The organism is Actinocorallia libanotica, from assembly GCF_039525175.1.
Lineage (GTDB): Bacteria > Actinomycetota > Actinomycetes > Streptosporangiales > Streptosporangiaceae > Actinocorallia > Actinocorallia libanotica.
In genome coordinates, this window is the sequence record NZ_BAAAHH010000012.1 from 108,121 (window position 1) to 162,867 (window position 54,747).

The window sequence follows — 54,747 nt, forward strand, 5'->3', positions numbered from 1 at the left end:
CCCGCAGCAAGGGCTGGTCGGCGACTCCCGATGAGCGGCGGTCACTCGCCGTCTACGGCATCCGGATCACGCAGTGGTCGCAAGCCTCCGGGCAGGTCAAAGCGCTCTCAGGCCCGCGAAGGGCTTAGCGATGGTTTTCGTCCGATGTTCCTCGACCCCCGACTCAGCGGCAAGCCCTCCGTCAGCTCACCGCGCCGTTCTTGCAGGAAGGCCGCGGAACGGCTGCCGGTGCGGCGCGGGTGAACCCGAACCGTGCGGCGGGGATTCGGCGGATTCGTCAGGTGCTGCGGGTCGCCTGCCATTGCCATGTGCGGCCTGCTGTGCGTTGTCGTGTCGTCAGGGGATGCCGCACAGGCGCAGGAGCGCGGTGGTGGCGGCCGCGGCGAGGACGATGACGGGGAAGGAGGCTCGGCGCAGGGCCAGGACGGCGGCGGTGAGAGCACCGGCCGTGCGGGACCAGCCGGCGAAGTCCTGGCTTTCGGTGAGGGCGGAGGTGGCCGCCAGGGACAGGAGGAGGACGGTGGTGGCCGTCGCCAGGGTGGCGGGGAGCCTGCCGGTGGTGCCGGGGTGTCCGGGGCGTTCTTGTCCGAGGCGTTCGTGCAGGAGGGGGCCTGCCAGGCGGAAGGCGTAGGTTCCGGCTGCCAGGAGGAGGATCGCGGCCAGGGGCAGTGTCGCGGTCATGGCCGCGTCTTTCCCGGGGCGGTCGCGGTCGGCGCGGCCATCGTGGTCGTTACGGCCAGCGGGGTCATGGTGTCTCCGAGGGGTCGGGCCGGAGGGCGGAGCCGGGGGCGGTCGTGCGGGCTCGCACAGCACCAGCACCAGCACCAGCACCAGCACCAGCACCAGGATGAGGATGAGGATGAGGTGCCGGGTGGGGCGCCGGGTGGGATGGGCGGGGTGCTCCGGGGTCGTCAGGTGGGGGTGCGGGGGCGGAGCAGGGTGGGGGCCAAGGCCAGGAGGGCGAGGAGTACGGGGAGGCCGGGGGGCAGGAAGGGGGTGGTGGCCACGGCGATGAGGGCGCCGAGCAGGGCGGTGCGCCGGGTGGCGCGGTCGGCCAGGGCGGGCAGGACGAGGGCCAGGAGGACGGCGGGGAAGGCCGCGTCGAGGCCGAGGGCGTTGACGTCGCCGATGGCGTGGGCGCCCAGGGCGCCCAGGAGGACCGAGAGGTTCCACACCGCGAACAGGGCGAGGCCGCTCAGCCAGTAGGTGGCGCGGCGGCGGGCCGGGTCGTCGTGGCGCAGGGTGAAGGCGACGGTCTCGTCGGTCATGAGGTGGGAGCCGAGCAGGCGGGCCCAGCGGGGGCCGGACAGCACGTCGGCGACGGCCAGGCCGAAGGGCAGGTGGCGGGCGTTGAGGACGAGGCCCGTGGCGACGGCGGCCAGGGGCGCTCCCCCGGCCAGGGCGACGCCGAGGGCGGCGAACTGGGCGCCTCCGGCGAACACCAGCAGGGACATGGCGACCGGTACCCACAGGGGCAGGCCGCCGGAGACCGCCACGGCGCCGAAGGACGCGCCCACCAGCGCGTCGGCGACGCAGACCAGCGCGATGTCGCGGAGTGTCGCCCGACCGGGCGTTCGCCAGAACGAACTCATGTCCATTAGAATGAACACCCGCGCGGCGTTCGTCAAATCGAACGCCGGTACTTCCACAGCGAACAGGGAGCGGACACCGTGACGCACAGCCCGCCGGCCGCCGAATCCTCCCCCGCCGGCCTCATCAAGTCGATCGCCGCGGCGATCCGCCGCGAACGCGAACGCGCCGGCCTCTCCCTCACCGAGCTGGCGCGGCGCGCCGGCCTGGCCAAGTCCACCCTCTCCCAGCTGGAGTCGGGCACCGGCAACCCCAGCGTGGAGACGATCTGGGCACTGGGCATGGCGCTGGGGGTGCCCTTCAGCCGCCTGGTCGAGCCGACCCGCCCCCGCACCCGCCTCATCCGCGCCGGCGAGGGCCCCGCCACCCGCTCCCAGGAGTCGGACTACACCGCCACCCTGCTGTCCTCCTGCCCGCCCTCCGCCCGCCGCGACCTCTACCGCATCACCGCCGAGCCGGGCGCCCCCCTGGACTCCCGCCCCCACCAGCCCGGCACCGTCGAGCACGTCGTCCTCAGCACCGGCCGCGCCCTGGTCGGCCCCCTGGAGTCCCCCGTCGAGCTCCACCCGGGCGACTACCTCGCCTACCCCGGCGACGCGCCCCACACCTTCGCCGCCCTCACCCCCGCCACCACCGCCGTCTTCGCCATGGAACACCCTTGACCCGCACGCCCCGCTCCGGCCGCGAACACCGGCCGGCCGGTCACAGGACGGTGATGGATCCCTGGGCCACTGCGCACAGGGTGGGGGCGCCGCGGGAGTCGAGGGTGGACAGGTCGCAGCGGCAGACGACGCGGGTGCGGCCGGCGCGCAGGACGCGGGCGTGGGCGCGCAGGGTGCGGCCGTCGGCGGGGCGCAGGTAGTCGATGGTGAAACCGGAGGTGAGGATTTTTTCCCCCGCGGCGGCTCCGGCGGCGAAGGTCAGGGCGTTGTCGGCGGCGTAGCCGAGGACGCCGCCGTGCAGGAAGCCGTTCTGCTGGCGCAGCTCGTCGCGGATGTCGACCTCCAGGGTGGCCTCGCCGCCGCCGAAGGCCGTCAGGCGGGCGCCGAGCAGGGTGCTGAAGGGCTGGGCGGCCAGGATCCTTCGGGCCGTCTCCAGGTCGAACGCGTCCATTCCCCGTCCTCCATCCTCACTTCACATGTGAAGTGAGGATGGACCCGGCCCTGCCGCTCTGTCAAGATCGGAGCCATGTCCGAGTCCGACCAGCGTCTCTTCTTCCTGCTCCAGCGGGCCGCGCACCGGCTGCGCCTGGACGCCGACCGCCGCTGCCTGGCCGCCGCCGGGATCACCACCGCCCAGCTCGGGGCGCTGTTCGCCGTCCATGAGCGGGCCGGCGGCATCACCCAGCGGGAGCTCGCCCGCACCCTGGGCCTGCGCGAGTCCGCCGTCACCGCGCTGGCAGGCCGCTTGGCCGCAGCGGGCCTTCTCACCCGCCGCGCCCATCCCGACGAGCATCGAGCCGTCGTCCTGGAGCTGTCGGCCGCCGGGCTGGCCGCCCTGCACGCCGCTCGACCGGAAATCGACCGCTTCAACGCCGAGATGCGCGCCCGCCTGGGCGACCGGCACTTCACCCTCACCGCCAACGCCCTGCACGCCCTCGCCTACGACGACGACTGACCGACCGCGGGAACCAGCCCGGGCCGGGTGGCGCGCCGATGAAGGATGCCGCAAAAGCCGCAGGACCTCTGTGTTTCCAGCGCGAGGGTGCGACGGGTGCGGGAAAGCCGCCCCACCGAAAGGCCATTCCCGGCATCCGTCTCGAATCCCTCAGGAGTGGCCCTAAGATCTTGCGCCAGGGGGTGATTCCATGGGAGCGCACGGGCGCAAACGACCCATCAACGCCAAAGCCGCGGGAGCGGTCGCCGTCGTCGCCGTGGCCGGGTTGGCCGTGGGGCTGATGGGCTCCGACGGCGACTCCGACGAGACCGCCGCCCGCGAGACCGCCCTGGTCGTCGTGCCCTCCTCGGCGTCCGCCGCCCCGCAGCAGGGCACGACGCAACCGCACATCTCCTCCAAGCCGGTCAGCGCGGCGCCCCGCCCGACGACCGTCTCGGCGACCCCCACCGAGCCCTCCCCCGCACCGAGCAAGACCCGCCCCGCCACGACGCCCACCTCCCCTCCGGCCCCCGCCTCTCCGCCCGCCGCCCCCGCGCCCCCACCGGCGCCCGCGACCCCCGCCGTGCCTCACGTCGTCGGCATGTCGGTGAACGAGGCAGCCGCCGCGCTCGCCGCCGCCGGGTACGGCCACCAGGTCGTCTGCCAGGAGGGTCCCGCCACCGGCAGGGTCGCCTCCCAACTGCCGGCCGGCGGGCAGCAGTGGAACCCCGGCGGGCAGGTGGCGCTGTTCGTCACGAGCTGGCGCTGCCGCGGTGAACGCCCCGACCGCCCCTGGAACGACGACTGAGCGGCCGTCGCCCCCCTCGGCCGGGTTCGCGACCCGTGCGCCCCGCCCGGCTCACCGCGCTGACCGCGCTGACCGTCGAGGGGCCCGGCGACCGCGCGATCAGACGCGGCTCCCCCGCGCCAGGCCGTCCCCGAGCAGGCAGATCAAGAACGGCAGTCCCGGTCGGCGGTGGGAAGGGCACCGGTGGCCAGGTAGGCGTTGACCTCGGCGTCCACGCAAGCGTTGCCGTACTCGCCGTAGATCCCGTGGGCGGTGGCGCCGCGCAGAGTGAGCAGGCGTGAACCGGTCAGCGCCCGGTGCATGGCCTTGCCGCCCTCGTAGGTGGTGGCGGTGTCACCGGTAGCGGACACGATCAGTGCGGGGACGGAGCTGGCGATGCGCGTGGGCAGCTCACGCGGCTGCCCCGGCCAGAACGCGCAAGGCCAGATGTTGTTCTTCAACGGGCCGAAGAGAGGGTGGCGCGCCCGGCTGCGCTGCACGTCGTTCCAGTAGGTCTCGGGGTCGCGCGGCGCGGCACGGTCGCCGCAGGTGATCGCGGCGGTCGGACCGGCGAGCGGGGAACCCGCACCGGTCAGGACGAACGTGAGGAGCCCGTCGAGCTCAGGCCCGGGGACGGCCGGACGGCGGTGCGCGGCCTCGTTCAGAGTGCGAACAGTGGAGGCGAACGCCGCACGGGCCGCAGGACGGTCGTCACCGGGGCCGGTCGACAGAAGATAGGGGACCACCTGTTCGTCCACCTCATGCGATCCGACGCGCAGCGGACGGTCCTCCGCGGCGTCGACGATCGCGTTCACGGTGTCCAGCACACGCCCGCGGGTCGCACCGAGGCCGTAGGCGCCGTGGCGTTCGGCGGCCCAGGAGGCCCAGCCGCGCAGCGCGCGTTCCGCCTCCTCTTCGGTGCCCTGCATCGCCCTGGAGCCCCACTTCTCCGGATCGCCGGGGCTGTCCAGGACGACGCGGTCGGTGCGGCCGGGGAACATCTGGGCGTAGACCGCGCCCAGGTAACCGCCGTAGGAGTAGCCGAGGAAGGAGATCCGCCGCTCCCCCAAGGCACGGCGCACGAGGTCGACGTCCCGAGCGGTGTCGCGCGTGTTGGCGTACGGGAGCACATCGGCGTGCCGCCGGGCGCACCGCTCGGCCAGGTCGCGCTGCACCGCCACCTGGTGGTCGAACCGGGCGCGGGTCGAACCAGCCGAACGCAGCCACAGCCCGATGGGCCAGCCGCAGTCGAGCGGCGTGCTGCGCCCGACGAAGCGCGGATCCAGGCCGATGAGGTCGTACCGGGCGCCGACGTCCTTCATGGCCGCGCGCACCCGCAGGGGCATGTCCAGCGTGGGCTCGCCGGGACCGCCGCTGTTGAGGACCAGGGCGCCGATGCGATGGGCGCGGTCGGCGGCGGGCAGGCGGGACAGCGCGAGCTCGATGGTGCGGCCCCCTGGCTTGGAGTGGTCCAGCGGGACGGTGAGCTCCGCGCACTGCGCGCCCGCCTCCTCGAGCTCCCTGCCCGAGGCGTCGTCGGAGCCCTGGACGCAGGACCCCCAGACGAGCCGCGGAGGAGGGTCCCCGTCGGCGGTGGCCAAAGGCACGACGGCGGCGGACAGGGCGATCAGGGCGAGGCCGGCCGGGACCAGGCGCCTACGGACCCACACAGATGTCGGTTTCATGGCCGAGGACGCTATTTCGCCCGGACGTTCGGCACGATACAGCCGGCCGCACGCACCTTCCTACAGCCCGCTGTAGTGCCCCACAGGAACCCCATACCGGACAATGATCTCCCTACAGACGTCGAAAGGAGGCACGCATGCGCGACCGGGCGATCTCCGGCTCGGCCTACCTGCTGAGCACACTGGCCACCGCCGTGGCCAGCGTGCTCGCACTGCCGGTACTGCTCGCCCCGTCCACGGCACGCAGATGGGCCGACCTGCACCACCGGCGGGCCGGCAGACTGCTCGGCGTCCCGGCCGACGGGCGGCGCCCGCGATGGCGGAACCCGGCCTGGGCACTCGCGCACATCGCCGTCGGACTCCCGCTCGGCCTGGCCGCCCTGATATGCCTGGGCAACATCCTGGCCGCCGCGGTGGTCCTGCTGTCCTGGTGGGCGTTCACTCCCGACACGCGCCCCACCCTGTTCTCCGTCCTCGACGTCCACGTCAACGACTGGACGACCGCGATCCTCGGAGGCTCCGCCCAGATCGCCGTCCTCGGCGCGATGGCCCTATGGGTGCTCCCGGCACTGGCACGCCTGCACGCGCGGATGTGCCTGGCGGCACTCGCGCCATCGGCCCACGACCGGCTCACCGAACGCGTCGACGTGCTGACCCGGAGCCGGGTCGGCGTGGTCGACGCCCACGGCACGGAACTCCAGCGGATCGAACGCGACCTGCACGACGGAACACAGGCGCGCCTGGTGGCCATCGCCATGCAGCTGGGCCTGGCCCGGGAAACGCTCACCGACGGCCAGGACACGGTGGCGGCACTGCTCGAACAGGCCCACGAGACCGCGGAGGAGGCCATGGTCGAACTCCGCGCGGTACTCCAGACGATCTCCCCGCCGATCCTCGCCGACCGCGGGCTCGACGGGGCACTGGCGGCACTGGCCGCCCGCTCGGGCGTACCCGTCCACATCGAACTCGCCGACCTGGGCACGCTCCCGGCGACCGTGGAGGCCGTCGCCTACCACGTGATCGCCGAGGCACTGACGAACGTGACCAAGCACGCCGCCGCCACACGGGCGGCCCTGCGGGTCGAACGCGCCCGTGACATGCTCTCCATCACCGTCACCGACGACGGAAAAGGCGGCGCCGACGAAACGCACGGCACCGGCATCGCCGGGATACGCCGCCGGATCGCCGCCCTGGACGGCACCGTCCGCCTCGACAGCCCGCCGGGCGGCCCCACCACGCTCGCCATCCGGATACCGTGCGCATGACGATCGCCCAAGGAGGACCCGTGCGGGTCGTGATCGCCGAGGACAACGTCCTGCTGTCCAGCGGCCTAGAACTGCTCCTGGCCGCGAAAGGCTGCGAAGTCGCCGCGGTCACCGGCGACGGCGAGGCGTTCCTCGACGCCGTCGCCGCACACCGCCCCGACATCGCCATCGTCGACGTGCGGCTGCCGCCGACGTTCCGCGACGAGGGAATCCACGCCGCGCTGCGCGCCCGCCGCGAGCACGGCGCCCTGCCGATCCTGGTGCTGTCGCAGTACGTCGAACGCGAATACGCCGGCGAACTCCTCTCCGACGGCCGCGGCGGCATCGGCTACCTCCTCAAGGACCGCATCGGCCGGGTGTCCGAATTCATCGACGCCCTGCGCCGCGTCGCGGCCGGCGGCACCGCCATGGATCCCGAAGTGGTCGCCCAGCTCCTCGCCCGCCGCACCGACGACCCCCTGGACACCCTCACCCCCCGCGAACGGGAGGCGCTCGCCCTCATGGCCCAGGGCCACGACAACACCACCATCGCCGAACGGATGCGGATCTCCGACAACGCCGTCCACAAGCACATCGGCAACATCTTCGCCAAGCTCGGCCTGGCGCCCGACGACTCCGGCCACCGCCGCGTACGGGCGGTGCTCGCCTACCTGGACGGCGCCCCCCGAACCGCCGGACGCCCAGCCCCCAGTTGACCCGCGGACCTCACCCCGTATAGCCGGGCGTCATGACCGACGCCAGCGACAGATGAGCCGCCGCCTCCCCGTCCAGCCCCCGGCGCTGCAGCGTACGGCCGAGCAGATGACGCGCATAGGAGTCATCCGGATTCTCCGCCACCAGCCGCTCCAGCTCCCGCGTCGCCCGGCCCAGCTGCGCCGACGCGAAGTAGGCGCGGGCGGCCAGCGACCGCACGCCCCGGTCCTCGCCCTGGGACTCCAGCAGGGGACGCAGCAGGACCAGCGCCCCCAGCGGGTCGCGCAGCTCCAGCAGCGACTCCGCGCGCCGCAACCGCTCGACCTCCTCCGGCAGCTCCCGCACCTCCTGGCGCTCCGCATACCGGACGAACTCCACGATCGCCTCCGAAGACTGCGCCCCGGCCAGCGCACGGCCCCGCACCACGAACGTCGGCGACGTCTTGACGCCCATCGCCTTACCGGTCAGCAGCAACTCCCGCACGAGCTCGCCCCCCGCGCCCGCCTCCAGCAGCCGCGGCCCCGCAGAGAACCCTGCCTCCCGCGCGACGTCCGCCAGGACCTCCCCGGAACCGATGTTCCGCGCCTCCACGAAATGCGCCCGCAGCACACCCTCGACGACGGCGTCCTGCAGCTCCGCACCGCCCTCCTCGAACGCCAGGGCGATCAACCGGTGCGCGTCCGCGGTGTCCGCGCGCCACGCGGCGCCCCACGACGGACCCAGCCCCTCCTCGGCGGCGATCAGCGCCACCCGGTCCCGGTTGTCCTGCGGCGTGAGACCCGGCGCGCACGCCGACAGCATCTCCTCGGCCCCCGGCTCCGCCAGCGCGTCCTCCAGGGGAACGGACTCCGCCGGGGCCGAAGGGTCGATGCGGTACGGGCGCCACACCACCTCGGCGCCCTCCCCCGCCAGGGCGCGCTCCAGGCGCCGCTTGCCGATGTAGGCCCACGGGCAGACCACGTCCGCCCAGATCTCGATACGCATGCCCGCAGACTAAACAACAACCGTCGTTTAAGCAACACGTGTTGTTCAGTCCGGGCTCCGCCCCTAGAATCCCCCCGTGAACCTCGACGACCCACGCGCCCAACGCACCCGAACCCGCCTGCGCACCGCGATCCTTCACCTCGCCGCCCACCAAGACCCCGCCACCCTCACCATGGCCGCCGTCGCCCGCCACGCCGAGATCAACCGCGCCACCGTCTACCAGCACTACCCCGACCTCGACACCCTCCTCACCGACGCCATGGAAGAAGCCCTCACCCGCCTCGCCCGCACCGCCGCCCTCTGCCCCCTGGACGCCCCCCGCGACCAGGCACCCCCACCCCTCCTCGAACTCTTCGACAACGTCGCCGCCGGCGCCCCCCTCTACCAGCGCATGCTCGGCCCCCAAGGCAGCCCCCGCCTCACCGCCCGCCTCCACACCGGCCTCACCACCGAACTCGCCACCCGCTTCGCCCAAGGCCACCGCCCACCCGGCCACCCCGACGTCCCCGCCGACACCCACGCCGCCTACCTCGCCGGCGCCCTCACCGGCGTCATCACCCACTGGCTCACCCACACCCCCGACCGCCACCCCCACACCGTCGCCCTCGCCTTCTGGCGCCTCTTCCGCCCCTGAAGACCACACCCCACGATCAAGACAACACGGACTCGATCACCTCGACCGCACGACCCACACCACCCTCGGCACGCACCTGCGCACGCAACTCCGCCGCCCGACACGCCACCACCGGATCACCGGCCAGCTCCAACACCGCCGAACGCAGCCCGTCCGCCGTCACCTCCGCCGTGTCGAACCGCCGCGCCACCCCCAGCTCCACCAGACGCTCGGCGTTCATGAACTGGTCGACCGCCTGCGGAACCGCCACCATCGGAGTACCGGTGAGCAACCCCTCACTGCTGCCGCCCATCCCCGCATGCGTCACGAACACATCCGCCTCCTCCAAAATCGCCAGCTGCGGAACCCACGACCGCACCTCGACATTCGAAGGAACCTCACCCAACTCGGCCGGATCGGTGTGCACCCCGATCTGCAGCACCACATGCCACCCCGACAACCCCCCGAAAGCAGCCACACACCGGCGATAGAACTCCGGCCGCCGCGTATACGCCGTCCCCAACGACACCAGCAGCACCCTCTCCGCACCCGCCGGACGCTCCCAGCCGCCCTGATCACCGCGATCCCCCGGACACAGACCCACGAACGTCACCGACCCCGTATCCACCCGGTCCAGACACGGCTGCATCACACTGGGAACCAACGCCACCGTCCGCGCCGGATGCCGCGAGAACACCGCCATGTCCGTGGTCGACGCACCGCACTCCGCCAACCAGGCCGAGAACTTCGCCCGAAGCTCCGCCATCCCGGGCAACGCCCAGACCTCAGCGCCGAGATCGTCATCCGAGCCCTCCCAGGCCACGATCGTCGGAGACAACTGCACCACCGGCCGCCCCTGCGACTCCGCCAGCGCCCGCGCCGCGTACGCCCCGATGTCATACAGGTACACATCAGCCGGATCCTCCTCATAGAAGGACCGCAGCTGCGGCAGCATCCGCATCGCGTCGTCCAGGAAGACGCCCACCGCCTCGACGGGATCCACCGGCCAGTCGTGATCGGCCACCGGCAGCGACGACGCGCAGGGCACGAGCTCCGCACCCGTGGACGCCACCAGGCCGGCCACCGCCGGATCGTTGGCGTACGTCACCCGGTGGCCCCGTCCCACCAGCGCCCGGATGACCTCCAGACTCGGCAGCACATGGCTGACCGCGGGAATACCGACCATCGCGACATGCGCCCGACGAGAGGACATACGAGAACACCCACTTCACGGATTCGAAAGGAAAGGACGCGGAGAACCGGCACGTCCATCACACCAGGGCGGAACAACGCACGTCGCGGGACGCGCCGACCAGGGAACTCACGGCGCGCCGGCCTGGCAGGCTTTTTGGGTAGTTGAGTCTTTAGTCCTTATTAGGATTGGTCTTGTGGGGTTTATCCACCCGACGCCTTTACGTAGTAAAGTACTTATGGACGAGACCCGATCATTCAGGGCGCGCGGTTGTTGACGCGGGTGCAGGGGCGGGTGCGTTTGCCGGTGGCGCCCAGGCCGGCCTGGGCGCCAAGCGGTGGATTTGCGGTAGGTCCAGGCGTTGTCGGTCAGGACCCGTTCGATGCCCAGGTCAGCGAAGTGGGTGGGGGCCGGACCCTGGACGCACCGGAGAGGAAGTTCCTCCGCCGCCATGCGAGTAAGATTCAGGATCAAGTAGAAGTCTGGAACTCCCCCTCATACCGCCTCAAGACAGCCGAGCGCCGGGCGGTGGTGTTCACCGAGTTCGGCCGTGATTTCGGGGCGGGCTACGATGCCTTCGTAGCCGATTACGCCTGGTGGATAGGCGTGAATTTGGGGAAACTCAGTGGAGCCGTGGACCGCGTCGCGGACAACTACGGCAAGGTGGATACGTGGAATGGAGAAACGTTTTCGCCTCCAACACCCTGGACAAGTTCGTCGCGAACGCCGTGGAGGTCAAGGACCTCCTCGAGCAGGTCAAGACCAACGTCGAATCGTCTCGCACGTACATCGTGGCCTTGGTCGTGGAGACCGCGATCGCCATCCTGGAATCGGAACGGAACCCGCTGCTCCGGTCGTCATCGGAGCCGCCCTTCTGTCACTCGCGGCGACGGCCAGCTATGCGGCCATCGACATGAACAACATGTGGAGCTCCGCCGAAACGGCCATGCGCAACCTCCAGCAGAGACGCGATGTCGGGCCTGGCGGAGGCTATATATCAGAGCCCTTCAAAACAGATGTATCCGGTGACTGGTGGGACTGGCACAACAAGGGAGACTGAGAAAACATTGACCAATCGCGAGCTCGCCTTCCTCATCATGAGCATCGTCCTCGCCCTCATCGCGCTCGCCCTCTTCGCCAAGGCCGCGGCCCACTGAGCCGTCTCACCGGTCGGCGGACCGACGACGGTGCGCAGTGCCTCGACCGTAGGCACGACGGGCGGCGCACCCGGATACAGGTCGACTTCGGAGGTAGGAGAAACCGGCGACCCTTCGACTCAGAGCCCGAGGAGCCTTTCCCCGCGGACATCGCCGAACTCGACCCGTGCCTTCCGTTCATCAGGCCGCTCGGCGCGATGCTTCGGCGGGCCGCCCGGCAGGCCCCCGCGCGGACGGAGCCGACCGTCTCCCTCCTGGAGCGCGATGTGGCGGAAGCCGTCGAGTGGGCGTGGGAGCTCATGGACGACGGCCGGCTCACCCGGCCCTCCGCTCCCGAACGTGGCCCCGGCCCCAAAGTAGGGATTGCCCTCCGGGGTGGAGTCAGTCTCTCGTGGGTGTCGGGTTGGACGCACTCAACGCGTGCGCGCGCATGGGACGGACGTCCCCGGGCCGGCCATCGCCGCCTTATCGCTGATTCCTGTACTTAATCCTCCTCGCGGGCCGTCCGCTGAAGACTGTGGGCCGTCGACCGAGGGAAAGCGGACCGGATCATCGCCCCCGAGCCCCGGCGTCGCCGCATGCAGAGGTAGACCACGGCTGCAACGAGTTGCAGGATCGCGATGGCAGCCAGATCCTGCGAAGCGGAATATGAGCTGGCCAGCCCGACGAGCGCGGCACCGAGCGCGGCCGCCGAGATCTTCAGCCCGGCTCCGATCGTGAACACCTGGGTCCGCTGCTCCCGGGGCGCATGGTCGGCGCGCAGGCGCAGGGTGGCTGTCAGCAGGAGGCCGTCGAACACTCCGGCCACGGCGAAAGCGGTGGCGCAGAGCGGGAGGGCCGGGGCAAGGGTTGCCGCGGCCAGGGCGAAACCTGTTCCGGCCATGCCGGTCACGGCGAGGAGGACCGGGGATGCCGCGGGCCGCAGGCGGGCGAGCGTGAGGGAGCCAGCCAGGGCTCCGATGGCGAACGCCGTCATCAGCCAGCCGCCCCCGCCGGGTTGTCCCTGGCTGTCGGCGAGCAGGACAGCGGTCGTGGTCAAGGCCCCGATGCCGGCGAAGGCCAGACAGGTAGCCGTGGTGATCGCCCGCAGTTCCCTGTTGCGCCACACGGCCATGAACCCGGCGACCAGGTCGCGCCCTATGCCGCTGGATGCCGCCCGCTCGGCCGGTCTGTTATTCAGCGGCAGCAGGCAGACGAGCGCGGCGGCGGCGGCCGCCGCTGCGGCCAGGACCGCCACCGCCGCTCCGGGACCCACCGCCGCCGCGGCCAGCCCGGCCGTCGCCGGGCCCGCGACAGCGGCGCCGTTGTACACCGAGGCATCCAGTGAATACGCGCGGTCACGCTCCGGGCCGGGGCCGCTGATCAACGAGAGGAGGCTCGACAGGCCGCCGGAGACCACCGGGCCACAGCAGCCACCCGCCGCCGCGATCAGCAGCACGGTGGGCATCGGCAAGCGCCCGACGCCCGCCGCCAGGACGGCGATGGCCACGGCAAAACCCGCCAGAGCACACGCGTAGAACAGCCGGGGACGCCGAGCCCGGGCCGCCAAGGCGCCTGTCACAGGAGCCGCCAGGACATGCGGCGCCATCCACGCCGCCAGGATGAAGGCCCCCTGCGCCGCACCGCCTAGACCTAGACGGTGGGCCGCCAGCATCACGACGGCGACCGCCATGCCCTCCTCGGCCATCCGGGCACAGAACGCGCTCGCCATGTAGAGCCCCACACCCTTATGCCCGGACACACCCATTCCCCAGTGAGTAACGGCTTATTCAAATAAGACGTTACACTATGAGGGTGAAGCGGACGCCTTCAGCCCGAGAGCAGAGGAACGTCATGACCCGGCAGGGATTCCAGCCCGCCCAGCGCCTGATCGACATCGCAAGCGCTGTACGAACCGACCCGGACCTGTCCAGGGCGGCACTCGCGAAACTCCTCGCCCATCACGGCGAGGGGCCCGACGACCTGACCGAGGCCGCGTTCTCCGACACCGGCGCCCAAGAACTGAAGGACGCCGCCACCGGGATGTGCGAGATCCTCGCCGAGACGGACCTCGACCGAGCCGCGCTCATGCTCAACAGCCTGCTCGCCGAGCACGCAGCCGCACCGCGGCTCACCCGCCACGACGGCCACACCTGGCACCTCCACACCGATCACGGCGACGACGCCGGATGGGGCAACTGGTTCCTCGCCTCCAGCGCCCTGGCCCTCGCCCAGATCCTCAGCGAACACGGGCGCATCACCTGGGGCGCATGCCAGGCCTCGAACTGCCGGAACTTCTACCTCGGCACCGGCCCCGGAAGCCCCCGCCGCTACTGCTCCACCACTTGCGCATCACGCGCACGCGTCGCAGCCCACCGTCGCCGCAGGCAAGAGGACTCTCACAAATGACCAGTTCTGCGAGACCACCCGACCGCCGCCGAACGGGCGAGTTCCCGCAGGTCGCAAATCGCAGAATTCCTCGCAGAACCTCCCTGTTATGCGAGGGGGTTCTGTGAGACTCAGGCCCCGTAGAGATGACGCCGGATGAGGCCGCCGCGGCGGTCGAGCGCTACGACTGCCCGAACTGCGGGGCGATGGCGCCCTCGCCGTGCCGCACGAGGGGCGGGAAGGTCGCCCCGAAGTACCACACGGCCCGGTTCGTCCTCGTGCCCGCGCTTCGCGACCTCCTCGACTTCAGCACCTGCGTGCAGAACTCCCGCTCGAACCGCGCCCTCCCCGCCCCCACGATCCGCTCCACCCGGCCCGGAGGCTCGATCCTCGAGCTCCGGCACTGCCCCAGCACCTCCGCCCACAGCCCCTCGTCCGTGAACACCATCGGGCAGATCTTCTCCGCCAGCCACTCCGCCAGCACGTCCTCATCCGCCCGAGTCGCCTCCCGGAACCCCAGCGCCTGGCGCACCTGCGCCCGGTGGTACTCGATCGTCGACCCCGACCACCTGTACTCCGCGAACAGCCCCGGATCGACCTTCACCTGCCCGGCCACATAGTCCACCGCGGCCTTCGGCACCTCACCCGCATGCCGCGGGAACCGGCCCTCCAACTCGAAGAACTTCAACAGCAACCCGAAACCCAGACGCGTCGCCCCCGACTTGTTCCCCACCAGATCCCAGTCACCGTCCAGCAGCGTCCACGCCCCGACCAGCTCCTCCGGCTCCCACTCCCGACGCACCCGAACCCCGCCCTCCACCTGACCGTCTCCGACACCAACACGATCAAGCACCACCCGCACCCGCCCAGCCGCTTTCACCCCTCCGAGACGATCACGAACCGCGATCGTGATCACTCACCCAGCTACTTTGGGGCTGGGGACAGCTTCGGGAGCGGAGGGCCCACCCAGGCCGCAGACCTCCTGGACGAGACCCGGCGGGGTACCGCCGACCCCTACCTGAAGCACGATCTGTCGTTCCGGCTCGGCCAGGTGCTCTTCCTCGCGGGCAGGTACGGCGACGCCGCAGGGCACCTGGCGGAGGCGGGCGGCTGCTTCGCCGCGCGCGGCGAGCCGGAAGCGACGATCGCCACGTACTTCCTCGCGCAGTGCCGCGTCGAAACCGGAGACGTCTCCGGAGCGGTGGAGGCCTTCGAAGCCGTGGTCGCGGCGGGCCATGACCCCGCCGGCCCTCAGGACATCGAGCGCCGCCTCGACGCGCTGTTCTCCCTGATGCGCCTGTACGGCGTGACGCGTCGCCGCGACGCCTTCCGCAACGCGGCCGACAGCGCACGTGCTCTCATCGCCCGGCGGCAGCCGGAGAACGCCGAGGAGCTCCTGGCCGAGACCGAAGGCTACAGCCACAGGTCGGACCGCCTGCTCGCCCCTTCCTGGTTCGGCCTCTTGTTCGGCATGACCGTTGAAGGTCGCCGACCATCTGCTGTGAACCCGCCGTCACGTCTCCTGATCGTTTCGGTTCGCCATGGAGGGCTTGTAACCGCTATAAAGGGTTACATGGCACTGAACTGGAAGCTGGTCATCGACAGCACGGACGCGCCGGCCCTCGCGGACTTCTGGGCCGCCGCCCTGGACTACGAGGTGGAGAACCCCGAGCCGCTCATCGAGCGGCTCCTGGCCGCCGGGCATCTGGGAGAGGACGCGGTCGTCGAGCATCGCGGACGCAAGCTCTTCCGCGGGTACGCCGCCGTCCGGCACCCCGACGACCCGTTCGACGAGACCAGCGGCGTCGGCCACGGCAGGCGGATCCTCTTCCACGCCGTTCCCGAATCCAAGACCATCAAAAACCGTCTCCACGTGGACGTCCACAGTGAGCCCGGTGACCGCGACAACCTGGTGGACCGGCTGGAGAAGCTGGGAGCGACCCGCGTCCGGGAGGTGAACCAGGGGCCGGCGGGGCACTGGTGGGTCATGCAGGACCCGCAGGGCAACGAGTTCTGCGTGACCTGAGCCGGGACGCGGCCGGGCGGGGGTTCCGCCCGGCCGGAGGGTCCTCAGCCGGGCAGAAAGCGTTCGCGGAAGACGCGGTCGGGCGGGACGCCCGCGGTGGTGGCCGACCGCATGACGGCGTCGACCATGGGCGGCGGACCGCACAGGTCGTAGGTGAAGTGATCTGCCCCGCTGATTCCGGACAGCTCTTCTTGCGGTTAAATCACGCTGCGAGCTGCAGACTCAGTGAACGCGGATCCTCCAGCCGTTGAGGGCGCTCGGCACGAGGTGCGCCTGAGAGACAAGGTCACGACGGCCTCCGCCTTCGAAATAGCCGCCCTTGGTGATGCCCATCGCTTCGCCTCCGACGAACCACGGACCGCCGCTGTCGCCTCCCTCCGTGATCTCGGTCTCCATCGACATCAGCCGAGAGGCCGTGCCCGCGGCGGTGGTGACGGCGACATTGACCCTGCGGATGGCCGTGCAGCCGGTGCCCGTCACGGTGCCGAACTTATAGATCGCACGGCCCGGGTAGACCTCGCTCGCGGGAATGACGCGGGTGACGTACCGCTTAGAGGTCCTAACAAAGTGCGAGCGAGGCGCCGCCAGCAGATCAAGGCTGCAGCCAGGAGTAGGAAGGCCTCGTGGATGTCGTCGCGGATCTCCCAGCGGATGCGCAACCTGCGGAACCAGTGCAGCAGCCCGATCGTGCGCTCCACGACGTAGCGCTGGGCGCCCAGCCCGGATCCGTGCGGGGTGCCGCGGCGGGCGATGACGGGCTTGATCCCACGCTGCCACAACAGGCGCCGGTACTTGTCGTGGTCGTAGCCCCGGTCGGCCAGCAGCTTCTCCGGCCGTCGGCGGGGCCTGCCCACTCGGCCGCGCACCGGCTGGACTCGGTCCAGCAGCGGGACGAGCTGGGTGACATCGTTGCGGTTGCCGCCGGTCAGCGACACAGCGAGCGGGATGCCGCTCCCGTCGGTCAAGACGTGGTGTTTGGAGCCCGCTCGTCCTCGGTCGACCGGGCTCCGGCCGGTTTTGGGCCGCCCTTGAGCGCTCTGACGTGGGAGCTGTCGATCACCGCCCGCGACCAGTCCAGCTGTCTCGCGGTGTGCAGCTCCACCAGCAGGGCCTGGTGCAGGGCGTCCCACACGCCGGCCTCGTGCCAGTCCCGCAGCCTGCGCCAGCACGTCATGCCCGACCCGAAGCCCAGCTCACGGGGCAGGAACTCCCACCGGATCCCGGTATGCAGCACGAACAGGATCCCGCACAGCACCTTGCGGTCGTCCAACCGCCGCCGACCAGGGTGATACCTGCGCCGCTCGACCTTCGGCAGCAGCGGCTCGATCCGCTCCCACAGTCCGTCGGAGACGATCCACGGGGGTTGCTCGCCCTTCTTCACGCACCCACCACACAGCAGGCTGTCACCTGTTGTCGCGAGATAGAAGCATTTTGTTATGAGCTCTTAGTGCTCCAGTTCTCATAGAAGGTGTCGGTGGCTTTCATCTTGCCTGGTCCAAATCTCGAGAAGTCACCATATGCACCTACATGACGGAGCTTGGAGTAGACAATTGTCGTGGAACCGCCATCCCCGCCGTGGAGCTGGTAGGTCAACGGATAGCCGGTCCCGAGTCCGACCGGAATGCAGTGCCCGGCGGTCATGGGGCTGTACACGCCGTCCTTCTCGATGTTGAACCCGGCCGTGCACTGGGTGGACATGTCCTTATCGAGGTAGCCGCCTCCCCTCAGCCATTCGTCGTGGTCCTCGACGGCCGCCTCGGTGTTCACCTGCACCTCACCGGTGAACGGATCGGCTGAGACCTCATGCGTCCCGTCCCCGTCCTCAAGGCTGGCGGCCGCCTTCTCGACTTCGGCCTGCACCTCTTTGTCGCTGTAGCCCTTACGTCCCTCGAAGTCGATCGGAGCCGGTACCTTCTTGGCCTCCTCGACCACGTCCTGCGGGACATCGCCTTTGAACGCGACCCATCCGCGGCGAGTGCCGTCGACCTCGCGGATCGCGTAGCCGGCGTACGTATCCGGGTATTTCTCGTAAATGTAGCGGGCCAGTTCGGTGAACCGATCCTCCCACCCGTACTCCTCGACGACCTTTTCCAGGGTCAGGCCCTTATTCTGGGAGATCAACTCAAAATCAGCGAACCTCATTGCATGGATTCCGTCGATCTCGACGTCCGGGTAATCGGATCCGGACGCCTTCTTGATCCTGCCGAACTCGTTCTTGAGCTGCCTGCCGAGGGAGACGCCGTTCGCTTCGGCCTTCTCCTTGACTTTCGCGAGCTCGGGACGCCGGGCGCGGGGCTGATCCTCGGCCTCCAAGGAGAAGCGGACCGTTCCGTCCGCGGCCTCTCGGGCCTGTGCAGTGGTGACCGGGAGGCCGAGGATCGCGGCGGAGAGGGCCGCACAACCGAGAAGTGCCGGAAAGCGGAGAGATCGCATGGACTCAAATGATGATCATCTCCAGTGCAAAACGCCATGAAATATTCAATTTCGGCCACGGAATCAAACCGAACGCAGCCTTAGACTCCGGCCGTGTCCTTCACCGTACGATGTGCCGCCCGGGTTCTGCTTCCTCTCGCGCTTCTCACGGCCTGCGGTTCGGGAACGGAGTCCCGGGAGTCCCCGGTCGCCACGACCCCGGCCTCCCCGGCGTCCGTCGTGACGGGTTCCGCCGAACCGAACGCGGGCCTCACCGGCCCGGCCGTGGACAATACCGAGCTCAGTCTGTCCCTGGGCCGGACCAGGCGCTTCTGGAAGACGTGGGAGATCACCTACCACGGCCTGGAGCACCACGTCCCCGCCGACGAGGACGCCCCGCAGGGCTGGCGGCATCAGGGGCCGACCTGGCTCGCCACCCTCACCGTCCGCAACCTCCACGAGAATCCGGTCCGGATCCGCCCCTCCCTGACCGCCCAGTCGGGCGAAGGCCTCACGGGAGCCTTCGGCGGCTTCCTCGGCTACGGCCGGGAGAGCGATCTGGACACCGGCGACCAGGTGAGGCTCCGTGCCCTGGTCGGCACCAGGAGCACCGACAGCGTCATCCTGACGCTGGATCTGGGCATCGTGAGCCAGCCTCAGATCACCCTCGTCCGAGGCGACGGAACGTGATCTCCGCGATCCGGGGCGCCGGAGCACTGGCAAGATCGCGATCTTGATGGAAGAATCGCCCACTCCATAGGAACAGAGGAGATTCAATGCTCAAACGCACTGCCGCGGTGTTCGCCGCGGCCGCCTCGGTGCTCGGCGTCAGCGCCGCCGTCGCGCCGGCGGCCCAGGCGGGCGGGTACGGATGCGCGGGCAATCTCGTGAAGACCATCCCGGTCCCGCTGAAGGACATGCTGACGGGGAAGACCTACTACCGCAGCGACATCAAGCTGTACTACAACCCCAAGTCCGGTTGGAACTGCGCGGTCATGGTGAAGCGGCCCGGCAAGGCCCGCTACAACGCCAAGGTCCCGATGTACCTGGAGATCATGAACTCCCGCTGGGCCGAGGACCGCCAGAAGAACAACGTCGACCGCGACCAGGGCAACTTCCGCCGCTACGCGGGCCCGGTCAAGGTCAACGGCCGCTGGAAGGGCAGGGGCCTGTGCATCAGCGTCCACGCCCTCTACTCCGACGCCGAGGCCAGCCGCTACCACGGCCCCGAATGGAACGGCCGCCTCCACAAGTCCGGCCTGGCCTGCCGCTGACCGGCGGGTCCCGCGGGCGCCGACCCGTCCGCGAGACCTTCCTTTCCCGCCCGGTCCGCACGCCGTGCGGACCGGGCCTCCCCGGTCAGGCTCGGATCGGGGCCTGGAGGTCGACGTCGCCGATGACGCGGCCGGCGGCCAGGTTCTCCTCGACCTCCTTCCGCCAGTACTCCCGGGCCTGCGCGGTGTCGATCTCGAACTCGAACCGGTTGGTCATCTCGGGGGTGACGTCCTCGACATCGACGTAGAACTGCTCGTACCAGCGGCGGAGCTGGTAGACCGGGCCGTCCTCCTCGCAGAGCAGCGGATTGTCGATCTTGGTCTTGTTCCGCCAGATCTCCACGTCCTGCAGGAAGCCCGTCTCCACGCCCGAGGCGAAGGCGAGCGCGAACTGCTCGGCGTCCTGCTCGCCCATGCCGTCGATCTTCTTCACCATCACGCCCCACTGGAGCATGAAGCTGGTCGGCGACACGGGGTAGTGGCAGTTGATGAGGACCGTCTCGATCGTGAGCCCGCCCCCGATCGTCCTCATCGGGTTGATCATGTAGGACGGGCCGTAGTAGGCGGCCTGGGACTCGTTGCGCGTCGCCTCGCCGGTGTAGTTGGTGCCCAGGTCCACGTCGGGGCGGGACTGGCCGTTCATGTACTGCCAGGCGGTGTGGCCCTCGAAGACGTTCCTGAAGAACGTCGGGAACGAGTAGTGGATATAGAAGAAGTGGGCCATGTCCACGACGTTGTCGACGATCTCCCGGCAGTGCGATCCCTCGATCAGCATCCGGTTCCACGTGAACGACGTCCACTCCGGAGAGCCGTACTGCTCGATCACCGGGATCGTCACCTCCGGCGGAGGCGGGTTGCCCTGTGGATCGTGCCAGACGTAGAGCTGGCCGTTGCGCTCCAGCACCGGCCACGACTTCGTCCGCGCCCGTAGCGGCACGCGCCGCGCGTACGGAATTCCCGCGCACCGGCCGTCGCCGCTCCAGCGCCAGTCGTGGAACGGGCAGGCGACCGCATCGCCCTTCACCTGGCCCTGGGTGAGGTCCCCGCCCATGTGGGGGCAGTAGCCGTTGAGAACGTTCAGCTTGCCGCCGCCGTCGGCGAACACCACCAGCTTGGTGCCGAACGCCTCCACCGCGTGCGGCTCGCCGTCGTTGAAATGCCCGATCAGGCCGAGGCAGTGCCACCCCCGCGCGTAGCGGGCGGGAGGCGCGGCCGACTCGATCACGCGGACCTCGGTGTCCCCTTCGATGCGGGGTGCGCTCATCCGGACTCCTCCGGTCGGAGTGGAAAAACTCGTGTCAGTCCCCTCATACACGGAAGATCGCCGAGCGGCCTGTCCGAAATCGGCCATGCCGTGACGAACGCGCAGCTCCTCCGACTGTACAGAGCCCGGCCGACTGTCATAACGGAATCACCAAGAGCCCGAACGGATTCGTCTTCCCGTCCGATGAGCGGGCGGGAAGTTCCGTGGATCGTGTGGCGCATGAGAAGACGCAACATCGGCCTGGCCGCGGTCATGGCGGCGATCGTAGGAGTGCCGACGGCGGCGCACGCCGGTCCCGAGGACGCCTGGCGGCACGTCTACTTCACCCCGATGAGCTCGCTGGGCGACTTCGAGGCGGCCGGTCCCCGCGAGGTCTGGCAGATCGGGCACAAACAGGCCGCGATCCAGCCGTCGCTCTTCCACTGGACCGGCGGCTCGACCTGGAAGGGCCACTCCCTGCCGGACCTGCCGTCCATCCTCGGGACCGAGGCCACCGACGTCGACGTCGTGGGTCCGGACGAGGCGTGGGTGCACACCTCCGTCATGACTGGCATCAACCCCTACCGGTGGACCAAGTACCTGGCCCGCTGGGACGGCTCCGCATGGACCAGGATCGCCATGCCCGCCTCCCCGATCGGGACCCCCTCCGGCCTCCCGGATCCGCCCAGCGTCCTGGAGGCGAACGCCGGCGGCGTCTGGCTCGCCGTGAACGACCGCGTCTCCCGCTGGGACGGCTCCACATGGACCGTCACCGGGACGCTCGACGGCACCGTGCGGGATCTCCGTTCCTTCTCCCAGGGCGACGCCCTGGCCCGGACGGACGGCGGCCTGTGGAAATGGGACGGCACCACCTGGCAGAAGCTCCCGGGCGGCTGGCCCGCCAAGGCCCAGATCACCGGCCCCGACAGCGCCTGGTACGCCGACACCGACGGCCTGCACACCTGGAACGGCGCCGCCTGGAACACCACTCCCTACCCCGACGGTCGGCAGGACCCGGCCGAGGTCCGGTCGGTCTCGGAATCCGACGGCCTGTGGATCCACCTGAAGCTCCCGAGCGGCCTCGAGCAGATCCTGCGCTGGAAGGACGGGGCGTGGATCGACTACGCGGACACCCCCGACCAGGTGCAGCAGGTGACCGTGGACGACGCCGGCCGCGTCTGGGCCGTGGATCGCATCGTGCGTTACACGCCCACGGGTTCCGGCGGCCAGGCGCCGGAGTACAAGGGCCGGCTGCTCCGCCTCAGCCCCAGCGGCCTCGGCTGGCAGCCCCTCTCGGTGCCCGAGGCCGACTACCGCCTCATCGAGCTCCCGGGCAGCGACCGCCTCTACGCCTACGGCCGCAACGGCTGGACCGGCACCCGCCACATCACGACCAACGCCGATCCGCTGCCCTGACCTCTCCTCCGCCTGCCCGCTGTACAGGACGCCGTGAACTGTCATAGCGGAATCACCAAGAACCCGGGCGAATTCATGATCCCGTCCGATGAGCGGGCAGGCGTTTCCGAGGATCGTGTGGCGCATGAGAAAACGCGACATCGGACTGGCAGCGGCCGTGGCGGCCATCGTGGCGGTGCCGACGGCGGCGCACGCCGGTCCCGAGGACACCTGGCGGCACGTCTACTTCACCCAGATGAGCTGGCTGGGCGACGCCGAGGCGGTCGGCCCTCATGAGGTCTGGCAGGTCGCGAAGAAGAAATACTCGACCGCGTCGGAGGTCTTCCACTGGACCGGCGGCTCGACCTGGAAGGGCTACTCCCTGCCGGGTGTGGCCGCCCTGCAGACGAACGACATCGGCGACATCGACGTCGTCGGCCCGAACGAGGCATGGGTGGCGGGCACCTACTCGACGAGTTTCACGATCTATGCCAGGTACCTGGCCCGCTGGGACGGAACCACGTGGACCAAGGTCTCCCCGCCGACCCCGTCGGTCGGCGGCACCTCCAGCATCCTGGAGGCGAACGCCGGCGGCGTCTGGCTCGCCGAGAACGACCGCGTCTCCCGCTGGGACGGCTCTGCATGGACCGTCACCGGGACGCTCGGCGGCGGTGTGCGTGAACTCCGCGCCTTCTCCCAGGGCGACGCCCTGGCCCGGACGGACGGCGGCCTGTGGAAATGGGACGGCACCGCCTGGCAGAAGCTCCCGGGCGACTGGCCCGCCAAGGCCCAGATCACCGGCCCCGACAGCGCCTGGTACGCCGACACCGACGGCCTGCACACCTGGGACGGAACCACCTGGCAGACGGTCCCCTACCCCGAGGGCTCACAGGACCCTGATGCGGCGACGCCGATCTCGGAATCCGACGGCCTGTGGGTCCACGTGGACCCGCAGAGCGGCATCGACCGGATCCTGCGCTGGAAGGACGGGGCGTGGATCGACTACGCGGACACCCCCAGCCAGGTGAAGCAGGTGACCGTGGACGGCGCCGGCCGGGTCTGGGCCGTGGAGCGCATCACCCGTTACATGCCCTCCGGCTCCAGCCACGTGCCCGAGCACAAGGGACGGCTGCTCCGCCTCGACCCCGGCAGCCGCTACAGCTGGAACCCCGTCTCGGCTCCCGAAGCCGACTACCGCATGATCGAGCTCCCCGGCGGCGACCGCCTCTACGCCTACGGCCGCAACCAGTGGACCGGCACCGACCACGTCACGACCAACGCGCCGACTCCCTGACGCCCCCATGCACCCGCTCGGTCCGGACAGCGCGCCCCGGGCCGAGCGGGGAGGGCGGCGGCGGGTGGGCCGACCGGCTCGCGTAAATTTCCTGAGCCGGAAGAAATCACCCAGTCGTGGAAGTGCAGCTTGTCAGATTCGCGTTCCCTCTCCCCCGCCGACCTCGCCACGACGGTCGTCTTCGCCGCGTTCATCGCGGTGCTGGGCCTCTTCCCCGGCATCAACGCCGGCAGCTCCGGCGTCCCCATCGTCCTGCAGAACGTCGGGCCGATCCTGGCGGCGTGCCTGCTGGGCGCGCGCCGGGGCACCGCGGCCACCGCCCTGTTCCTGGCGCTGACCGCCATGGGGCTGCCCCTGCTGTCTGGAGGACGCGGCGGGATCGCCCCGTTCTTCGGGCCCGGCGGCGGCTTCCTCCTGGGCTGGCTGCTGTCCGCGCTGGTCGCCGGGCTCGTCGTCGCACGCCTGAAGCGCAGGAGCCTGCCGGTGCTGCTGCTGGCCGGCGTGGCCGGAGCGGCGGCCGACTACCTGGTCGGCGTGCCCTTCCTCGGCCTGTACACCGGGGACCTGTGGTCGGCGGCCGTGCAGTCCCTGGTCTACGTGCCGGGCGACGCGGTCAAGGTGGCGGGCGCCGCCGTGGTGGCGGCCACGGTCCACCGCGCCCTGCCGAACCGGCTGGCGGGCGCCGCCACATGATCGAGTTCGAGGGCGTCGGGCACCGGTACGGGGACCGGGTCGTCCTCTCCGGGGTCGACCTCCGCGTCCCGGAGAGACGCGTGGCCTTCGTGGGCTCCAACGGCTCCGGCAAGTCCACCCTGGCCCGCACGGTCAACGGGCTGATCCGGCCGACGGCGGGCCGCGTGCTCGTCGACGGGCTCGACCCGGCCCGCGACGGCCGCGCCGTACGGCGGCGGGTCGGGTTCGTGTTCGCCAACCCCGACAGCCAGATCGTGATGCCGACGGCGGGCGAGGACGTCGCGTTCTCCCTGCGCCGCAGCGGCATGTCCAAGAGGGAGCGGACGGAGCGCTCCATCGAGGTCCTGGCCGAGCACGGGCTGGGCGGATACGCCGACCATCCCGCCCACCTCCTCTCCGACGGCCAGAAGCAGCTCCTCGCCCTGTGCTCGATGCTCGTCCTGGAGCCGGCCGTCCTGGTCTGCGACGAGCCGACCACCCTGCTCGACCTGCGCAACAAGCGCCGGTTCGTGGAGCTCCTGCACACCCTGGACCAACAGGTCGTCATGGTCACCCACGACCTCGACCTCCTCACCGGCTTCGACCGCGTCATCGTCCTGGACGCCGGGCGCGTCGTCGCCGACGACGCGCCCGGACCCGCGCTCCGCCGCTACCGGGAACTGGCCGGATGACCGGCGGCTGGTACGAACCCGGCACCAGCCCGCTGCACCGCGCGCCCGCGGGCGCGAAGCTGCTCGCCCTGCTGGCCCTCGCCGCGACGGTCCTCACCCTGCACTCCCCCCTCCTCCTCGGCGGGGTCTGCGCGGTGATCGCCCTCGGCTACGCGTCGGCGCGGGTCACGCCGCGCCGCTGCCTCCGCCTAGCCGTCACCCTCACGCTGCTCGTGGCCTTCGTCTTCACGATCCAGGGGCTCCTGCTCGGACCCGCGGCCGCCCTGACCATCTGCCTTCGCCTGGTCGCCGCGTTCTCCGCCGCCGAGCTCTTCACGGTCACCACGCGGGTCGACGCCGTCGTCTCCGCCGTCGAGAACGCCATGAGGCCGCTGCGACGCTTCGGCGTCCGGCCGGACCGCGTGGGCCTCACGGTCGGCCTCACCCTCCAGGCGATCGCCGCCCTCTCCTCGATCGCCGCCGAGGTCCGCCAGGCGGCGATCGCCCGGAACGCGGGCTTCTCCGTGAAGGCGCTCGTGGTGCCGTTCCTGATCCGCACCCTGCGCCATTCCGACGAGCTGGGCCAGGCCCTGACCGTCCGGGGCGTCGACGACCGGCCGTGAGCCCGGCTACTTCAGATCGTCGTCGTACTCCGTCAGGCCCGCGTCGAGGAGCGGGGGCTGGTAGGTGCCGGCGGCCTTGGAGAGCCAGTGCAGGGCGTGGTAGCCGGTGAGCACCAGCAGGGTGCCCAGGGCGATGCCGTTGAGCTCGAAGTCGTCGGTGAACTTCAGGCTCACGCCGCCGATGCCGACGATGACGCCTGCGGCGGCCGGGATCAGGTTGAGGGGGCGGCCGAAGTCGACCTTGTTGCGGATCCAGATCTGGGCGCCGAGCAGGCCGATCATGCCGTAGAGGATGACGGTGATGCCGCCGAGGACGCCGCCCGGGATCGCGACGACGAACGCGCCGATCTTCGGGCAGAAGCCGAAGAGCAGGGCGAAGAGCGCCGCGCACATGTAGGCGGCGGTCGAGTAGACGCGGGTGGCGGCCATGACGCCGATGTTCTCGGCGTAGGTGGTGGTGGCCGGGCCGCCGGCGACCGTCGAGACCATGGTGGCCACGCCGTCCGCCGCGATGGCGGTGCCCAGTTCGTCGTCCAGCGGGTCGCCCGTCATCTCGCCGACGGCCTTGATGTGCCCGGTGTTCTCGGCGACCAGGGCGATGAGGACCGGCAGGGCGACGATGATCGCCGACGCGTTGAACGCGGGGCCGTGCATGTCGGGGAGGCCGATCCAGGCGGCCTCCTTGACCTGGGTCAGGTCCAGGCGCCAGTGGTCGGTCACCGTGCCGGTGGCGTCGACGGAGTGGATCTTGCCCGCGGTGAGGTCGAGGATCCAGGAGAGCGCGTAGCCGAAGACCAGGCCGAGGAAGATCGCGATGCGGGACCAGAAGCCGCGCAGGACGACCAGCGCCAGGCCGGTGAAGAGCATCGTGGCCAGCGCGGTCCACTGGTCCTGCGGCCAGTAGGTGCCCGCGGCCACCGGGACGAGGTTGAAGCCGATCAGCATGACGACGGCGCCCGTGACCGGCGGCGGGAGCACGGCGTGGACGATCCCGGCGCCCATGAGCTTCACCGCGACGCCGACCGCGGCCAGGGCGAGCCCCACCACGAACAGCGCGCCGGTGATCTCGGCGGGCCCGCCGCCCTGGCTGCCGATGACGGCCGCGACCCCGACGAACGACAGCGACGATCCCAGGTAGCTGGGCACCCGGCCCCGCGTGATCACCAGGAACAGCAGGGTGGCGACGCCCGAGGCCATGAGGCCCAGGCTCGGGTCCAGACCCATCAGCACCGGCGCGACGAAACACGCGCCGATCATCGAGACGACGTGCTGGGCTCCCAGCCCCATCGTCCGGACCCAGGTGAGCCGCTCGTCCGGCCGGACGACCTCACCCGGCTCCAGATGCCGCCCGTCTCCATGCAACTTCCACCCAAAACCTGACATTTCACACTTTCCGTTAGTGCACTCTCGAAGAGAGCACAGAACACCGAACGCTTGACGATAAGGGTCGGCCGTCCTGCATGATCGACCGGGCGGGACACACCGACGACCGGGGAACGCGCACCGCTCCCCACGACACCCGAGGAGCACGAAAACCGTGAACGTTCTCGTCCGGCAGGCCTCGTCCGCGGATCTGGAAGCCGCGGCGCGCGTCCTGGCAGCGGCTTTCGACGACTACCCCTGGACCCGGTGGGCGATCCCAGAGGACGGCTACCTCGGACGGCTGGAGCGGCTGCAGCACCTCTACCTGAGCCACGCGCTCGAGAACGGCGTCGTTCTCGTCGACGACGAGGTGCGGGCCGTCGCCGCCTTCCTCCCGCCGGACGTCCCCGCCATGTCGCAGGAAAGGCAGAAGCGGGTGGCGGAACTGCACGGGTCGCGCCTCTCCGCCCTCGCCGCCGTGGTGCTGCCGGAGCCCCCGCGGCGCTCATGGAGCCTGGCGACCCTGGGCGTCCACCCCGCCCGCCAGGGCGCCGGTCTCGGCAGCGCGCTCATCACGGCGGGCCTGGCGCTGGCCGATCGGGACGCCGCGCCCGGCGGCGTCGCCCTGGAGACCTCGGACGAGCGCAACGTCCGCCTCTACCGGCGCTCGGGTTTCACCGTCACCGCCGAGACCCCGATCGCCGACGGCCCGACCGTGTACTCCATGAGCCGCCCGCCCGGAACCGCCTAGCCGAGGCCCTGCGCCCTCAACCGCCCCGCCCTGGACTCCAGGTGGCGCCGCTCGGTGAGGCTGGCGGTGGCCTTCGCGGCGCGCCGGTAGTGCGCGTAGGCGTCGGCCGCCGCGCCGTTCTTCTCCAGCAGATGCGCCCGCACGGACAGCAGGCGGTGGTGCGTGGCCATCCGCTCGTCGCCGTCCAGCGCGGCCAGCAGGGCCAGCCCGGCCTGGGGGCCCTCGATCTCGGCGAGTGCGATCGCCCGGTTGAGGGTGACCATCGGGTTGGGCGCGATCCGCTCCAGGATCAGGTAGAGGACGTGCACCTGCGCCCAGTCGGTCTCCTCGGCCTTGGCCGCGTCGGCGTGCGTGGCGGCGATGGCCGCCTGCAGCAGGTACGGGCCCAGCGCCGGGCCGGCCAACGCCCTCTTAACCAGCTCGGTGCCCTCGTCGATCAGCTCGCGGTCCCAGTTCACGCGGTCCTGCTCGTCCAGCGGCACCAGTTCGCCGGACGGCGTCGTCCGTGCCCCGCGGCGGGCGTGGGTCAGCAGCATCAGGGCCAGCAGGCCAGCCGCCTCGCCGTCCCCGGACAGCCGCGCGTGCACCGTCCGGGCCAGCCGGATCGCCTCGTGCGCGAGGTCGGCCCGGTGCAGCAGGCGCCCCGAGGAGGCGGTGTAGCCCTCGTTGAAGATCAGGTAGAGCACGTGCAGGACGACCCGCAGCCGCTGCTCGCGCTCCGCGCCGTCCGGCAGGTCGAACGAGCCGCCGGCGGCCCTGATGCGCTGCTTGGTCCGGCTGATCCGGACCGCCATCGTGCCCTCCGGCACCAGGAACGCGCGGGCGATCTCGGCCGTGGTCAGGCCGCCGACCGCCCGCAGCGTCAGCGCGGTCTGGGAGGCCGGGGTCAGCGCCGGGTGGCAGCACAGGAGCAGCAGGTCGAGCGTGTCGTCGGTGTTCGGCACCTCGGGCGGCGCCTCGGCGGCCGCCGCCGACTCGCGCTCGCGGCGCGCCTGGTCGCTGCGCATCCGGTCGATGAGCCGCCGGGACGCGACGGCCGCCAGCCAGCCGCGCGGACGGTCCGGCACACCCTCGGCCGGCCACTGCACGGCGGCGGCGAGGAGCGCCTCCTGCGCGGCGTCCTCGCACTCCTCGAACCGGCCGTACCGGCGGACCAGCGCACCGAGGACCTGCGGCGCGAGCTCGCGCAGCAGGTCCTCGACGGCCGGGGGCGTCACGCCTCCAGGCTCCCGTCGGCGAACATCACCTGCCGCACCTCCACGCCCAGTCCCTCGATCGCGGCGTCCGGAATCCGCGCCGCCAGCTCCACCGCCCGCTCCCTGTCCTGGCAGTCGACCAGGTAGAAGCCGCCCAGGTACTCCTTCGCCTCCAGGAAGGGGCCGTCGGTCACCACCGGCTGGCCGTTGCGCACCGCGACCACGGCGGCCTGCGACGGGTCGGTCAGCCCCTGCGTGGTGATCAGCTCGCCCGACTCCTTCAGCTCCTCGATGAACGCGCCGTGGCCCTCCCCGATCGCCGCCTTCTCCTCGTCGGTCAGCGCGTCCAGCACGGCCGGGTTGATGTGCATGCCGATCAGGAACCGCATCTCGTCCCCCTCCTGGTTCACGGGCCCCGAACGGACCCCTCGACCGTTGGTCGAAGCCACCGCCGCCGTCTTGACACCCTCCGCCGAAAATTCTGCCCACTTCTTCCCTCCGCGGTATCAAGAAGCCCTCGCCCACTCTCCTGACGCCTTCCTTCTCCTGCATTGCCCGCCACAGAGATGAACAGCGTGGGAGGATGACCGCAACCCGGTCACTCTGTTCTGGAGCCCCTCAGCGCGGGGGCCCGGTCGGGGCGTCGTGGTGGATGGGGCCCGCGGTGCGGGTGAGGGGCAGGGCGGTGCCGCCGCGGCGGGCGGCGATGAGTTCGGCGGCGATCGAGACGGCGGTCTCCTCGGGGGTGCGGGCGCCGAGGTCGAGGCCGATCGGGGAGCGGAGCCCGGCGAGTTCGGTGTCGGTCAGGCCCGCCTCGCGTAGGCGGGCCAGGCGTTCGGCGTGGGTGCGGCGGGAGCCCATGGCGCCGACGTAGCCGAGGGGCAGGCGCAGGGCCACTTCGAGCAGGGGGATGTCGAATTTCACGTCGTGGGTGAGCACCACGACGGCGGTGCGGGAGTCCACGGCGGTCGAGGCGAGGTAGCGGTGCGGCCAGTCGACGACGACCTCGTGCGCGTCGGGGAAGCGGGCGGGGGTGGCGAAGACGGGGCGTGCGTCGCAGACGGTGACGTGGTGGCCGAGGAAGCGGCCCAGTGAGGCGACCGAGGCGGCGTAGTCGATCGCCCCGAAGATCAGGAGCCGGGGCGGCGTGGCGTAGGAGGCGATGAAGACCTCCAGGTCGGGACGGCAGCGGACCGTGCGGACGCCGGTGGCGCCGCCGTCCAGCATCGCCTCGGCCTCGGCCGCCACGACCGCGTCCACCTCGGGGTCGCCCATGCCGCCGTGGCGGGCGCCGGGGACGACCGCGAGGGTGGCGCCCGAGGCGTCCAGCAGGTGCGCGACCGCCGCCGGGCGCCCTGAGGCGAGTGCTTCGGCGACCGCCTCCACCACCGGCGCGGGCGGCGCGGGCTGCACCAGCACCTCGATGACGCCGCCGCAGGTGAGGCCGACGGCGAAAGCGGTCTCGTCGGAGTAGCCGAAGCTCTCCCGCACGGCCGTGCCGGTCTCCATGACCTGTCGGCACAGGTCGTAGACGGCGCCCTCGACGCATCCGCCGGACACGCTGCCCACCGCCTCGCCGTCCTCGGCCACGGCCATGGCGGCGCCGGGGCTCCGGGGCGCGCTGCCTCCGGTGCCGACGACGGTCGCCAGCGCGTACCGCGTCCCGGCCCGGTGCCAGGCGCGCAGCCTTTCGGCGATCTCTCGCATGCGTCCACTCCCCTCTACCGGCATGCCCGGCGCGGTGACGTCGGGTGCCGGGAGGACTTCATTCTGCGCACTCAAGTGCACTTCAGTACAAACCGCACATCACGCAAGGGACAAAACCCCCTGTTGCGCCCATTGGAATCTTAGACCTAAAATTCTTTGTACAAAGTGTTCTCGGGAGAACAGGACGACACGATGGGCTCAATCGCCATCAGCGGCGCGGGGATCGGCGGGCTGACCGCCGCGATCGCGCTGCGCTCGCTCGGCCACGACGTCGTGGTGTACGAGCAGGCGCCGAAGTTCGCGCGGGTGGGCGCCGACATCAACCTGACGCCGAACGCCGTACGCGCCCTCGACGGGCTCGGTGTCGGCGACGCGCTCCGCGAGACCGCGGCCCGGCCGACGCACCGCATCAGCCGCACCTACGACACCGGCGAGGAGACCTCCCGCCTGCCGATGGGCGACACCGCCGAACGCCAGTACGGCGCCCCCCAGCTCACGATGCACCGCGCGGACCTCATGACCGCGCTCGAGTCCTCCCTTCCGGAGGAGTGCGTGCGCCTCGGCGCACGGGTCACCGAGATCTCCCAGGACGACAACGGCGTCGTCCTGGGCCTCTCGGACGGCCGCGAGGCGCGTGCCGACGCGGTGATCGGCGCCGACGGCATCCACTCGGTCGTGCGGACCGCGCTGTTCGGACCGGAGACGCCGACGTTCACGGGCGTCGTCGCCTACCGCGCCGTCGTCCCGGTCGAGCGGCTCGCCGGGGCCGGGAACCTCAACGCCTTCACCAAGTGGTGGGGGCCCGACGTCGACACGCAGATCGTGACCTTCCCCTTGAACCGGGGGCGCGACCTGTTCATCTTCGCCACGATCCCGCAGGAGGGGTGGCACGAGGAGTCCTGGACGCAGCCCGGCGAGGTCGCCGAGCTGCGCGACCTCTACGCCGGCTTCCACCCGGAGGCGCGGTTCCTGCTGGAGGCCTGCTCCGAGGTCCTCAAGTCGGCCCTCTACGTGCGCGACCCGCTGCCCTCCTGGACCGTCGGGCGGGTCACGCTGCTCGGCGACGCCTGCCACCCGATGATGCCGTTCATGGCGCAGGGCGCGGGCCAGGCGATCGAGGACGCCGTGGTCCTCGCGCGGGCGATCGACGCGCACGCCGACCACCCCTCGGCCTTCGCCGCCTACGAGGCGGCCCGGCGCGAGCGCACCGCCCGCATCCAGATCTCCTCGCGGGACAACGCCTGGCTCAAGGAGTCCGGCACGGGCGACTGGGTCTACGGGTACGACGCGTGGACCGTTCCCGTCGCGTGACCCGGGACCTGCCCGCCTCCGCCCCGGCGCGCGTGCTCGCGGTCCTGGAGCACGTCGCCGGCGGCGGGAGCACCGCCAACCTCTCCGAGCTGGCGCGCACGACCGGCCTCAACCGGATCACCCTCATGCGGCTGCTCGCCGACCTGACTGAGGAGGGCGTCCTGGAGCGGACCGGCGCGGGCCACCGCGTCGGCCAGCGGCTCCTCCTCCTGTCCGCCGCCGCCCTGTCCGGCCAGGAGCTCACCTCGCTCGGCCAGCGGACCCTGGACGGACTCAGCGCGGCCCTCGGCGTCTCGGCCTATCTCGTGGTCGCCGAAGACGACCGCATCACCTATCTCCTGCGCGCGATCCCGGACACGCCCCTGGTCTCCCAGGTGACGGTGGGAACCGTGGTCCCGATCGACGCGACCACCGGCGGGCGCGCCGTCCTCGCCGCCCGCGCCGGCGACCGCGCGCCCGTCTTCTGGAGCCGGTCGGGCTACGAGCCCGGCATCGACTCGGTGGCCGCGGCCGTGGTCCGCCCCGACGGCGCCCCCGTCGCCGCCGTCAGCCTCGCCGCCCCCAGCGGCCGCCTGGACCACTCCCCCGCCAGGCGCGCCGAAGTGGAGGACGCCCTCATCACCGCCGTCGCCGATCTCGGCGCTCTCCTCGGCGCCGCCCGAGGCTGACCGGCCGGTTCTCAGAAGGCCGATGCTCCGCGTGGTCCCCCGACACGGCGGGGGACCACGCGGAGCCGTATGCCGGGGAGGCCGGGACGCTCGCGGGTTCAGAGAGTGTCGAGGAAGGCCGCCACGGCCGCGTTGAACGCGTCGGGGTTCTCCTGGTTGGCCAGGTGGCCCGCCGCGGGGACGGACCGGAGGACGGCGCCGGGGATCCGGGCGGCGATCGCCTCGCTCTCGCGGGCGCCCGTGACCCGGTCGGCCTCGCCGTAGAGGACGAGGGCGGGTGCCTTGATCGAGGCGAGGGTGCCGTCGAGGTTCGTCGCGGCCATCGCGTCGGCGGCGTGGCCGTAGCCGGGAAGCCGGATGGCCGAGGCCATCGCGGCCGCGGCGTCGGCGGCCTCCCTCTCGGGGGCGTCCGCGCGCAGCAGCCTGCGCGCCCGCACCGCGGCGAACGCCTCGGCCCCCTGCTCGGCGAGCTCCGCCGCCCTGTCCCGCATCGCCGCGGCCTGCTCCGGGGACTGACCCGAGCCGCGGGTGCTGTCGCCCAGGACCAGGGCGCGCACGAGGCCGGGATGCCGCTGGGCGAGCCGGGCCGCGATCACCCCGCCGAAGGACATGCCCAGGACGACGGCCTCGTCGTGGCCGCGCGCGGTGATGAGCGCGGCCGCGAGGTCGGCGTAGCCGTCCATGCCGGGCGCCGCGGCGAGGTCGGGTGAGGCGGCGTAGCCGGGAGCGTCCCAGGCGACCACGCGCATGCGGTCGGCGAACGCGGCGAGCTGCGGCGCGAACGAAGCCGAGCTCGATCCGATCCCGTGCAGGCACAGCAGCAGCGGGCCGTCGCCGGCCTCCCGCGTGTGCAGGAGGGCGGCGACGGCCCGTGCGTCGAGGGGCGCGGCCATCAGTCGCGGGTGACGCCGTGCATCTCCGACGTCGCCGGGTACGACGGGAGCGCGGGCTTGCGGGTGCCGATGATCACGCAGATGCGGGCGTCCTCCGCCGAGACCGTCTTGAGGCTGCGCGGAACCCCGGCGGGCACGCACAGCAGGTCGTACTTGCCGAGCACGCGGCTGGCGGTCCTGGTGCCGTCCTCGACGTCGTGGACGGTGAACTCGACCTCGCCCTCCAGGACGAAGAACGCCTCCTCCACGTCGGGGTGGGTGTGCTCGGGGCCGACGCAGCCCGACGGCAGGATCATGTTCGAGAACGTGAAGTGGTCCGAGGGGATGATCGAGGAGTCGCCCTCGTGATTGCCCGTCGCGCCGGAGCCGATGTAGCGGACCTGCGCGCGGCGGAACTTCTCGCCCGCCTTCGTCTGGAACTTCAGGGTGTCCCAGTCGATGTTGCGCGTGGCGCTGCTGGCGAGGCACTTGTCGATGAGGGCCTCCAGCTCGGGGGTGCCGGTCTGGACCGTCGTGTCGGTCATGGTGCTGCCTTTCTGGTTCGTGCGGTGCGAAGGGGAGGCGGGTTCACCCGGCCGGGCGCGCCCAGCCGGGGTCGGGCACTCCGCCCATGTGCCGGCGGATGTCGGGGGACGGCGGCCCCGCGGTGCGGAACAGGTCCGACAGCTCGGGGATGCGCGGCCAGACGCGGGGCATCCAGGTGTCCTCGTCGATCTGCAGGACCTCGGCGGTCATCTCCGGGACGAGCCCGGCCGGGTCGACGTAGTAGGCGAAGGCGTTGTCGCCCGGACCGTGCCGGCCGGGGCCCCAGGCGGTCTCGTGCCCGGCGACCTTGAGCCGGCCGATGCTGCGCAGCCAGGCGTCCAGGCTGCCGACCTCGTAGGCGACATGGTTGGGCGCCGCCCACTCGGCCTGGTTGAAGGCGACGACGTGGTGGTCGGCGTTGGCCCGCAGGAACACCATCTGGTGCTCCGACCAGTCGCTGACGCGCAGCCCCAGGACGCGGGTGTACCAGGCGGTGAGGGCGTCGATGTCGGTGGTGTTGAGCACGACGTGCGCGACCTTGCGCGGCACCGGCACGTCCAGGGGGCGTTCGGGGACGGCGTGCACGAGGGCGCTGATCTCCAGGACCCGGTTCTCGGGGTCGAGGAACCGGAAGCCGTACCCGGCGCCGGGCCGGTCGAGGGGGCCGGGCCGGTCCAGCAGGACGGCGCCCTCGGCCTCCGCCCAGGCGGCTGCGGCGTCCACCTCCGCGGGAGTGGGCAGCGCGAACGCGACGTGGTCCAGGGCGTTGGCCTGCGCCGCGTGCAGTTCGAGCACGTGGTGCTCGGGCCCCGAGGCGCGCAGGTAGGCGGCGCCGGGGGTGCGCTCCACCAGTTCGAGCCCCCACGGGCCGCTGTAGAAGGCGACCGACTCCTCCAGCGCGGTGGTGCGCAGCGCGACGTGGCGCAGGGCGCGGAGGCGGGGAGGTGCGGGGGAGCTCATCGCGGTGTCCTCTCGTCGGTGGGTCGGGGCCGGACGGGCGCTCAGTTCGCGCCCGGGATCTTGACCGGCGGGGTGAACGGGCGCGGGATCGGGCCGAGGGCATCGACGTCGACCTCCACCACGGCGGCGCCGCGGACCGAGAGCGCGGCGGCGAGCGCGGCCTCGATGTCGTCGGTGCTCTTGACCCGCCAGTGCGGCAGGCCGTAGGCGGCGGCCAGGAGGCCGAAGTCGGGGGTGGCCAGATCGACGCCGGAGCGCCGACCGACGTGGACGTCCTGGGTGTTGCGCAGCACCCCGTACCCGCCGTCGTTGAACAACAGGACGACGGCCCACGGGTTCTCCTGGGCGAGCGTTCCGAGTTCGCCCAGGTGGACGGCGAAGCCGCCGTCGCCCGCGAGGATCAGCGTCGGGACCTCGGGCCGGGCGATCGCCCCGCCGATGCCCATCGCCAGGCCCTGGCCGATGCCGCCGCCGCGCGGGAAGACGTTGACGGACGGGTCGTCCACGGCCAGGAGCCGGTTGCCCCACATGCTGGACGGGATCGTGACGTCGCGGGCCAGGACGGCGGTGCGCGGGAAGGCCGAGCGCACCGCGTCGCAGATCTCGGCCTGCCAGCCGATGGACTCGCGCAGGCCCTGGCGGGCGCCGCGCCGCGCGGCGGCGACCTCGGTGAGCCAGCCGTCGTCGGTGCCGGTGCGCTCCGGGAGGCGTGCGAGCAGGGCGCGCAGCACCTCGGCGGCGTCTCCGGCCAGGCCGGTCGCCGCCGGGTAGACCCGCCCGATCGCGGCGGGGTCGATGTCGATCTGCACGTGGTCGGCGGGCAGGGCGAGGTCGTAGTCGCCGGTCTCGTTGCTGCGGAAGTGCGTCCCGATGCTGATCAACAGGTCGGCACGCTCGCGCACGGCGGCGACGGCGGGGTTCATCGCGAAGTTGCCGATGCACGCGCCGTGCCCCTCCTCCACCACTCCTCGCCCGGAGTTGCTGGTGAGGAGCCCGGCGCGCGTTCTGGTGAGCAGCTCGGCGACCTCCGGGCGCGCGTCGAGCGCGCCGCCTCCCGCCCACAGCAGCGGGCGCTTCGCGGCGGCGATCCGCGCGGCCGCCTCGTCCAGCGCCGCCTCGTCCAACGCGGGGGCGGCGGCCTTCGGCGCGACGTCCAGCGCGGGGATGGCGTGCGGGCGGTACTGGAGGTCGATCGGCCACTCGACGCTGACCGGCCCGTAGGGGGCGGTCGCGGCCTCGGCGGCGGCGCGGGCGAGGATCCCGGCGGCGCTCTCGACGTCGAGGATGGTGTACGCGGACTTGCTGACGGCGGCGAGCATGCCCGCCTGGTCCTTGGTCTCGTGGATGAAGCCGCGGCCCTGGCCGAGGTGGCGGCTCTCGATCTGCCCGGTGAGGTGCAGCACCCGCGAGCCGGTGGACAGCGCCTCGATGAGGGAGCCGGCGGCGTTGCCCGCGCCGGTGCCGGTGCTGGTCAGCGCGATGCCGACGGTGCCGCGGACGCGGCCGTGGGCGTCGGCGGCGTTCACCGCGGCGGCCTCGTGGCGGACCGGGACGAACCTCTTCTTCGCGGCCACGGCGTCCACGATGGGCATGTTGTGCACGCTGACGACGCCGAAGACGGTGTCGACGCCCAGCGCCTCCATCAGCGCGACGACCAGGTCGCCGCCGTTGGTGACGTCCAGCGCGCGGCCGGGTGCGGGGTTCTCAGACATAACGGGCGACTCCTCCGGAGACCTCGATCTGGGTGCCGGTGATGTAGGAGGCGCGCGGCGACGCCAGGAAGACGATGGCCGCCGCGACCTCCTCGGCGGTGCCGAACCGCCGGGCGGCGATCCGGCGGTCGGCGGCGATGCCGCTCGCCCACTCCTCGTAGGAGCCGGTCGTCCGGCCCTCCTCCAGCGCGTTCTCGTACCTGCGCCGCCACTGGCCGGTGTCGATCAGCCCGACGCACACGGAGTTGACGCGGATGCCGTCGGCGGCGAACTCCGCCGCCATCGAGGTCGAGAGATTGAGCAGCCCGGCGCGTGCCGCGGACGTCGCCACGAGGTGCGCTTCGGGCTGGCGGGCCAGGACCGCGTTGAGGTTGACGACCGCGGCCGCGTCGGAGCCGCGCAGCGCGTCCAGGGCGGCGCGGGTGGGGTGGATCACGCCGAAGAACTTCAGGTCGAGCTCCTCGCGCCAGTCCTCGTCCGCCGTCGTGGCGAAGGTCGAGGTGCGGGAGCGGCCCGCGTTGTTGACGAGGACGTCGAGCCCGCCGAACGCGGCCGCGGACTCCCGTACGAAGGCGCCGATCTCCTCGGCGCGCGTCACGTCGGCGGCGCCGTGCCGCAACCGCTCGCCGTACTCGGCGCGCAGGGGTGCCAGTGCCGTGCGGAGTCTTTCGGGGTCGCGGCCGCAGGTCGCCACGTTCGCCCCCTCGGCGAGCAGCGCCGCCACCGTGGCGAGCCCGATGCCGGAGCTCCCGCCGGTGACCAGGGCCGTCCGACCGGCCAATCCCAGTTCCATGTGCGGCACGCTACCATAAAGTCTTAGATCTAAGTATCTTTGTCCATAGAGTTTTTGGACCAAGAGTCCTGCCGTCGAGAGAGCGTCCCGGAAGGCCGGGGCGCGGGAGGAGCGTCGATGCCGGAGTCGAAGGCGATCGCGGTGCTGGGGTACGGCGCGATCGGGACGGTCGTGTGCGACCGGCTGCTGGCCGGGGACGTCCCCGGCGCGCGGCTGGACTGCGTGGTGGGGCGGAGCGCGGAGGGCGCCGCCGTCCCGGTGGTGAGCGCCGCCGAGGCGATCGCGCGGGCCGACGTGCTCATCGAGTGCGCGGGCCAGGCGGCCCTCGCCGCCCACGGCGAGGAGGCCCTGGCCGCGGGCGTGGACCTCGTGGTCTCCTCGGCCGGCGCCCTCGCCGACGGGGCCCTGCGCGAACGCCTCTACGCCGCGGGCCCCGGCCGCCTCTTCGTCACCGCGGGCGCCCTCGGCGGCCTGGACCTCCTGGTCGCGGCGGCCTCGGCAGCGCCCTTCACGACGATCCGGCTGAGCACGACGAAGACCCCCGCCGCGCTCGTCCAGGACTGGATGGACGACTCCCGCAAGGCGGAACTGGCCTCCGCCGACGGCCCGATCGTGGTCTTCAGCGGCCCGGCAGAGGAGGCGGCCGCCCTCTTCCCCAGGTCGATGAACGTCGCCGCGACGCTCTCCCTGGCCCTGCCCGCCACCCCGGTCGAGGTCGAGCTGGTCGCCGACCCCGCCGCCTCCCTCGTCACCCATGTCGTGACGGCCGAGGGCCCCGTCGGCAACTACCGCTTCGAGGTCCAGAACCTCCCCTCCCCCGCCAACCCCCGCACCAGCCGGGTGGTCCCCTACGCCGTCCTCCACACCCTCCGCGAAGCCCTCTGAACGGGTCCGGCGGCGCCGTCCTCACCTGCGAGGACGGCGCCGCCGTGGTGTTCTCCGCGGACGGTCAGTCGGCCCAGGGGATCGGCCGGCCGCCGGTGTCGACGTAGATGCTCTTCTGGCGCTGGTAGGCGCGGATGGCGTCGGCGCCCTTCTCCCGGGTGGAGCCCGAGTCCTTGAAGCCGCCGAAGGGCGTGGCGACGGACAGCTGCTTGTAGGTGTTGATCCAGACCTGGCCGGCCTGGAGGGCGCGGGCCGTGCGCCACGCCTTGGGGAAGTCGCGGGTCCACACGCCCGCGGCCAGGCCGTAGACGGTGTCGTTGGCCTGGGCGATGAGGTCGGTCTCGTCGTCGAAGGGGATGGCGACCAGGACCGGCCCGAAGATCTCCTCCTGCGCGACGCGGGCGTCGTTGCCCACGCCGGTGATGACCGTCGGGCGCAGGTAGGTGCCGGCGGACAGCTCCGGCTCCTCGGGGCGGGTCCCCCCTGCGACGACCTCGCCGCCCTCGGACCGGCCGAGCGCGATGTAGTCCTCGACCGAGGCGCGGTGCCGGGCGGTGATGAGCGGGCCCATCTGGGTGCGCTCGTCGCGGGGATGGCCGACGCGCAGGGCGTCGGCGCGCCCGGCGAGGGTCGCCACGACCTCCTCGAAGACCGCGCGCTGCACGAAGAGGCGGGAGCCGGCGATGCAGGACTGGCCCTGGGAGCTGAAGATCCCGTAGAGGACGCCGTTGACGGCGAGGTCGAGGTCGGCGTCGTCGAAGACGATCGTCGGCGACTTGCCGCCGAGCTCCAGCGAGGTCGTCATGAGCTTGCGCGCGGCCGACTCGGCGAGGCCGCGGCCGGTGGAGGTGCCGCCGGTGAAGGAGACGTGCCCCACCGCCGGGTGGTCGACGATGCGCTGGCCGACGGTGCCGCCCGGGCCGGGCAGCACGCTGACCAGGCCCGGCGGGAAGCCCGCCTCCAGCAGGATCTCGCCGACCTTCAGGGAGACGAGCGGAGCCCATCCGGCGGGCTTCAGCAGGACGGCGTTGCCGCCCGCCAGGGCCGGGGCGAGCTTCTGGGCGTCGGAGGCGATCGGCGAGTTCCACGGGGTGATCGCGCCGACCACGCCGATCGGCTCGTGCACCGACAGGGTCAGGTACGGGCCGCGCGGGACGGTGAGGCGCTCGTCGGAGCTCTCCAGCACCGCCGCGACGTAGCGGAAGGTGCCGGCGGCGCTGGCGACCAGGGCCCTGGTCTCGGTGATCGGCTTGCCGTTGTCGCGGGACTGCAGCAGCGCCAGTTCCTCGTGCCGCGCCTCGATGAGGTCGGCGGTGCGCGCCAGCAGCCGTGCCCGCACGTGCGGCAGCATCCGCTGCCAGGCCGGATCGGCCTGTGCGGCCGCGGCCCGCTCGGCCGCCAGGTCGACGTCCTGGGCGGATGCGGCCGCGACCGTCGCCACGGTCGTGCCGTCCGCGGGGTCGGTGCTGGCCAGCGGCCCGCCGCGGCCCTCCTGCGGGACGCCGCCGACGATGATGGGAAGGAGCCGTTCGGTCATCGCCCCTCCCCTAGGACTCGGTCGGCAGGAAGCCGGTCTGCCGCCAGAAGATCACCTTGCGCTCGATGACGTCCACGGCGAGGTAGACCAGGAAGGCCATCGCCGACAGCAGGATCACGAACGCGAACACCCGGTCGAGCGCGAAGCCGACGGACGCCGTCTTGACCATGACGCCCAGGCCCTCGCCGCCGCCGAGGAACTCCGCGACGATCGCGCCGATCACGGCCAGCACCGAGGCGGACTTCAGGCCGGCGAAGACGAACGGGAGCGCGTTCATCAGCTTGAGTTTGAAGAACCGCTGCCAGCGCGAGGCGCGCAGCGACTTGAACAGCTTGTCCTCGTCCTCGTCGATCCCGGCCAGGCCCGCGGCGGTGTCGACCATCACGGGGAAGAACGCGATGACCGCGGCCATGACGACCTTGGGCGCCATGTCGAAGCCGAACCAGGCGACGAACAGCGGCGCGAGCGCCACCTTCGGCGCCGCGTACAGGGCGATCATCAGCGGCTGCAGGACGCGGCGGCCGATCACCGTCTCGGCGATCAGGACGCCGAGCACCACGCCCGCGACCGCGGCGATGAGCAGGCCGTAGAGCGTCTCCTGCGCGGAGATGAGGAAGTTGTCGAACACGGGGCCGCCGGTGAACAGGTCGGCGGTGACGTCCCACAGGGCGGTCGCGGTGTCCCACGGCGTCGGCAGGACGTACTCGTTCACCCAGCCGAGCGAGATGACGCTCTGCCAGACGGCGACGAGGAGGACGAGCGCGGTGGTGAGCAGCACCGGGGTGGGGATGCGCTCCATCAGGGGTCTGCCGGCCCGGGCGGGCGGCGCCTTGGCGGGGGCGGCCTCGGCGGGCCGGCTGGCGGTGGCGGTCTGCGTCATGTCAGTGGTCCTCGGTGCTCGCCGCCGAGTCGTACCCGATCTTCAGCAGATCGCGCGCCTCGCGGACGTAGGTCTGGAACGGTGCCGAGGTCATCACCTCGGGGTCGCGGGGGCCGGGCAGGTCCACCTCGACGATGCCCGCGATCCGGCCCGGACGGGCGCTCATCACGACCACCCGGTCGGCGAGGAAGACGGCCTCGCTGATGGAGTGGGTGACGAAGACCGCCGTCCGCCCGGTGAGCGCGCAGATGCGGGCGAGCTCGACGTTCATGTGCTCGCGGGTGAACTCGTCGAGCGCGCCGAAGGGCTCGTCGAGCAGGAGCACCGACGGCTCCTGGATGAGCATGCGGCAGATCGCGGCTCGCTGCTGCATGCCGCCCGACAGCTCGTTCGGCATCTTGTCGGCGAAGGAGCCCAGTCCGACGAGGTCGAGCAGCTCGTCGGCCCGGGCCGCGGCCGCGCGGGCGGCCTTGCGGCCCCGCGCGATCTCGATCGGGAGGAGCACGTTCTCCCGGACGGTGCGCCAGGCCAGCAGGACCGCCTTCTGGAACATCATCCCCACCTCGTCGGGCACGCCGTCGACGTCGGCGCCGCCGACCTGGACGACGCCCGACGTCTGCGGCAGGAGCCCCCCGATGATGTTGAGCAGGGTGCTCTTGCCGCAGCCGGAGGGGCCGAGGAGCGCCACGAACTCGCCCGGCGCGATGTCCAGGGACACCGGTCCGAGTGCGTGGACGGTCTCGCCGTCGCGCGTGAAGGTCCGGACGACGTCGTGGACGTGCACGGACGCCCCCGCCGCGGTGGCGCTGGCCGCGGGCGCGATGTGCTCCGCGGTGCTCTGGTGCTGTGGCATTCTTCCCTCTCGCTTGCCCGCCGGCCTGGCGTGGCGCTTACTTGCGTGACGCTTACTCGCCGGCCGTGTTCCAGGCGTCGACGTGGTCGTTGGTGACGGCCTTGGCGCCGTCGGCGGACTCGATGAGCTTCAGGTCGGCGAGCTGCCCGGCGAAGGCGGTGAAGCCCTCGGTGTCGATGTGGCCGTACCTGCCCTGGGCGCTCTCGGGGAGCTTCAGCAGGTCGCTGACCCGGTCGTAGACGACCTTGGCGAAGGCCGGGTCCTGGGTCTCCTCGGGAGCGTGCTTTCCGCACAGCTCGATGACGCCGTCGGGGTTGGCCAGGCCCCACTCGGTGCCGCGCGCCAGCGCCCGGCCGAACTTGTCGATGGTCTCGCCGTTGGCCTCGGCCCACTTGTCGGTGGCGACGAGGAAGTTGTCCACCAGCTGCGGCTCGTCGGCGGCGTGCAGCGCGGTGACCTCGAGGTCGCCGCCCTTGATGACCTCCTCGTCGAAGAACGAGGCGGAGTAGGCGTCGACCGTGCCCTTCTTGAGCGCGGTGGCGGCCGAGGAGCCGTCGCCCACGGCGAGCTGGGTGTAGTCGGCGTCCTTCTTCAGGCCCGCCTGCGAGGCCAGCCACTCCTGGTAGATCACGTCGCCGCCGCCGGGGGCGCTGATGCCGATGGTCTTGCCCTTGAGCCCGGCCAGGTCGGTGATGCCCGAGTCGGCCGGGGTGATGACGGTGAACGTGCTCTTCTGGTAGAGCGCGTAGAACGCCTGGAGCTTCGCGCCGGTGCTCGCCGCCGACAGGTAGGCGTTGGGCGCGGCCGCGGCGAGCTGCGCCTTGCCGGTGAGCGCCGCCTGGACGGCGCCGCCCGACCCGTCGGTGCTCTCGAACTTCGCCGTGATGCCCTCCTCGTCGAAGTAGCCCTGGTCCTCGGCGACGTACAGCGGGTACCAGGACAGGCAGCTGGCGAAGGGCAGCGCGACCGTCACCTCTCCGGCGGCGGGTTCCGCGTCGCCGCCGCACGCGGAAGCGAGCACGGCCGTGACCGCCGCGACGGCGGTGACCAGGAGCTTCTTCGACATGGTGGGTCCTTCTCTCGGAGCTATACCTCTTAGTCCAAGAAGTATTAGTCCTAAGATTTTTGGTGCCTAGATTCTTAGCGTAACGATTTCGTTAACTCGCAGGTCCCCGGAGCCTCAGCCGCGGGTGATGCGGAAGTCCGCCGTGCGGCGGCCCAGGAGGAACGCCAGGAGGAGGCCGAACAGCGCCGCCAGCGGAGCGGCCTTGCGCAGCAGCACGGGGCCCGCGACGGACCCCAGGTCCAGCGGAGCGGCCGCCGCGGGCGAACCCGCCTGCACGGCGGCTCCGGAAGGCGCCGCGGCGGGAGCCGGCGCGTCCTCGCCGCCGCCCCGGACGAGCGCCTCCTGGAGGTTGGCGGCGAACGCCGCGACGACCTTGTCGCCGACCTCGGTGATCACCCCGCGGCCGAACTGGGCGGCCCGGCCGGAGATGTCCACCCGGGTGTCCACCACCACGCGGGTGGCGCCGCCCTCCTCGTGGAGGCCGCACACCACGTCCCCCGACACCGCCCCGGCGCCCTTGGTCTCGGCCGCCTCGACGCGCAGCGCGACCGTGCTCCCGTCGCCCGGCAGGAAGCGCCCCCTGCCCCGGTAGGACATGGTGATCGCGCCGACCTTGACGGAGATCCGGCCGGTGAACTCTTCGCCGTCGAAGCCCTCCAGGACCGCGCCCGGCATGCAGGGGGCGAGCCGGGTGACGTCGTGCAGGACGTCCGCGGCCTCCTTGAGGGGGACGGGGACGGTGAAGGAGTGCTGGAGCTCCATGGCTTACCTTTCGTCGGGCGAGGCGCCGGACGACGCCCCGCGGATGAGGTCCTTGACCCGGCTCGGGGTGAGCGGGCCGCGGGTGATGTGGACGCGGTCGGGTCCCAGCGCGTCCTCGACGGCGTTGGCGAGCGCCGCGGGAGGGGCGATCGCGCCGCCCTCGCCGAGCCCCTTGACCCCGAGCGGGTTGAGCGCCGAACGCGTCTCGATGTGGTCGAGCACGTACGGGGGCGCCTCGGCGGCCGTGGGGACCAGGTAGTCCATGTAGGTCACCGAGCGCGGCTGCCCGTCGGGGCCGTACTCCATCTCCTCGTAGAGCGCGCCGCCGATGCCCTGCATGACGCCGCCCGTGACCTGGCCGTCGGCGACCATCGGGTTCACCACGCGGCCGCAGTCGTGCACGACGGCGTAGGAGAGGATCTCGACCTTGCCGGTCCGCTCGTCCACCTCCACCACCGCGCCGTGCGCGGCGCTGGCGACGGTCACGGTCGGCGGCTTGAAGAAGGTCGTCTCGCTGATCATCGCGCCGGGACCGGTGCTGGTGCCGGGCACGAGCAGCGGCGCGCGCCGGGCGGCCAGCGCGGCCACGTCGATCCCCGCCTCCGGCTTGTCCGCGGGCCGGACGACGCCGTCCACGATCTCCAGGTCCTCCGGTGCCGTGCCGAGCGCCTCGGCCGCGTCGGCCAGCAGCCGTTCGCGCACCGCCAGGCCCGCCAGGTGGATGGCGTTGCCCGCGGTGACCATGCTGCGGCTGGCGATCGTGCCGACGCCGTGGCCGATCGCGGCGGTGTCCCCCTCGATGAGGTCGATCCGGTCCAGCGGGACGCCGATCGCGTCCGCGGCGACCTGCGCGAACACCGTCTGGTGCGCCTGGCCCTGCGAGCTGGCGCCGGTGGCCACCCTGACCCTGCCGTTGGGCAGCACGGTCACCGACCCGCTCTCGAACGGGCCGAGCCCGGTGCCCTCGATGTACATCGCCAGGCCGACGCCCAGGCGCTTGCCCGGCGCGGTGCCACCGCCTCGCTGGCGGGCCCGCACCTCGTCGATCTTCAGATGCCCGACGAGCCGCCGCAGCAGCTCGGGGAAGTCCCCTGAGTCGTAGGTCTGCATGGTGCCGTCGCGGTACATGAGCCCGGTCCGGTGCGGCATCTTCTCCGGGCGCACCAGGTTGCGCGCCCGCAGCTCGTGCGGCTCGATCCCCATGGCCCGTGCCAGCCGGTCCATCGCCCGCTCCATCGCGAACACCGCCTCGGGGCGGCCGGCGCCCCGGTAGGGCGTCGTCATCATCGTGGTGGTGAGGACGCCGCGGACGCGCAGGTCCAGCACCGGGATGACGTACGGGCCGATGACGTGCGTCAGCGTGTTGTAGGGGACGACGAGGCCGGTGAGGTTGGCGTTCCCCAGGTTGATCACCACGTCGTCGCGCAGCGCGAGCAGGCGCCCCTCGGCGTCGGCGGCCAGGGTGATGTCGTGGACCTGCTCGCGGGCGTGCGAGGAGGAGGTCAGGTTCTCGGTGCGGTCCTCCACCCAGCGCACGGAGCGGCCGAGGCGGTGCGCGGCGTAGGGCAGCAGGACGTCCTCGACGTACTGCACGCCCTTCTGGCCGAAGCCGCCGCCGATGTCGGGGGCGGTGACGCGGACGCGCCCCGAATCCAGCCGCAGGGTGCCGGCGATGACCTCGCGGAGGCGGTGCGGGGTCTGGGTGGAGGCGAACACGGTCAGCCCCCCGTCACGCGGGTCCAGCATGACCGCGACGCCGCGCGTCTCCATCGGCGAGGCCACGTACCGGTGCGACCGGTAGCGCTCGGTGACGACGTACGCGGCCTCCGCCAGCGCCGTCTCGATGTCGCCGGAGCGGCCCTCGACCGAGATGGCCAGGTTGTCGTCCGTGCCGGGCACCACGATCGGCGCGTCGGCGTCCAGGGCGGCGAGCGGGTCGACCAGCGGGGGCAGCGGCTCGTAGCCGACCTCGACGAGCTCGATCGCGTCCTCGGCGACGTACCGGTCCACCGCGATGATCATGACGACGGCCTGGCCGACGCACGTCACCAGGCCGTCGGCGAGCAGCGGCACGGGCTGGAGCCGGGACAGCGGCCTGATCGCCTCCTTCACCTGCTCGGGGATGCGCATCTCGGCCTCCAGGAAGAGCTCCGAGACGGTGTCGCGGATGTCGTCCCAGGTGTAGGCGGCGACGACGCCCGGGAGGGCGCGGGCGGCCTCGAGGTCGATCCGGGTGACCTTCGCGTGGGCGTGCGGGCTGCGCACGAAGGCGGCTTCCAGGGAGTCCGGGATGACCAGGTCGGCCAGGAACCGGCCCCGGCCGCGCAGGAGGGCGTCGTCCTCCTTGCGCAGGACCGACGTTCCGATCAGGCCCTGGTCGGCAAAGGCTTCCGCGCTCATCGGCCGGCTCCCTCGTGCTCGTGGCCGGCGGCGTCCGCCGGGCCGGCGTGGCCGGCGCAGCCGAGCGCGCGGTGCGCGGCCTCGGTGATGTTGCGGTAGCCGGTGCACCGGCACAGGTGGCCCGACAGCGTCTCGTCGATCTCCTCGGGTCCGGGCGGCTCCTCCTGCTCGTGCAGCGCGAGGAGGCTCATCACGATCCCCGGCGTGCAGAACCCGCACTGGAGGCCGTGGCAGTCGCGCATCGCCTGCTGCACCGGGTGCAGCTCCTCCTCGGAGGGCGCCACCGACTCGACCGTGCGGATCCGGTGGCCGTCGGCCTGGACGGCCAGGGTCAGGCAGGCCCGGACCGGCTGATCGTCGAGCAGGATCGTGCAGGCGCCGCAGACGCCGTGCTCACAGCCGACGTGGGTGCCGGTCAGGCCGAGGCGCTGGCGCAGCGCGTCGGTGAGGAGCATGCGGTCGGGCACGTCGAGGCGGTGCTCCAGGCCGTTGACGTGCAGGGTGATCTCAGGCATCAGTGGGGCTCCCGGCGGGGGTGCGGGCGAACGCGTCGGCCAGCACGGTGCGGACCAGGTGGGCGGCGACCTCGCGCCGGTAGTCGGCGGAGGCGTGGCTGTCGGCGGTGGGGTCGAGCGTCCGGGCGGTCAGGCGTTCGGCGGCGGCCAGGACGTCCTCCCTCAGGGCGGCGCCGGTCACGAGCTCCTCGACCGCGGGCAGCCGCACCGGGGTGGAGGCCACCCCGAACAGCGCGATCCGGACCCGCTCGACGGTCCCGTCGGCCGCCGCGCGCAGCAGCGCGGTGCCGCCGACGAGCGCGAAGTCGCCGCTGCGCCGTGCCACCTCCTCGAACGCCCAGCCGGTGCCCGGCTCCGGGAGGGGGAACTGCACGGCGGTCACGATCTCGTCGGGCGCCAGCGCGGTATCGAACGTCCCGGTGAAGAAGGCGGCCGCCTCGTGGACGGCGGTGCCGCGCACCCCGTAGGTGAGGATCCGGGCGTCCAGCGCGAGCGCGAGCGCGGGGAGCTCGGCCGAGGGGTCGTGGTGGGCGATGCTCCCGCAGACGGTGCCGCGGTTGCGGATCTGGGAGTGCCCGATGCGGCCGATCGCCGCGGCGAGCACCGGCAGGCGCGCGCGGACCAGCGGGTGGGCGGCCACGGCGGCCTGGCGGGCGGCCGCGCCGACCTCCAGGTGGCCGTCGACGACGTCGACGTAGTCGAGCGCGGCCAGGGAGCCGATGTCGACGAGGGTCTCCGGCCGGGCGAGCCGCATGTTGAGCATGGGGACGAGCGACTGCCCGCCGGCCAGGATCTTCGCGTCCGGGCAGGCCGCCAGCAGGTCGGCCGCCTCCGCGAGCGAGCGGGCCCGGCGGTAGGTGAACGGCGCGGGCTTCATGAGGCCCGCCGCGCGCGTGTGGTCATGGGGTGACTTCCCCTCCTGGGACTCCGGCGTCCGACCCCGGCCCCGTAAACTAGAAGTCTTGATACTGAGTTTTATAGCTTAGACCAAAGATACTTAGCCCTGGGAGATCTCCGGGCCCGTTCGGGAGGTACGCATGGAAGTCGCACCGGAGACCGGCCAGCGGGACGAGGTCGACGAGATCGTCGACCAGTGGAGGCAGCAGCGCCCCGACGTGTCCCCCGAGCCGATCGGCGTCTTCGGCCGGATCGTCCGCCTCAACATCGCGCAGCGCGCGATGCTGAGCACGGTCCACGAGCGGCACGGGCTGACCCTCGCGGCGTTCGACGTCCTGGCCAACCTGCGCCGCTCCGGCGAGCCGCACCGCAAGACGGCCGGCGAGCTGGCCGAATCGTCCCTGCTCACCTCGGGCGGCATCACCTTCCGGCTCGACAAGATGGAGGCCGACGGCCTGATCCGCCGCACCCGCTCCCAGGGCGACCGCCGCGTGGTGTACGCCGAGCTCACCGAGCTCGGCCTGGCCAAGATCGACGCGGCCTTCGCCGACCACCTGGCCACCGAGGAGCGGATGCTGGAGCTCCTGGACCCCCAGGAGCGGGCCCAGCTGGTCTCGCTGATGCGCAAGCTCGGCGCGTCGATCGCGCACAGCGCGCGGCCCGCCGAGCCCTCGAGCTGACGACCCGCCGCGCCGTCCTCCCGCTCCCACGCGCCCCCTTTCCCGTACCCCCGGTCGCGGCCGCCCCGCGACCGGGCCGGGACGGATCCGCCCAGCTCAGGGCGGATGGGTACGACCGTTTTGCCTGGTCACAGTCTGCGGACTCAAGTACGCTTGAGTACAAGGGGTCGGCTGCGGAAAGAGGCGAGATGGTGGAGCGCCTGTACTCGATCAGCGAGGTGGCGAGGCTGTTCGACCTCTCGGTGCCGGCCCTGCGCTACTACGAGGAGATCGGCGTCATCGGCTCCACGTCCCGCAAGGGAAGGGTCCGCCAGTACGACCGCGCCGCCCTGGAGCGCCTCGCCTACGCCCAGCTCTGGCACCAGGACGGCATGATGACGCTCGCCGACACCCTCGCCGCCATGCGCGCCGGCAGCGCCCGGGACCGGCACGCGCGCATCGCGGCCCAGCGGGAGGTCGTCCTGGAGCGCCTGCAGGCGCTCCAGCGCGCCGCCGCCGTCCTGGACCACCTCCTCGGCTGCCCCCAGGACGACCCCCTCGACTGCCCCGTCACCGGCGCCTATGTCCGCGCCCGCGTCGACGCCGCCCTCGCGGGCCTTCCCTTCACCGACGACTTCCTCCTCCGCGGTCCGCCGCCCGCCCACCCGGAGGACCGCACGAACCGCTGAGCGGCCTCGGATCAGGCGAAGATGTCCTGGTGGTAGCGGCCCTCGGCCTCCAGGCGGCGGAGCAGCCCCTCGCCGTCGCCGCCGCTCCGCTCCGCGCAGATCCGTGCCAGCTCCCGCCGGACGGCGGGTGCCATGTGCAGGCCGTCCCCGCAGACGTAGACGTGCGCGCCGCGCTCCAGGAGCTCCCACACCCGGTCGGCCTCGGCGGCCACGGCCTGCTGGACGTACCGGGCCGGGTGGTCGGGCAGCGCGGAGAAGGCGGTGTGCACCCGGACGATCCCGGCTTCCTCCCAGGCGTCGAGCTCGGCGGCGTGGAGCCGGTCGTGGCCGGGGTGGCGGCATCCGGTGAACAGCTCGACCGGGCCGGTGGCGCCGGTGTGCGCCCGCTCCTCCAGGAATCCGCGCAGGGGGGCGATGCCGGTGCCGGGGCCGATGAGGATCACCGGGACGGCCGGGTCGGCGGGCAGCCGGAACGGGGGCGCGGGGGTGCGGGGGTGGCCGTAGAACACCTCGCCGGGCGACAGGGCCGCCAGGTAGGACGAACACGTGCCGCGGTACCGGCCCGTGCCCGACCAGGCGGGGCCCTCCACCAGGCCGACGGTGAGCCGGACCCGGCCGGGGTCGGCCAGCGGTGAGGAGGAGATCGAGTAGTAGCGCGGCCGGATCGGGCCCGCCGCCTCCAGGAGGACGGGCAGCGGCAGCGCGACCGCGGGGAAGCGCTCCAGCAGGTCCAGGACGCAGACGCGCTTGGCGAGGATCTCGTCGGCGTAGGCGTCGGCGAGCAGGGTGAGCTGCCTGCGGGTGTGCGGGCACGAGGTGTGCGCGGCGAGCGTCTCCAGGTCGGACCGGGTGGCCGGCTCCTGGAGTTCGGCGAACTCCGTCAGCAGCAGCCCGGCCGTCACCGGGGTGTCCACCGGCAGGTGCGTCGTTCCCCTGGTGCGCAGCCGGACGACCTGGTCGCGGGGAACGCCCAGGAGGCGCAGCGCCCGCTCCACCTGCTCGGTGTCGTTCTTGGCGAAGACGGCCAGGTGGTCTCCGGCCGTGTAGGAGACGCCTTCGGGCAGGGCCGCCACGATCGAGCGCACGCCGGGACGTGGCGCTTCCAGGGTGAAGTCCCACAGGCCCGCGGGGTCGCCGGTCAGCTCCTCGTTCTCGACCACGGTCAGCGGGACGGCCGCCGCGGAGATGACGGCGGGCCGGACGTCGGCCTCGGTGAGCACTTCCATCTCGTAGCGGGGTCCGCTCGCCGCCGCGGCGGCCGTCCCGTACTCGGCGGCGAGCGCCTCCCACAGCGCGGCGGTCCACGCGGTGACCCCGCCGTCGAAGTCGCCCGCCGCGTCGGCCTCGCCGCGCTCCACGAGGGGCACGGCCCCCGCGCCGGTGAGCTTGGCGAAGGCGCGCCGGGGGAAGGCCTGGTAGGTCGGCCACTGGGTGTCGCCGCAGCCGAGCAGCGCCAGCCGCACCCCTTCCAGCGGCGGCAGCGCGTCGAGGGCGTCGAAGGCCTGGGCGTTGTCGGGCGCCCTGCCGTTGTAGCTGGCGGCGACCGCGACGAGCACCCCCTGCCGTGGCGGGTCGGCGGCCATCCCGTCGAGGGTGGTCAGGGTGACGGCGAAGCCGGACCGGCCCGCGCGTTCGGCCAGCCGCTCGGCGATGGCGGTGCAGGTGCCGAGGTTGGAGCCGTAGGCGACGGTGAGGGGGGTTCCGGCGGCGACCGGCTCGATCCGCTCCTCCTCGGCCGCCCGGACCGCGACCGGTTCCGTGATCGCGGCGCGCTCGTGGGGGCGGCGCTCGCGGACGCGGACGGTGAAGCCCTCCGGCTTGAGGGTGAGCGTCTGCTTGACCTGCATCCGGTAGGCGTGCGGATCGCTGATCGCGAACCGCCGCAGGATGAGGGCGAGGGCCAGCCGCGCCTCGGTGAGGGCGAACTGGCGTCCGATGCAGGCGCGTTCGCCGTTGCCGAACGGCTTGTAGCCGCCGGGGTGGTGGTCCTTCCGGTTCTCGGGGAGCCACCGGTCGATGTCGAACTCCTCGGGCCGGTCCCAGGCCTTGGGGTGCCGGTGCAGCGCGGGCAGCAGGGCGAAGATCTGCTGGCCCCTGCGCACCGGGTAGCCGCCGATCTCGGTGTCGGCGAAGGGCTTGATGATGAAGCCCGGGATGGGGGACCAGATCCGCAGCGTCTCGTCCAGGACGCGCGGGATCACGTCCAGCTTCATGATCGTCTCGTAGGACGGCTCGGCGCCGTCCGGGAGCAGCCGGTCGACCTCGGCGTAGGCGCGGGCCAGGACGTGCGGGTTGCGCAGCAGGTTGTACAGGGCGAAGGAGAGCAGCCCGCTGGTCGTCTCGTGCCCGGCGATCAGGAAGGTGAGGACCTGGTTGCGGATGTTCTCGTCGGACAGCCGCTCCCCGGTGCGCGGGTCGGCGGCCTCCAGCATCAGGCCGAGCAGGTCCGTGCCGCCGTTCCGGCCCTCGGCGCGGCGCTGCCGGATGACGTCGTCCACCAGCTCCTGCATGGCGCGGATGTCGGCCTGGTAGGTCTCCTCGCGCTTCTTGCGCGCCTTGGTGACGAGCGGAGGCTGCCGGGCGCGGACCATGGCCTCGGTCAGGGCGCGGCCCATCGCCTGGAGGAACGGGTGCAGCTCGGGGGCGGCGAAGGAGCCGAACCGGTAGTCGAAGCCGGTGAGCGCGATCGTGTCCAGGGTGAGCCGCGTCATGTCGTCGGAGACCGGCAGGTCCTCCCCCTGCCGCCCGCTCCAGGAGTCGACGAGCTCCTGGGCGACCTCGAGCATCTGGGGGAAGTACGCCTTCATGGACCGCTGGCCGAAGGCGGGCATCAGGATGCGGTGCGCGTGCCCCCAGACCGCCTCGTCGCCGCGGGCGGTGAACAGCCCGTCTCCGGCGAAGTCGCGCACGATGCCCAGCGGCGGGGCGACGCTCTTGTAGAACCGCGTCTCGTCGCAGATCTCGGCGACCAGGTCGGGGTCGTAGACGAACAGGGGCCGCCGGCCGAGGACGTCCAGCCGGTAGAGGCCCTCGGGGTGCTCCCCCGCCGTCTCCACGAGGAAGTCCGTGGGCACGTCGGCCGCGAGCTGCAGGGCGTTGCCGAGGAAGGGCATCCCGCGGAGAACGGGGATGGACCGGGTCGGGGGCATGGGGGGCTCCTTCGCGCTCGGGGCCGGCGGCCACCCGCCGCCGCCAGCCATACGCCGTATGGCGGACGTTACCATACGGCGTATGGCTGCGAACGCGCGCCGAGGCGCGCCCCTGACGCCCGAGGAGATCTCCGCGACGGCCCTGCGCCTCATCGACGAGGGCGGGGTCGAGGGGCTGTCCATGCGCAAGCTGGCGGTGGAGCTGGACGTCAACCCGATGTCGCTCTACCACCACGTGGCGGGCAAGACAGCGCTGCTGCAGCGCGTCTGCGCCCTGGCGGGCGCCCGGCTGGACCTGCCCGCCGGCGACGGCCCGTGGCCCGAGCAGCTGCGGGCCCTCGGCCACGCCTGCCGCGCCCTCGCCCGCCGCCACCCCTCCCTGTGGCTGTACGCCCAGTCCCACCCGGAGATCACCGGGAACGACCACCTCATCTGGCAGGCCCTCGACCGCATCCTCGCCGCCGCCGGAGTCGACGAGGACCAGCTCGTCCACGTCCGCAAGACGCTGTTCTCCCTCCTCTCCGGCTTCGTCCTCGGCGAGACGACCGGCGCCCTGAACGAGCAGGGCGGCGTCGCCGACCTCGACGAGACCTTCGAGGCCTCCATCGACTTCGCCATCGCGGGCCTGTCGTCCTTCCGCTCCTGACCCGGGGACGGCTAGAGCCGGCTCCCGGGGGCCAGGACGCCCAGGCCGAAGAGGTCGATGACGTCGTTGATGAGGGTGTCGGCCCGGGTGGGGTCCAGGTAACCGTCGACGAACATCTGGGAGAGGCCGTAGACCAGGGCCTGGGCGGCGATGCGGACCAGGTCGGGGTCGGCGCCGCGGAGCTCGCCGCGCTGCTGGCCCGCGATGATCACCCCGGTGATGGCCTCGGTGAAGAGGCGGTGGCCCTCCTCCAGGGCGGGGGTGCGGGCGGGGGTGAAGACCGTGTCGCGCAGGAGGGCGAAGCGGTGCGGGTGGGCCAGGGCGTAGTGGACGAAGGCCTTGCCCAGGGCGCGGAAGGGCAGGGCGTCGGCGGCTTCGACCGCGGCCAGCTGGAGGGCGCCGAAGTCCACCGCGACGGCCTCGGCGACGGCGGCCAGCAGGGCGGCGCGGTCGGGGAAGTGCCGAAACGGAGCGGACGGGGAGACCCCCGCTCGCCGTGCCACCTCGCGGACGACGACCGCGTCGGGGCCCGCCTCGTCCAGCAGCTCGACGGCGTGCGCGACCAGCGTTTCCGGGAGGGAGCCGTGGTGGTAGGGCCGACCGGCCGTCCGGGTGGTCATGCAGCAGTCCTACCACAGCCTTGACACCCGCCCCGGCCCCATATGTAATCAGCGATCACATGGATGTGTTCATCGATCACATAGGAGCGCTCATGGACCCGTCGCACGGCGGTGCGCGCGTGACCGCCACCCGCCTCACCTCCTTCACCCGCGACGGCCTGGTCTTCGACGTCACCGACCAGGGACCCCTCGACGGCGGGATCGTCGTCCTCCTGCACGGCTTCCCGCAGACGTCCGCCTCCTGGGAGCTCCTGGCCCCCCACCTGCACGCCGCGGGCTACCGCACCCTGGCCCCGGACCAGCGCGGCTACTCCCCCCGAGCCCGCCCGCGCGGCCGCTACGCCTACCGGATGAGCGCCCTCGCCGAGGACGTCGTCGCCCTCATCACCGCGGCGGCGCCGGGCGGCCGCGTCCACGTCGTCGGCCACGACTGGGGCGCCTCCATCGCCTGGGTCCTGGCCGCCACCCGCCCCGACCTCGTCGCCACGGTGACCGCGCTCTCGGTCCCGCACCCGGTCGCGTTCCTCCGCGCCCTCTTCACCAGCCGCCAGTTCCTCATGTCCTGGTACATGTTCTTCTTCCAGCTGCCCTGGATCCCCGAACTCCTCCTGCCCCGCCTCACCACCACCGCGGCCGCGCGCTCCCGGCTCAGCGAGGGCATGAACCCCCGTGACGCCGAGTACCTCCTCACCCCCGGGAACCTGACCCCGGCCGTCAACTGGTACCGGGGCATGCCCTTCAACCCCCCGTCCCGCCTCACCGGCGGCAACGTCACCGTCCCCGCCCTCTACATCTTCAGCGACGACGACCCGGCCCTCGGCCCCAAGGCCGCCGCGCTCACCCGCGACCACGTCAAAGGCCCCTACGCCTTCCACACCCTCGAAGGCGTCGGCCACTGGATCCCCGAACAGGCCGCCCCCGAGGTGGCCGCCCTCCTCCTCCCCCACCTCGCCGACTGACGCGACTCCATCGGCCGACCCGCCCGGTACCGTCACCGGTGGTCAGGACTGGAAGGCAGTCCTATGCCGAGCAGGTGCACGTTCGGCGAGACGACCGGCGCCCTGAACGAGCAGGGCGGCGTCGCCGACCTCGACGAGACCTTCGAGGCCTCCATCGACTTCGCCATCGCGGGCCTGTCGTCCTTCCGCTCCTGAAAAAGGCGGGTGCGGCCCCTGTCATATTCCGGCCATGCAGCCGAATGTTGACCGCCCTTCCTCCCGGCCATTTACTGTCATCATCACCTCCACGACAGCAAGGGGAGGCGCTCGTGCCTTTCACCCGTTCCCCCGCCAGGACCCTGATGGCGGCCGCGGCCACCGCGGCGGCCGCCGTCTCCGTCGCCGCCTCCCCCGCTTCGGCCTGGCCCGCGGGCGAATTCACCGCCACACTGGAGCAGAACCTGTCGTTCTCCTGGTCTCTGCTGGGGACCACGAGCACCGCCACCTGCACCTCCTCGAACCTGGCGGGGAGTATCACCAGCGGCGGCGCCATCACCATCGACACGGCCGACTTCGGCGGTTGCACCGGCGCCGCCACCTCGATCACCGCGCTGCCGCTCTCCTCCCCCTCCGCGAAGACCACGATGTCGAGCCTGTTCTGGAGTTGGAACCTCACGCCCACCAGCGGCAACTACTACGATGGAATCGTCTCCATCACCGGCTTCCGGGTCGCTTTCCAACTGAACGCACCGAGCAACATCACCTGCATTTACACGCATCCCTTCAGCGGCCGGTACTACCATGGCGACAATCCCTACCGGCCCTACCGATCCT

54 protein-coding genes and 3 pseudogenes (1 of these 57 only partly in view) are annotated in these 54,747 nt (G+C 71.9%); 26 read left to right on the top strand and 31 right to left on the bottom strand.

What is annotated here, in order from left to right:
• Window positions 1-336: 336 nt before the first annotated feature.
• A complete protein-coding gene (locus tag ABD140_RS16795) occupies window positions 337-843 on the bottom strand; it encodes an AzlD domain-containing protein (protein ID WP_344241771.1) in 507 nt (168 codons plus the stop codon).
• Window positions 844-911: 68 nt separating this feature from the next.
• On the bottom strand, window positions 912-1,592 hold the full coding sequence (locus tag ABD140_RS16800; RefSeq protein ID WP_344241772.1) for an AzlC family ABC transporter permease: 681 nt from the start codon (window positions 1,590-1,592) through the stop codon (window positions 912-914).
• A gap of 78 nt (window positions 1,593-1,670) precedes the next feature.
• On the opposite strand from ABD140_RS16800, the gene ABD140_RS16805 reads away from it, so the two are divergent.
• Window positions 1,671-2,252 carry a helix-turn-helix domain-containing protein gene (locus tag ABD140_RS16805; RefSeq protein WP_344241773.1) on the top strand — a complete coding sequence of 194 codons (582 nt, stop codon included), beginning with the start codon at window positions 1,671-1,673 and terminating at the stop codon, window positions 2,250-2,252.
• A 40-nt stretch (window positions 2,253-2,292) separates the two neighbouring features.
• On the opposite strand, the gene ABD140_RS16810 is transcribed toward ABD140_RS16805, so the two are convergent.
• A complete protein-coding gene (locus ABD140_RS16810) occupies window positions 2,293-2,703 on the bottom strand; it encodes a PaaI family thioesterase (RefSeq protein WP_344241774.1) in 411 nt (136 codons plus the stop codon).
• Between the two features lie 75 nt (window positions 2,704-2,778).
• Between ABD140_RS16810 and ABD140_RS16815 the strand changes: the two genes are divergently transcribed.
• Both ABD140_RS16815 and ABD140_RS16820 read left to right on the top strand, forming a co-directional pair.
• Window positions 2,779-3,207 (top strand): MarR family transcriptional regulator, encoded by a 429-nt coding sequence (locus ABD140_RS16815; RefSeq protein ID WP_344241775.1) that lies wholly within the window; start codon window positions 2,779-2,781, stop codon window positions 3,205-3,207.
• A gap of 190 nt (window positions 3,208-3,397) precedes the next feature.
• On the top strand, window positions 3,398-3,994 hold the full coding sequence (locus ABD140_RS16820; protein WP_344241776.1) for a PASTA domain-containing protein: 597 nt from the start codon (window positions 3,398-3,400) through the stop codon (window positions 3,992-3,994).
• A 143-nt stretch (window positions 3,995-4,137) separates the two neighbouring features.
• Here the strand turns inward: ABD140_RS16820 and ABD140_RS16825 are convergent, their stop codons facing one another.
• Window positions 4,138-5,658: an alpha/beta hydrolase gene (locus tag ABD140_RS16825; protein WP_344241777.1), complete on the bottom strand. Its 1,521-nt coding sequence runs from the start codon at window positions 5,656-5,658 to the stop codon at window positions 4,138-4,140.
• 137 nt (window positions 5,659-5,795) lie between these two features.
• Here ABD140_RS16825 and ABD140_RS16830 point away from each other — a divergent pair, with 137 nt between their 5' ends.
• Both ABD140_RS16830 and ABD140_RS16835 read left to right on the top strand, forming a co-directional pair.
• The gene (locus ABD140_RS16830; protein WP_344241778.1) at window positions 5,796-6,923 is read left to right on the top strand and encodes a sensor histidine kinase; all 1,128 of its coding nucleotides are present in this window, start codon (window positions 5,796-5,798) and stop codon (window positions 6,921-6,923) included.
• Between the two features lie 20 nt (window positions 6,924-6,943).
• Window positions 6,944-7,618, top strand: coding sequence for a response regulator transcription factor (locus ABD140_RS16835; RefSeq protein ID WP_344241779.1), 675 nt, complete (start codon window positions 6,944-6,946; stop codon window positions 7,616-7,618).
• A gap of 10 nt (window positions 7,619-7,628) precedes the next feature.
• Here the strand turns inward: ABD140_RS16835 and ABD140_RS16840 are convergent, their stop codons facing one another.
• Entirely contained in the window at window positions 7,629-8,600 is a 972-nt protein-coding gene (locus ABD140_RS16840; RefSeq protein WP_344241780.1) for a DsbA family protein, read from the bottom strand.
• Window positions 8,601-8,676: 76 nt separating this feature from the next.
• Here ABD140_RS16840 and ABD140_RS16845 point away from each other — a divergent pair, with 76 nt between their 5' ends.
• A complete protein-coding gene (locus ABD140_RS16845) occupies window positions 8,677-9,234 on the top strand; it encodes a TetR/AcrR family transcriptional regulator (protein ID WP_344241781.1) in 558 nt (185 codons plus the stop codon).
• A gap of 16 nt (window positions 9,235-9,250) precedes the next feature.
• Here ABD140_RS16845 and ABD140_RS16850 read toward each other — a convergent pair whose 3' ends face one another.
• Both ABD140_RS16850 and ABD140_RS16855 read right to left on the bottom strand, forming a co-directional pair.
• Window positions 9,251-10,426 (bottom strand): macrolide family glycosyltransferase, encoded by a 1,176-nt coding sequence (locus tag ABD140_RS16850; protein ID WP_425544123.1) that lies wholly within the window; start codon window positions 10,424-10,426, stop codon window positions 9,251-9,253.
• A 1,620-nt stretch (window positions 10,427-12,046) separates the two neighbouring features.
• Window positions 12,047-13,273, bottom strand: coding sequence for an MFS transporter (locus ABD140_RS16855; RefSeq protein WP_344241783.1), 1,227 nt, complete (start codon window positions 13,271-13,273; stop codon window positions 12,047-12,049).
• Window positions 13,274-13,395: 122 nt separating this feature from the next.
• Here ABD140_RS16855 and ABD140_RS16860 point away from each other — a divergent pair, with 122 nt between their 5' ends.
• Window positions 13,396-13,950 (top strand): CGNR zinc finger domain-containing protein, encoded by a 555-nt coding sequence (locus ABD140_RS16860; RefSeq protein WP_344241784.1) that lies wholly within the window; start codon window positions 13,396-13,398, stop codon window positions 13,948-13,950.
• Between the two features lie 364 nt (window positions 13,951-14,314).
• Here the strand turns inward: ABD140_RS16860 and ABD140_RS16865 are convergent.
• Window positions 14,315-14,845, bottom strand: a pseudogene (locus tag ABD140_RS16865) (DUF4158 domain-containing protein); the annotation flags it as partial.
• On the opposite strand from ABD140_RS16865, the pseudogene ABD140_RS40140 reads away from it, so the two are divergent.
• Both ABD140_RS40140 and ABD140_RS16870 read left to right on the top strand, forming a co-directional pair.
• Window positions 14,822-14,932, top strand: a pseudogene (locus ABD140_RS40140) (hypothetical protein); the annotation flags it as partial. The pseudogenes ABD140_RS16865 and ABD140_RS40140 overlap by 24 nt on opposite strands.
• Window positions 14,933-14,980: 48 nt before the next feature.
• Window positions 14,981-15,955, top strand: a complete 975-nt coding sequence (locus ABD140_RS16870; protein WP_425544125.1) for a VOC family protein — start codon at window positions 14,981-14,983, stop codon at window positions 15,953-15,955.
• A 222-nt stretch (window positions 15,956-16,177) separates the two neighbouring features.
• On the opposite strand, the gene ABD140_RS16875 is transcribed toward ABD140_RS16870, so the two are convergent.
• The 3 genes and pseudogenes from ABD140_RS16875 to ABD140_RS16885 all read right to left on the bottom strand — a co-directional run bounded on the left by ABD140_RS16875 (window position 16,178) and on the right by ABD140_RS16885 (window position 18,388).
• Entirely contained in the window at window positions 16,178-16,435 is a 258-nt protein-coding gene (locus ABD140_RS16875; RefSeq protein ID WP_344241786.1) for a chymotrypsin family serine protease, read from the bottom strand.
• A gap of 89 nt (window positions 16,436-16,524) precedes the next feature.
• Window positions 16,525-17,309 (bottom strand): annotated as a pseudogene (locus ABD140_RS16880) (IS5 family transposase); the annotation flags it as partial.
• Window positions 17,310-17,389: 80 nt separating this feature from the next.
• Window positions 17,390-18,388, bottom strand: coding sequence for a chymotrypsin family serine protease (locus ABD140_RS16885; RefSeq protein ID WP_344241787.1), 999 nt, complete (start codon window positions 18,386-18,388; stop codon window positions 17,390-17,392).
• 219 nt (window positions 18,389-18,607) lie between these two features.
• On the opposite strand from ABD140_RS16885, the gene ABD140_RS16890 reads away from it, so the two are divergent.
• Both ABD140_RS16890 and ABD140_RS16895 read left to right on the top strand, forming a co-directional pair.
• A complete protein-coding gene (locus tag ABD140_RS16890; RefSeq protein ID WP_344241788.1) occupies window positions 18,608-19,057 on the top strand; it encodes a hypothetical protein in 450 nt (149 codons plus the stop codon).
• Between the two features lie 86 nt (window positions 19,058-19,143).
• Window positions 19,144-19,641, top strand: a complete 498-nt coding sequence (locus ABD140_RS16895; protein ID WP_344241789.1) for a hypothetical protein — start codon at window positions 19,144-19,146, stop codon at window positions 19,639-19,641.
• Between the two features lie 85 nt (window positions 19,642-19,726).
• On the opposite strand, the gene ABD140_RS16900 is transcribed toward ABD140_RS16895, so the two are convergent.
• On the bottom strand, window positions 19,727-20,905 hold the full coding sequence (locus ABD140_RS16900; RefSeq protein ID WP_344241790.1) for a 3-ketosteroid-9-alpha-monooxygenase, oxygenase component: 1,179 nt from the start codon (window positions 20,903-20,905) through the stop codon (window positions 19,727-19,729).
• 219 nt (window positions 20,906-21,124) lie between these two features.
• On the opposite strand from ABD140_RS16900, the gene ABD140_RS16905 reads away from it, so the two are divergent.
• The 5 genes from ABD140_RS16905 (at window position 21,125) to ABD140_RS16925 (ending at window position 25,539) form a co-directional block, all read left to right on the top strand.
• The gene (locus tag ABD140_RS16905; RefSeq protein ID WP_344241791.1) at window positions 21,125-22,300 is read left to right on the top strand and encodes a hypothetical protein; all 1,176 of its coding nucleotides are present in this window, start codon (window positions 21,125-21,127) and stop codon (window positions 22,298-22,300) included.
• Window positions 22,301-22,424: 124 nt separating this feature from the next.
• Complete coding sequence (locus tag ABD140_RS16910; RefSeq protein ID WP_344241792.1) at window positions 22,425-23,573, top strand: beta propeller repeat protein; 1,149 nt, start codon at window positions 22,425-22,427, stop codon at window positions 23,571-23,573.
• A 129-nt stretch (window positions 23,574-23,702) separates the two neighbouring features.
• Window positions 23,703-24,266: a biotin transporter BioY gene (locus ABD140_RS16915; RefSeq protein ID WP_344241793.1), complete on the top strand. Its 564-nt coding sequence runs from the start codon at window positions 23,703-23,705 to the stop codon at window positions 24,264-24,266.
• A complete protein-coding gene (locus ABD140_RS16920) occupies window positions 24,263-24,937 on the top strand; it encodes an energy-coupling factor ABC transporter ATP-binding protein (protein WP_344241794.1) in 675 nt (224 codons plus the stop codon). Before ABD140_RS16915 ends, ABD140_RS16920 begins: the two co-directional genes overlap by 4 nt.
• Window positions 24,934-25,539 (top strand): energy-coupling factor transporter transmembrane component T family protein, encoded by a 606-nt coding sequence (locus ABD140_RS16925; protein WP_344241795.1) that lies wholly within the window; start codon window positions 24,934-24,936, stop codon window positions 25,537-25,539. The genes ABD140_RS16920 and ABD140_RS16925 overlap by 4 nt, the downstream gene beginning before the upstream one ends.
• Before the next feature lie 6 nt (window positions 25,540-25,545).
• On the opposite strand, the gene ABD140_RS16930 is transcribed toward ABD140_RS16925, so the two are convergent.
• Window positions 25,546-26,922 (bottom strand): uracil-xanthine permease family protein, encoded by a 1,377-nt coding sequence (locus ABD140_RS16930; protein WP_344241796.1) that lies wholly within the window; start codon window positions 26,920-26,922, stop codon window positions 25,546-25,548.
• A 154-nt stretch (window positions 26,923-27,076) separates the two neighbouring features.
• Between ABD140_RS16930 and ABD140_RS16935 the strand changes: the two genes are divergently transcribed.
• Window positions 27,077-27,652, top strand: a complete 576-nt coding sequence (locus ABD140_RS16935; RefSeq protein ID WP_344241797.1) for a GNAT family N-acetyltransferase — start codon at window positions 27,077-27,079, stop codon at window positions 27,650-27,652.
• On the opposite strand, the gene ABD140_RS16940 is transcribed toward ABD140_RS16935, so the two are convergent.
• The 3 genes from ABD140_RS16940 to ABD140_RS16950 form a co-directional block, all read right to left on the bottom strand.
• A complete protein-coding gene (locus ABD140_RS16940; protein ID WP_344241798.1) occupies window positions 27,649-28,869 on the bottom strand; it encodes an RNA polymerase sigma factor in 1,221 nt (406 codons plus the stop codon). The genes ABD140_RS16935 and ABD140_RS16940 overlap by 4 nt on opposite strands.
• On the bottom strand, window positions 28,866-29,237 hold the full coding sequence (locus ABD140_RS16945) for a YciI family protein (RefSeq protein ID WP_344241799.1): 372 nt from the start codon (window positions 29,235-29,237) through the stop codon (window positions 28,866-28,868). The genes ABD140_RS16940 and ABD140_RS16945 overlap by 4 nt, the downstream gene beginning before the upstream one ends.
• A gap of 229 nt (window positions 29,238-29,466) precedes the next feature.
• Window positions 29,467-30,555 (bottom strand): XdhC family protein, encoded by a 1,089-nt coding sequence (locus ABD140_RS16950; protein ID WP_344241800.1) that lies wholly within the window; start codon window positions 30,553-30,555, stop codon window positions 29,467-29,469.
• A 192-nt stretch (window positions 30,556-30,747) separates the two neighbouring features.
• On the opposite strand from ABD140_RS16950, the gene ABD140_RS16955 reads away from it, so the two are divergent.
• Both ABD140_RS16955 and ABD140_RS16960 read left to right on the top strand, forming a co-directional pair.
• Window positions 30,748-31,866: an FAD-dependent monooxygenase gene (locus tag ABD140_RS16955; RefSeq protein ID WP_344241801.1), complete on the top strand. Its 1,119-nt coding sequence runs from the start codon at window positions 30,748-30,750 to the stop codon at window positions 31,864-31,866.
• The gene (locus ABD140_RS16960) at window positions 31,845-32,534 is read left to right on the top strand and encodes an IclR family transcriptional regulator (protein ID WP_344241802.1); all 690 of its coding nucleotides are present in this window, start codon (window positions 31,845-31,847) and stop codon (window positions 32,532-32,534) included. The genes ABD140_RS16955 and ABD140_RS16960 overlap by 22 nt, the downstream gene beginning before the upstream one ends.
• A 98-nt stretch (window positions 32,535-32,632) precedes the next feature.
• Here ABD140_RS16960 and ABD140_RS16965 read toward each other — a convergent pair whose 3' ends face one another.
• Genes ABD140_RS16965 through ABD140_RS16985 form a run of 5 tightly spaced genes read right to left on the bottom strand, consistent with a single transcriptional unit; the run spans window position 32,633 to window position 37,417 of the window.
• A complete protein-coding gene (locus ABD140_RS16965; RefSeq protein WP_344241803.1) occupies window positions 32,633-33,427 on the bottom strand; it encodes an alpha/beta fold hydrolase in 795 nt (264 codons plus the stop codon).
• Window positions 33,427-33,951 (bottom strand): cupin domain-containing protein, encoded by a 525-nt coding sequence (locus tag ABD140_RS16970; RefSeq protein ID WP_344241804.1) that lies wholly within the window; start codon window positions 33,949-33,951, stop codon window positions 33,427-33,429. The genes ABD140_RS16965 and ABD140_RS16970 overlap by 1 nt, the downstream gene beginning before the upstream one ends.
• 43 nt (window positions 33,952-33,994) lie before the next feature.
• Window positions 33,995-34,912, bottom strand: coding sequence for a VOC family protein (locus ABD140_RS16975; protein ID WP_344241805.1), 918 nt, complete (start codon window positions 34,910-34,912; stop codon window positions 33,995-33,997).
• Between the two features lie 41 nt (window positions 34,913-34,953).
• Window positions 34,954-36,624 carry a thiamine pyrophosphate-binding protein gene (locus ABD140_RS16980; protein ID WP_344241806.1) on the bottom strand — a complete coding sequence of 557 codons (1,671 nt, stop codon included), beginning with the start codon at window positions 36,622-36,624 and terminating at the stop codon, window positions 34,954-34,956.
• Complete coding sequence (locus ABD140_RS16985; protein ID WP_344241807.1) at window positions 36,617-37,417, bottom strand: SDR family oxidoreductase; 801 nt, start codon at window positions 37,415-37,417, stop codon at window positions 36,617-36,619. Before ABD140_RS16985 ends, ABD140_RS16980 begins: the two co-directional genes overlap by 8 nt.
• 117 nt (window positions 37,418-37,534) lie before the next feature.
• Between ABD140_RS16985 and ABD140_RS16990 the strand changes: the two genes are divergently transcribed.
• Window positions 37,535-38,302 (top strand): aspartate dehydrogenase domain-containing protein, encoded by a 768-nt coding sequence (locus ABD140_RS16990; RefSeq protein WP_344241808.1) that lies wholly within the window; start codon window positions 37,535-37,537, stop codon window positions 38,300-38,302.
• A 64-nt stretch (window positions 38,303-38,366) separates the two neighbouring features.
• Here the strand turns inward: ABD140_RS16990 and ABD140_RS16995 are convergent, their stop codons facing one another.
• The 8 genes from ABD140_RS16995 to ABD140_RS17030 all read right to left on the bottom strand — a co-directional run bounded on the left by ABD140_RS16995 (window position 38,367) and on the right by ABD140_RS17030 (window position 47,192).
• Window positions 38,367-39,839: an aldehyde dehydrogenase gene (locus ABD140_RS16995; protein ID WP_344241809.1), complete on the bottom strand. Its 1,473-nt coding sequence runs from the start codon at window positions 39,837-39,839 to the stop codon at window positions 38,367-38,369.
• A gap of 10 nt (window positions 39,840-39,849) precedes the next feature.
• Window positions 39,850-40,719, bottom strand: a complete 870-nt coding sequence (locus ABD140_RS17000) for an ABC transporter permease (RefSeq protein ID WP_344241810.1) — start codon at window positions 40,717-40,719, stop codon at window positions 39,850-39,852.
• Window position 40,720: 1 nt separating this feature from the next.
• Entirely contained in the window at window positions 40,721-41,572 is an 852-nt protein-coding gene (locus tag ABD140_RS17005) for an ABC transporter ATP-binding protein (RefSeq protein ID WP_344241811.1), read from the bottom strand.
• A gap of 52 nt (window positions 41,573-41,624) precedes the next feature.
• Window positions 41,625-42,638, bottom strand: coding sequence for an ABC transporter substrate-binding protein (locus ABD140_RS17010; protein WP_344241812.1), 1,014 nt, complete (start codon window positions 42,636-42,638; stop codon window positions 41,625-41,627).
• 114 nt (window positions 42,639-42,752) lie between these two features.
• Window positions 42,753-43,400, bottom strand: a complete 648-nt coding sequence (locus tag ABD140_RS17015; protein WP_344241813.1) for an SRPBCC family protein — start codon at window positions 43,398-43,400, stop codon at window positions 42,753-42,755.
• Window positions 43,401-43,403: 3 nt separating this feature from the next.
• Window positions 43,404-45,800, bottom strand: coding sequence for a xanthine dehydrogenase family protein molybdopterin-binding subunit (locus ABD140_RS17020; protein ID WP_344241814.1), 2,397 nt, complete (start codon window positions 45,798-45,800; stop codon window positions 43,404-43,406).
• The gene (locus tag ABD140_RS17025; RefSeq protein WP_344241815.1) at window positions 45,797-46,315 is read right to left on the bottom strand and encodes a (2Fe-2S)-binding protein; all 519 of its coding nucleotides are present in this window, start codon (window positions 46,313-46,315) and stop codon (window positions 45,797-45,799) included. The genes ABD140_RS17020 and ABD140_RS17025 overlap by 4 nt, the downstream gene beginning before the upstream one ends.
• Complete coding sequence (locus ABD140_RS17030) at window positions 46,308-47,192, bottom strand: FAD binding domain-containing protein (protein ID WP_344241816.1); 885 nt, start codon at window positions 47,190-47,192, stop codon at window positions 46,308-46,310. Before ABD140_RS17030 ends, ABD140_RS17025 begins: the two co-directional genes overlap by 8 nt.
• A 160-nt stretch (window positions 47,193-47,352) precedes the next feature.
• Between ABD140_RS17030 and ABD140_RS17035 the strand changes: the two genes are divergently transcribed.
• Together ABD140_RS17035 and ABD140_RS17040 are read left to right on the top strand one after the other, a co-directional pair.
• A complete protein-coding gene (locus tag ABD140_RS17035) occupies window positions 47,353-47,892 on the top strand; it encodes a MarR family winged helix-turn-helix transcriptional regulator (protein WP_344241817.1) in 540 nt (179 codons plus the stop codon).
• Between the two features lie 188 nt (window positions 47,893-48,080).
• On the top strand, window positions 48,081-48,560 hold the full coding sequence (locus ABD140_RS17040; protein ID WP_344241818.1) for a MerR family transcriptional regulator: 480 nt from the start codon (window positions 48,081-48,083) through the stop codon (window positions 48,558-48,560).
• An 11-nt stretch (window positions 48,561-48,571) separates the two neighbouring features.
• Here ABD140_RS17040 and ABD140_RS17045 read toward each other — a convergent pair whose 3' ends face one another.
• Window positions 48,572-51,709: a bifunctional cytochrome P450/NADPH--P450 reductase gene (locus tag ABD140_RS17045; RefSeq protein WP_344241819.1), complete on the bottom strand. Its 3,138-nt coding sequence runs from the start codon at window positions 51,707-51,709 to the stop codon at window positions 48,572-48,574.
• Between the two features lie 82 nt (window positions 51,710-51,791).
• Here ABD140_RS17045 and ABD140_RS17050 point away from each other — a divergent pair, with 82 nt between their 5' ends.
• On the top strand, window positions 51,792-52,355 hold the full coding sequence (locus ABD140_RS17050; RefSeq protein ID WP_344241820.1) for a TetR/AcrR family transcriptional regulator: 564 nt from the start codon (window positions 51,792-51,794) through the stop codon (window positions 52,353-52,355).
• 11 nt (window positions 52,356-52,366) lie between these two features.
• On the opposite strand, the gene ABD140_RS17055 is transcribed toward ABD140_RS17050, so the two are convergent.
• A complete protein-coding gene (locus ABD140_RS17055) occupies window positions 52,367-52,975 on the bottom strand; it encodes a TetR/AcrR family transcriptional regulator (RefSeq protein ID WP_344241821.1) in 609 nt (202 codons plus the stop codon).
• Window positions 52,976-53,067: 92 nt separating this feature from the next.
• Here ABD140_RS17055 and ABD140_RS17060 point away from each other — a divergent pair, with 92 nt between their 5' ends.
• From ABD140_RS17060 to ABD140_RS17070, 3 genes are all read left to right on the top strand, one after another.
• Window positions 53,068-53,934 carry an alpha/beta fold hydrolase gene (locus tag ABD140_RS17060; protein WP_344241822.1) on the top strand — a complete coding sequence of 289 codons (867 nt, stop codon included), beginning with the start codon at window positions 53,068-53,070 and terminating at the stop codon, window positions 53,932-53,934.
• Window positions 53,935-53,997: 63 nt separating this feature from the next.
• Complete coding sequence (locus ABD140_RS17065; RefSeq protein WP_344241823.1) at window positions 53,998-54,129, top strand: hypothetical protein; 132 nt, start codon at window positions 53,998-54,000, stop codon at window positions 54,127-54,129.
• A 146-nt stretch (window positions 54,130-54,275) separates the two neighbouring features.
• Window positions 54,276-54,747 carry the 5' portion of a hypothetical protein gene (locus ABD140_RS17070; protein WP_344241824.1) on the top strand. Its footprint extends 122 nt past the window's final position, so only the first 472 of its 594 coding nucleotides appear in the window; its start codon is at window positions 54,276-54,278; the stop codon falls past the right edge of the window.

Coding starts and splice junctions, on each gene's coding strand:
- ABD140_RS16900 (WP_344241790.1), bottom strand. CDS start 20,905: ATGAGCGCACCCCGCATCGAAGGGGACACCGAGGTCCGCGTGATCGAG.
- ABD140_RS16815 (WP_344241775.1), top strand. CDS start 2,779: ATGTCCGAGTCCGACCAGCGTCTCTTCTTCCTGCTCCAGCGGGCCGCG.
- ABD140_RS16810 (WP_344241774.1), bottom strand. CDS start 2,703: ATGGACGCGTTCGACCTGGAGACGGCCCGAAGGATCCTGGCCGCCCAG.
- ABD140_RS17005 (WP_344241811.1), bottom strand. CDS start 41,572: ATGCCACAGCACCAGAGCACCGCGGAGCACATCGCGCCCGCGGCCAGC.
- ABD140_RS17055 (WP_344241821.1), bottom strand. CDS start 52,975: ATGACCACCCGGACGGCCGGTCGGCCCTACCACCACGGCTCCCTCCCG.
- ABD140_RS17040 (WP_344241818.1), top strand. CDS start 48,081: ATGGTGGAGCGCCTGTACTCGATCAGCGAGGTGGCGAGGCTGTTCGAC.
- ABD140_RS16910 (WP_344241792.1), top strand. CDS start 22,425: ATGAGAAAACGCGACATCGGACTGGCAGCGGCCGTGGCGGCCATCGTG.
- ABD140_RS17015 (WP_344241813.1), bottom strand. CDS start 43,400: ATGGAGCTCCAGCACTCCTTCACCGTCCCCGTCCCCCTCAAGGAGGCC.
- ABD140_RS16885 (WP_344241787.1), bottom strand. CDS start 18,388: ATGCGATCTCTCCGCTTTCCGGCACTTCTCGGTTGTGCGGCCCTCTCC.
- ABD140_RS17030 (WP_344241816.1), bottom strand. CDS start 47,192: ATGAAGCCCGCGCCGTTCACCTACCGCCGGGCCCGCTCGCTCGCGGAG.
- ABD140_RS17010 (WP_344241812.1), bottom strand. CDS start 42,638: ATGTCGAAGAAGCTCCTGGTCACCGCCGTCGCGGCGGTCACGGCCGTG.
- ABD140_RS16945 (WP_344241799.1), bottom strand. CDS start 29,237: ATGCGGTTCCTGATCGGCATGCACATCAACCCGGCCGTGCTGGACGCG.
- ABD140_RS17050 (WP_344241820.1), top strand. CDS start 51,792: ATGGCTGCGAACGCGCGCCGAGGCGCGCCCCTGACGCCCGAGGAGATC.
- ABD140_RS16980 (WP_344241806.1), bottom strand. CDS start 36,624: ATGTCTGAGAACCCCGCACCCGGCCGCGCGCTGGACGTCACCAACGGC.
- ABD140_RS17020 (WP_344241814.1), bottom strand. CDS start 45,800: ATGAGCGCGGAAGCCTTTGCCGACCAGGGCCTGATCGGAACGTCGGTC.
- ABD140_RS16905 (WP_344241791.1), top strand. CDS start 21,125: ATGAGAAGACGCAACATCGGCCTGGCCGCGGTCATGGCGGCGATCGTA.
- ABD140_RS17060 (WP_344241822.1), top strand. CDS start 53,068: ATGGACCCGTCGCACGGCGGTGCGCGCGTGACCGCCACCCGCCTCACC.
- ABD140_RS16925 (WP_344241795.1), top strand. CDS start 24,934: ATGACCGGCGGCTGGTACGAACCCGGCACCAGCCCGCTGCACCGCGCG.
- ABD140_RS16920 (WP_344241794.1), top strand. CDS start 24,263: ATGATCGAGTTCGAGGGCGTCGGGCACCGGTACGGGGACCGGGTCGTC.
- ABD140_RS16825 (WP_344241777.1), bottom strand. CDS start 5,658: ATGAAACCGACATCTGTGTGGGTCCGTAGGCGCCTGGTCCCGGCCGGC.
- ABD140_RS16995 (WP_344241809.1), bottom strand. CDS start 39,839: ATGACCGAACGGCTCCTTCCCATCATCGTCGGCGGCGTCCCGCAGGAG.
- ABD140_RS16930 (WP_344241796.1), bottom strand. CDS start 26,922: ATGTCAGGTTTTGGGTGGAAGTTGCATGGAGACGGGCGGCATCTGGAG.
- ABD140_RS16840 (WP_344241780.1), bottom strand. CDS start 8,600: ATGCGTATCGAGATCTGGGCGGACGTGGTCTGCCCGTGGGCCTACATC.
- ABD140_RS16955 (WP_344241801.1), top strand. CDS start 30,748: ATGGGCTCAATCGCCATCAGCGGCGCGGGGATCGGCGGGCTGACCGCC.
- ABD140_RS16895 (WP_344241789.1), top strand. CDS start 19,144: ATGCTCAAACGCACTGCCGCGGTGTTCGCCGCGGCCGCCTCGGTGCTC.
- ABD140_RS16800 (WP_344241772.1), bottom strand. CDS start 1,592: ATGAGTTCGTTCTGGCGAACGCCCGGTCGGGCGACACTCCGCGACATC.
- ABD140_RS16985 (WP_344241807.1), bottom strand. CDS start 37,417: ATGGAACTGGGATTGGCCGGTCGGACGGCCCTGGTCACCGGCGGGAGC.
- ABD140_RS16820 (WP_344241776.1), top strand. CDS start 3,398: ATGGGAGCGCACGGGCGCAAACGACCCATCAACGCCAAAGCCGCGGGA.
- ABD140_RS16850 (WP_425544123.1), bottom strand. CDS start 10,426: ATGTCCTCTCGTCGGGCGCATGTCGCGATGGTCGGTATTCCCGCGGTC.
- ABD140_RS16990 (WP_344241808.1), top strand. CDS start 37,535: ATGCCGGAGTCGAAGGCGATCGCGGTGCTGGGGTACGGCGCGATCGGG.
- ABD140_RS17025 (WP_344241815.1), bottom strand. CDS start 46,315: ATGCCTGAGATCACCCTGCACGTCAACGGCCTGGAGCACCGCCTCGAC.
- ABD140_RS17035 (WP_344241817.1), top strand. CDS start 47,353: ATGGAAGTCGCACCGGAGACCGGCCAGCGGGACGAGGTCGACGAGATC.
- ABD140_RS17045 (WP_344241819.1), bottom strand. CDS start 51,709: ATGCCCCCGACCCGGTCCATCCCCGTTCTCCGCGGGATGCCCTTCCTC.
- ABD140_RS16970 (WP_344241804.1), bottom strand. CDS start 33,951: ATGACCGACACGACGGTCCAGACCGGCACCCCCGAGCTGGAGGCCCTC.
- ABD140_RS17065 (WP_344241823.1), top strand. CDS start 53,998: ATGCCGAGCAGGTGCACGTTCGGCGAGACGACCGGCGCCCTGAACGAG.
- ABD140_RS16855 (WP_344241783.1), bottom strand. CDS start 13,273: ATGGCGAGCGCGTTCTGTGCCCGGATGGCCGAGGAGGGCATGGCGGTC.
- ABD140_RS16965 (WP_344241803.1), bottom strand. CDS start 33,427: ATGGCCGCGCCCCTCGACGCACGGGCCGTCGCCGCCCTCCTGCACACG.
- ABD140_RS16830 (WP_344241778.1), top strand. CDS start 5,796: ATGCGCGACCGGGCGATCTCCGGCTCGGCCTACCTGCTGAGCACACTG.
- ABD140_RS16860 (WP_344241784.1), top strand. CDS start 13,396: ATGACCCGGCAGGGATTCCAGCCCGCCCAGCGCCTGATCGACATCGCA.
- ABD140_RS16950 (WP_344241800.1), bottom strand. CDS start 30,555: ATGCGAGAGATCGCCGAAAGGCTGCGCGCCTGGCACCGGGCCGGGACG.
- ABD140_RS17000 (WP_344241810.1), bottom strand. CDS start 40,719: ATGACGCAGACCGCCACCGCCAGCCGGCCCGCCGAGGCCGCCCCCGCC.
- ABD140_RS16975 (WP_344241805.1), bottom strand. CDS start 34,912: ATGAGCTCCCCCGCACCTCCCCGCCTCCGCGCCCTGCGCCACGTCGCG.